This is a genomic window from Flavobacterium sp. (genome assembly GCF_039930565.1).
Classification (GTDB): domain Bacteria; phylum Bacteroidota; class Bacteroidia; order Flavobacteriales; family Flavobacteriaceae; genus Flavobacterium.
Genome location: NZ_JBDTTP010000014.1, coordinates 1 through 57,671, shown reverse-complemented (window position 1 = coordinate 57,671; position 57,671 = coordinate 1). Strand labels below are relative to the sequence as shown.

The following is a 57,671-nucleotide window of genomic DNA, read 5'->3' as shown; positions in this document are numbered from 1 at the left end:
CATGCAGTTGCCGATTACCGTTGCCGGAGCTTTAATGCCCGATGCGCATCAGGGTTACGGACTACCCATTGGAGGAGTCTTGGCCACCAAAAACGCTATTATTCCGTATGGTGTTGGCGTTGATATTGGGTGTAGAATGGCATTGTCGGTTTATGATATTCCGGAAGCTTTTTACTTTGAAAACGAAGCTAAATTCAAAAGAGAATTAGTTGCACATTCTAAATTTGGAGCCGGACACGGTTTCCACGGACAGTATAAAGCAGATCACTCTGTTTTGGAGAATGATGCTTTTAATATGAATCCGTTTGTGAAAAACCTGAAAGATAAGGCCTGGTCGCAATTGGGTTCTTCGGGTGGTGGAAATCACTTTGTGGAATTCGGAATCATAGAGTTTGCCAAAGATGATGCGGTTTTGAATATCCCAAAAGGAAAATATGTCGCTTTGTTAACGCATTCCGGTTCACGCGGAATGGGCGCAACGATTGCCGGACATTATACCAAAATTGCCAAAGATGTTTGTAAGCTTCCTGAAGTCGCCAAAAATTTAGCGTATCTGGATATGAAAACCCAATTGGGTCAGGAATACTGGATGGCGATGAATTTGGCGGGAGATTACGCTTCGGCCTGTCATGAGATTATCCATAACAAAATGGAGAAAGCTTTGGGCGCCACAATTTTAGCCAAAGTCGAAAATCACCACAATTTTGCCTGGAAGGAAATCTGGAACGGCGAAGAAGTAATCGTACATAGAAAAGGAGCAACTCCGGCCGGAAAAGACGTGATGGGAATCATTCCGGGAAGTATGACAGCACCGGGATTTTTAGTGAGAGGAAAAGGCGAGGAGAACGCAATTAACTCCGCTTCGCACGGAGCAGGAAGACAAATGAGCCGAACTCAGGCCATTAAAACAATCACCAAAAATGAAATGAAAACCATTTTAAAAGATCATGGCGTAACGCTTATAGGTGCCGGTCTGGATGAAGCGCCAATGGCCTACAAAGATATTAATCAGGTGATGGCAGCCCAACAGGATTTGGTGGATGTTGTGGCGAAGTTTACACCCAAAATGGTCAGAATGGCTGATGATGGGAGTAGGGAGGATTAGATTTTTAGTCCAAAGTCCAAAGTGTTTTCTCGCATTTTGTGTCATTTCGACGTAAGGAGAAATCTTCGCAAGTAACTCCGCAACAAAAGTTCAAGCTTTGTCGAGCTTCTTACGGAGATTTCTCCTTACGTCGAAATGACAATATTGTGGTTAAATTTTTGCTTCACATTACCTTATCGACAAAAAAAACAAAAAATAAATAAAGGAGACAAAGAGGAAAAAACTTAAAATCTTAGCCTCTTAGAACCTTAGCAACTTTTAAAAAAAATGAAAACATACATAGATATAGGAATCAACCTAACCAATAAACAATTCCAAAACGACAAAGACGATGTCGTACAAGACGCTTTAGATGCCGACGTATCGCAAATGATCCTTACCGGAACAAGCGTAAGAAACAGCGAAGAATCCTCCAGAATTGCCAAACAATATCCGGGCGTTTTATATGCCACGGCGGGAATTCATCCACATGATGCGAAGAGTTTTGACAGTCAGAGTATTTCGAAACTTAGAAAATTATTAGAGCAGAAACATGTCGTTTCGGTAGGCGAGTGCGGACTCGATTTTGATCGTGATTTTTCGCCCAGAAATATTCAGGAAACGTGTTACAAAGCCCAATTAGAATTGGCGATTGAAGTTCAGAAGCCATTGTTCTTGCATGAAAGAGCGGCTTTTACCAGGTTTATGGAAATTACAAAAGACTATTTGCCACAATTGCCAAAAGCTGTTGTGCATTGTTTTACCGGAAGCCTGCCCGAAGCCAAAACCTATCTCGATAACGGATTCTATCTTGGTTTTACCGGAGCGATTTCAGACAGTAAACGTTTTGAACATTTAAAAGAAGTGATTCAGTACGTTCCGCTTGACCGAATGATGATTGAAACCGATGCGCCTTTTATGCTCCCTAAAAATGTTCCGAACAGTCTTTTGAAAAAATACCACGAAAGCCGTTGCGAACCTGCTTTTCTGCCTTATGTGGCCGGAACTATTGCGCAGTTTAAAGGAATTGCTTTAGATAAAGTAGCGGAAGAAACAACTATGAATGCTAAAATCTTTTTTGGGATTTAGATTCAAAAATGTAAAGACTCAAAAGACAAAGGATAAAGCTTAAATAAAAAGAATAAAAGAAAACTTTGCGACTTTGCGTCTTTGCGCGATTAAAAAAATATTTAATTAATCAGCTTTTAAATCACGTATTATTACTTGGATTAAAGCTTTTTTGTTTATTTACATTTGAAACCAGCCATGAAACAAAAAATACTCCAAAAAATAAAGGAAATAGAAAAACAGAAAGACGTAGAAATACTTTTTGCTGTAGAATCAGGAAGCCGTGCCTGGGGATTTGCTTCTCCGGACAGCGACTACGATATCCGTTTTATATACAAACACCAACCCGACTATTATTTGTCACTTTGGGAAAAACCTGATGTGATCGAATTCATGACCGAAGATGATCTCGATGGTTCCGGCTGGGATTTACGAAAAGCCGTAAAATTATTAGCAAAATCGAATGCACCTTTGATGGAATGGTTGTATTCGCCGGTTGTATATTTTGAGAACGAAGATTTCGCCGGACAAATGCGTAAGATAGCCACAGACTGTTTTTCGCCAATAGCCGTTTTGCACCATTATTTGGGAACCACAAAAAACTTTATGGAAGTCTGCGAAATGGAAGAAGTAAAACTAAAAAGTTATTTCTACGCCTTACGCACCGCTTTAGCCGGAAAATGGATTATAGAAGCCAATACTTTTCCGCCCGTAGCTTTTGCCGATATATTGCCAATTGCACCAAAACACATACAGGAAAAAATACTGGAATTACAACAAATAAAAGCCAGCCAAAACGAAACCTACTTACACCCAAAAGAAGCTTTGATAACTGATTTTTTGTTGGAAACGGTTAAGTTTAATCAGGAAAATGCGAGTACGTTGGGAAGTGGGAAGAAGATGAATGAGGAGTTGGATTTGTTTTTAAGGGGAATTATAAAATACTAACATATACTAACAGAATTATGAGTAATAGAGGTTCAGAATGGAGAAAATGGAATTTTCATGTTCATACTAAAGGAACAAATAAAAATAATCAATTTACTTCTGCGAGTATGGATGATTTTTTTTGTGCATTTTTTAAAAAAGCATTTCAGAATAAAATTGAAGCAATAGGTATAACTGATTATTTTTCGATTGATAGATATTTAGATACAATTAATTATGTTAAAGAAATAAATGGTAAAGTAGATAATGATTTTGGTGATAAACTTTTTTCTGATGATGAAATAGAATTTATTCAAAAAATATTCATTTTTCCAAATGTAGAGTTACGTATTTCCCCTATAACGAAAAAAGGAAAATTTATAAACTTACATTTTATATTTGATCCAAAAATTGTCGAAAACTTAAATAATGAATTTTTTAATAAGATTTGTAATGTTGATAATTATTTAATGAATTATCAAGGTATAAAGGATTATGGGAAACATATAAATCCATCATTAAATGAGGATCAATTTTATAAACATGGGATTGATAATTACAATATAGAATTTGGAAAAATTAAATCTTTACTGGAAACAAGCAAATTGATAAGAGATAATTCACTGATTGCAGTCAGTAGTAAATCGAATGATGGAGTTTCGGGGTTAAAAGATTATTATGAAGAATTTGAAAATGAAGGAGGGAGTCTATTAGGAACTGTTAAGTCAATTTATAAACTTACTAATATTATATTTTCAAATGCTCCTTCTGATAAGGAATATTTTTTAGGAAAAAAAACTTCCGAACAAGAAGTAATAGCTCACACAGGATCTTTAAAACCATGTATAATTGGGTGTGATTCTCATAGTGAAGACACATTATTTAATAGATTTACATGGGTAAAATCAGATTTAACTTTTGAGGGATTAAAACAGATATGTTATGAACCTGAACAAAGAGTTAAAATACAAAACGACAAGCCAGATTTTAAAGAAGATAAAGTAATTATTGATAAAGTTAAATTTATCTCTTTGAATAAAGTTTTTACGGATAATGAGATTTTTTTAAACCCAAATTTAAATGTTATTATAGGAGGGAAGTCTTCAGGTAAATCGATTTTCCTTTATTCTATTGCAAAGACATTATTAGTTGACGATACCATTTTAAAAAATGAAAATTCAGAAGAAAAATATAATTTAAGATTAATAGACTCTGATTTTAATTTTGAAATTACAACTACCGCTGGAATTACGCAAAAAATGTTTCGTCATATGGAAGAAAATTCTATTATTCCAGATATTAAATATATTCCACAAAATTATTTGGTAAAATTAGCTGAACCAGAAATAAACAAAAAAGGAAAATCCTTAAATAAATTAGTTCGTGATTTGATTAATGAAGACCAAGACTCAAAAGAGAATTATGATCACTTTATTAGGAATGTAAAACAAAATGATAAAGAACGAGATGATTTAATAAATAGGTATTTTGAACTTTTGGAAGAGGTATTGAAAAGTGAATCTGATTTAAAAACTAAGTCAAATAAAGAAGTTCTTGAAAAAAACATTAAATCTAATACAGAGAATGTAGAAAAATTAAATAAAGAATCGGGTTTAAGTGATGAGCAGATTGTTAAATATAAAGAAATTCAAATTAAGCTAGAATTTAACACGACTCAAAAAAGTAATTTTAACGATGATTTTGCTAATATTAATTCTAGTTTATCTGATTTAAAAAAACTTTCAAATGAAATATTAGAGAAGAAAAAGGAATTTATAGAAAAAATTAAAACAGAAAACATCAAACAACACTACATCAATAAATTGTCGTTTATTGATGATGTATATTCAAATATCTCAAAGATATTTGAAGAAATCGAAATTCAGACAGATGAAAATGGAAAAAGATTTTTTAAAAATGAAAATCTTTTAAAAAAGAATTTAATTTCCATTAACGAAGAAAAAGGAGTTTTAACAAAAGAATTAGAGCCTTATCAACAAAATGAAAAATTAAAAAAGCAAATTGAGGTTTTAAATCAATCAATCATAGATGATAAAAAATTATTGTCTGATATTGATTTTTTGAATAAGGCTATAGTAGATAAAAAAGCACTAATTGAGAATTGTCGCAAGGATATATTTAAGCTATTTAAAGAAAACTTTGATGAATATAATTATGTTATAAATGAACTAAAGAATAGAACTTTAGAGTTGAAGGTGATGGATTAAAAATAGATGGTATTGCTCAATTTAATTTCCCGAAATTTACTAAATATCTATACGAAATTAGTGATGGAAGAAAAGCTTCATACAATAATTATTCTATCTTAAACGAAGCTAATAAAGCTACTTCGCCAACAAACTTTGAAGAAATTATTCAACAAATTGAAAAAATATTTATTGACATAATTAATGGAGATTATTTTATTTTGGCAAAGTTTGGAAAAATACAAGCTATAAAAAAATTGCTCGATGATTATTTCTTTGATTATTGGAAAATAACTTATAAAGATGATAAATTAGGAGAAATGTCTACTGGAAAAGCGAGTTTCGTGATTTTAATGTTAATAATTGGTTTGAGTAAATCAAAAGCACCAATTTTAATTGATCAGCCTGAAGATAATTTAGATAATCGATCTATAACTTTGGATTTAGTTTATTATTTAAAAAATAAAAAATTGGAGAGACAGATTATTATTGTTACTCATAACGCAAATATAGTTGTCAATTCAGATGCTGAAAATGTGATTGTAGCAAATCAAAAAGGGCAGAATGAAATTGATTCTTCTAGTAAGTTTAAATTTGATTTAATAAATGGTGCAATCGAAAATACTATTGAAAAAAGATTAGAAGAAACTGATGTTTTAAAAAGTATGGGAATTCGAGAACATATTGCTGACATCGTTGAAGGAGGAAAAGAAGCCTTTAAAAAGCGTGAAGAAAAATATGGATTTTAAATCTATGACCATCCAAACTCTAAAATCCCAAAATCTAATCCTTTTCGAAGTAATTTCGGGCAGTAAATCGTTTGGGTTAAATACACCAACATCAGACACCGATATCAAAGGCGTTTATTATCTGCCTAAAGAAAAGTTCTTTGGGTTAGATTATATTCCGCAGATTGCTAATGAGACGAACGATGAGGTGTATTATGAGATTGGTCGTTTTGTAGAATTACTGCTGAAAAATAATCCCAATATTCTGGAGATTCTTGCTACTCCCGAAGATTGTATTTTGTACAAACATCCATTAATGGAAAATCTGAGAATAGAAGATTTTCTATCAAAATTGTGCAAAGATTCTTTTGCCGGCTATGCCGTTACGCAAATCAAAAAGGCGAGAGGTTTAAATAAGAAAATCGTAAATCCGATGGCAAAGGAAAAGAAAAGTCTTTTGGATTTTTGTTATGTTTTGAAAGGATATGAAACTATTTCTTTAGCTGCGTTTCTAATGGAGAATAAAATGAAGCAGGAACAATGCGGTCTGGTTAATTTACCCAACTCAAAAGGTATGTTTGCGATGTTTTATGACGAAAATAAAATTTTAGGCTACAAAGGCATTATTCAGAAAGAAAATTCCAATGAAGTGTCGCTTTCGTCGATTCCAAAAAGTGAAAAGTTAATCGGTTATTTATCCTGCAATCAGGATGGTTATTCAAAATACTGTAAAGAATACACAGAATATTGGAGTTGGATCGACAAACGCAACAAAGACCGCTACGATACCAATCAACAACACGGTAAAAATTACGACAGCAAAAACATGATGCACACGATCCGGCTTTTGCAAACAGCTGAGCAGATTCTTTCTACAGGAAAATTAAATATCAGGGTTTCCAATCGGGATGAATTATTAGACATAAAATCCGGAAACAAAGAATATGATGATTTACTCGAAATGGCTGATGATTTAATCGCTTCAATCGAAAATCAGTATCAAACTTCAACATTACCCGAAAAGCCAAATGAAGAAAAAGCGATTCAAACGCTGATTAAAATCCGGGAAGAATTATACCAATAAAAGAAAGAGTTTTTTAAAATAGAGAATCAGATTCAGTGATTTAAGGAAAATTTTAAATTTTTAATGCCTGAATGGGTATACAAATAACAAATGTGATCCTTTTTGAGCAGGAACAATCTCAAAAGTTCCATTGACAGCTTCCATCCGCAAAGACATATTGGTGATTCCATTTCCTTTTTGAAGAGTATCTGCTAATCCGATACCGTCATCAGTGATCGTGATTTTAAAAAAAGTATCGGTTTGCTCAAATTCGATAAGAATGTTATTCGCCTGACTGTGTTTGTACACGTTATGAACGGCTTCTTTAACTACTAAAAAAAGGTTTCGTCTTGCTTTTACAGGTAAATTGATTTCCTTTTTAATACTGTTCGAACTCAATTGTGAATGAATGGCGGTTTTATCCAAAAAGCGTTTGACATATAAATTAGTGTATTCTATAAAATTGCCAATAGTATCATTTTGTGAATTCAAACTCCAGAGAATTTCCCGCATGGCCAGATTCATATCTTCAGAAGTCGTTATAATGGCTTCCAGATCTTCTGTATAACTTTCGTCTGGCATTTTGTATTTTAAAAACTCAGCCTGAAGTTTTATGGCAGAAATTCCGGCGCCTAAATCATCATGCATATCCTGTGAAATCCTTTCTCTTTCTAACTGAATCGCTTTTTGACGTTCTAATTCTTTCTGCAGCAATTCATTTTTAAATTCACTTTCTTTTATCTGGTTCTCCTGCTGCTGGATCAATTGTTTTTTATTGTAAACAAATACTACCATAATAATAAAACACACAAAAAGAAGCATCACAATAATGGCAATGATATAAGTGAGTTTTATTTCGTGTGGGAGTTGGCTCATTTATTTAGATTTTTTGCTATTGTTTCGTATTTCATAAGAGCATAATAAAATAAAGCATACATAATTAAATTTACTACCGAGCCTATTTTTCTTAGGATGCTTAAGAAAAACTGATCTTCTTTTTCGAATAGATACATGGGCGTAAATCTAAAAATGATATAAGTACTCCAAAAAAGTAAAGCGGTCGAAATCCAGAAATTAGGATCATTTGTAATTTTACCCTGAACAGGAAGTTTTAATTTTTGGAAAAACCATAAAATCGCACTGAAAATATAGAACAGCGCTACTAAAATTCCTAATTGAGGTAAAAATTGTTGGCTTAGAAAATCAACAAAAAATAAAAGATATAATAGAAGAATTAAAGAGGCGAAAATCCCAATTCGCTTAAAAATTCCAATATATATTCTGGAGAAATAAATTCCAAAAAAGAGAATACAAATTATAGCATAAACATTGAAATAAACAGCAAAGTCAAATTGCTTCAAATGCGTTTTAGTTATTCCAAAGATTTCTAAACCTAGTGTAATAACTAAATAAATCACCAAAAAGTTTTGGGCTTTAAGTGAATACTTAAAACCCAAAACTATGGCTTTACTTGTTGTTATGGTCAAACAACTGAGGTACAAAAGTAGTAATCCCTCCATCTTTTAAGGATAAACGGTTCCAAAGTCGTGACCAATGCTGGTTATGTCTTTTTTATTTGATTCCTCATTTATTATTGTATGAACACTGATACCAACTCGATCATTCATATCAGGATTATAAGTATAATTTTTAAAAATGATTAGATTCATCATAATTCCGGTTATGTTAAAACAATTAGATAATAAATTTTTAATTATATATCTCAATACATCATCAATATCGTATTTAATATATTGTGTATTCGTTTTTTTTGTATAATTATCAATTTCAGTTAATTTGTTTTTATTAAAAGCTATTTTATACGTTTGAAAGTCAGCTTTATTGACTTTCAAAAACAAATCGTTGCGTATAATCCAAAAGTAGTCTAGGTCATTTTTAATTGTACCATCTCCAATTTCATCTTTTATAGAAAAAGAGACACCAATATTTAAATCTAAATCCTGTGATTCCTGAATTAAGTGGATTTTTAAATACTTAGCACCAAGTTCATAAGCCTGAAAAATTAATTTTGTAAAACTATTTTTCTCTATAAAAATTCTCTTTTTAATAGTTACTTTTTTACGTAGTTGTTCAAATTCATTGTCATATTTTATTTGATCTTCTAAACCAATTCGTTCAATAAATGGTTCTAATTCAGGAAATAAAAATTCGTAAAGTTTTTGTAATTCTTCAAATTCCATAATTTCTAGTTTTTAGTGTTAAACTTATTAATTGCTTCAATTTTGTTACTTACCTGTAATTTTCTATAGATATTACCAATGTGTTTTTTGATGGTATCAATTGTGACATTTTTTTTATCGGCAATTTCTTTGTATAGAAGTCCCTGCGCTAGCAATTCGAGAACTTCTTTTTCGGTTACAGTCAGTAACGATAAGGTTTGTACTTGTACTTTTGATTCCTGAAAATGTTGTAAAATACGTCTCGCAATCGCAAAACTCATTGGCGCACCTCCGTTGTGTGCTTCCAGAATCGCCTGAATGATTTTGTCCAAAGGATCTCCTTTTACAAGATAACCACTCGCACCTGCACGCAAAGCTGAAAAGATTTTTTCGTCATTTTCAAAACTGGTACACATTACGAAAGTTGTACCGGGCATTAATTCTGTCAGTTTAAAAACAATATCAATACCTGATAAATCCTGCAGCTGAATATCCATTAAAACCACGTCTGGTTCGAGGGCTTCCAATTTTTGCAGAGCATTTTTACCATTAAAAAATTGAGCGATGCATTCCATATCCTGTTGGAAATCGATGATGTTTTTTAAGGCCTGATTGTAATTTTTATCATCTTCTACTATGGCTACTCTTATTTTCATGGTGTTACATTTTCTTTTACAAAGTTGTGCAATAAGCTCATTAAGCGCAATTACCCTTTTGGGTGATATTTGAAATTAAGCCGAAACTGGATATAAATTTTAACATTTAATAAACTTACAAAAAAAAGATAAGAATGTAAGAAAATTAAATATCACCCAAAAGGGTAATTGATTGGTATGTAGTTCAGTAAATACATTTGACAGATAACTAAAAACATTAGAAATCATGAAAACAAAATTAATTACCCTTTGTTTATTTTTTGGAATTATTGGCTATAGCCAAGTAGACACTAAGATTATAACAGTCGATCTGAGTAAGCCGCACAAAAAAAGTATAACAGTTTATACAGATTCTTTAACTATAGCTTTGGATAGTAGTAAATGGCTTTCTGCAAAATCCAGAGAAATGATTTCTGTCAAATTAATAAATGGGAATGCTTTTAAGTATAATTATAAAATTGATACCAAAGACATTTCTTTTTTTAATGATCAAAGTGCTGCTAAAGAAAAAACAAAAACAGAAGCAAAAATAAGTGCAGACAGTACATTCAAGCTATTGTCTTCTTTTCCCGATAGAGATAAAATGTTCATTAAAAGCATTATTGATAAAAATCAGGAATTAAGTCAAAGTATTGACAGCTTAAGTTATGAGGTGAAGAATTTTTACGGAATTTTAAAGCAAAAACACACACTTCAAGAAAAAGATTATGTTCAAAGAAAAGATTTCCTAAATAAGGGAAAAGAACAGTTGCAAAAAAGTTATGAATTATTAAATGCTTTAGAGCAGTTTAATGATAATCTGCAATATGAAACCGTAAAAAATAGTGTAATTGAAACAAGAGAGAAAGCCGAAAAAAGCATTGATTCAATTATTGAAAAATTCTACAGTATTAATTTGGATGTTTATACACCGCCGTTAGATATACAAGGCAAAAATATTGATGTTGTAGAATTTAAATTAAGACGTTTTGATAAAGAAACAAAAGAAGAAGATCTGGATTTCGCACCAACACCTTACAATATCTGGATAAAAAACGGTTTAAAAATAGATGTTAGCGCCGGAATATTTTTTGCTTCGCTTTATGATTCTGAGTATGACAAAAGAGACGATCCTGCAATTGAGGGTAACAAAATAATCATGCTAAAAAATAGTGGAGATTATGATATGGCATTTGGTTCTACCATAAATACTTATGTCCGAATGAATTCCTGGATTGTTCCAACACTTAATTTTGGGGCAGTAATAACTCAAAACGAGAAGCTGCAAATACTTCTAGGCGGTGGAGTCATATTAGGAAAGCAGGAACGCATTATTTTTTCAGCAGGTATTTCTATGGGAAAAGTAGACAGGATTGCAGATGGATATCAAGTTGGCAGTTCTTATAATCTGGGTGACTCTGGCACTATACCTACACAAAGCCAATTCAAATTCGGACATTTTTTCGGGATAACGTACAACTTATCTAAAGTTAAGAAAATAAGTCTGGATAAAGGAATTGAAGAAAATTAATTACTGCAAACGACCTTCGAATTAAAAAAACTGCTAAGTAGGTCTTTCTAAATAAGTTTTGAAAACAACACGGACAATTTCTAATCATCAAAATCAATTTTTATGAAATACACTAAATACCTTTCGATATTTGTAGCTGCAATTGTATTTACAAGTTGCAAACCTCTAAAAACGGCTATAAATAATCAATTTCCTCCACTTTCTACAATTGATCAACAATATGCATCTATTGAAAGAAACCTTGTAGAAATATCGGACTTTGAACCACATGTAGGAATAAATATTAATAAAGATATTATCCTAAAATATTTACCTATAGAAATCAAAAATGAAGCGGAATCAATCGATGATGAAAACATTATAATTCAAAATATTGAGCCAAAAGTATATTTGGACAAGCAAGGTATTCTTATTGAAGCTGATTTTTCAATCCTTATTCCAAAAAATGATGTAGAAATTAAAATTTTAAATGAAAATGCAAAAATAAAAATTCCAAAGGAAAGCATAGAAATCAAAGGTTATTTAAAAGGTTTGACTGCTGTTTCAACTAAATCAGATTCCTTATATTTAAGAAGTGCATTAAATTCGTTAAAAGTAGAGAGCATAAAATTTACGAAAAAACCAAAATTACCAAAAGAAACTTTAGCAAAATTAATTTCTCCAATTCTTAAAAAGTACATTGAAAATTTAAATGGGGCTTTTTTAAAGAAACCAACAGTAATATATACTGGCTGGGGCGAGACTTATAAAGTGAGCCTCAAAAAAATGTTTAAAGACCCTAACATAGAGGTTATAGCAGACTCATTAACAGCAACTCGATTTATTAAGAAATCTTGCATTCGTATAAAATCTGATGGCATTTCAGTAATGATTCAATTAATGAAAGATAAACCAATAATGGATACATTAACTACTGCAGCTATTACTCAGAAAACTAATCCAGAATTGACAAAGATATTTAATGCATTCAATGAAAAATATGATAGCACGTGGATAAGCATTTTTGAACCTATTGATATAAAACATTTAGCCGTTACAAATATTAGCAAATCAGAAATTTCAAATATTTTAAATGAGACTTTATCTAAGCAAATAATTTTGAAACAAAATTTCATTATTCCTGAGGCGACATTTAATGAAAAATTAGAAGTAGAAAAAGCAGACATTGATTGTCAAAAAGTAAGAACTGATTTTAATTATCCTAATTTTAATGGAGATAGCTGTGATTGGGATTGTATGCATACGATAAAAGTTGGAATTTGTCCATTCTGCAAAAAAGTAAAACTGGAAGATCCCGCATGCGCCGCATCACGAATAGTATGTAGAATAAGAGTAGAAGCAGAACGAATAGCGTGGCAAACCGCTCGTGAAACTGCCCGCATTGCTCGTCAAGTAGAAAATGAAGCAAAAGTAGGTGCATGTAATATTTGGAGAGAAACGACAGGTATTTTAGCTTTAGGGAGATTTAAAGGGAATATATCAGGAAGTGGAAATGCAACTATTAATCTTACATCTTTTAATTTTAATTCTGACCTTTCAGAAATTACGCTAAAATATTCTGGAGGAGTTGATGCAAAATTAAAAGCTAATTTGGAATTAAAACCAATTGATTTAGGGAATATCTTTTTTTGCTATACCAATTACGATAAAAACATCTCCAGCAATATAAATGTAGATGTTCCCGAAACCACATCAAAAATATCGATTACTCCAAGACAAGAAGGAGAAAATTTACTTTTAAACATTAAAGTAGATAAAGTTCGATATCATGCATCAATAAATCCTAGTCCATTACATAGTTTGCTTTTAGACCCTGAATTCCACTTAAAATGCCCTATAAGTAAATTATTAAATTTGGGTGTTACAGGTGCTTACACTAGTAGATTTTTAGGCATGGTTAAATTGGCACCCGAGCAGGAGTTATTACTATTGGGAAAAGTAAGTGGTAGTTATGGTATTGATGCTATCGAAATACCATTTAAACCCATTACTTTCAAAATAAATGGAGAGAAAAAAAAATCTTTAATATTTTGGAATAACAAATCATTCCAGTTTGCATATTTAAAACCTTGAAGAATAAATAAACATAACAATTCTTTTATACAAACGCGACGAGATATAACTAAAAAAAAGCACTATGAAAAAAATTGATTTAAATAACCCTAAACTAAGAGGTAAATATTATAAAACTAACATTGAAGAAACGGAATTCTCTATACCTCCACGAGATTTTTTAGAGATGGGAATTCAAAAAGCTGATGATGATTTAAGTCTATTTATTTGTAATAATACTGGATGCAATAATCAAGTTAAAATTATAGACCGGGGAAATGCAGAATACGCATGGTATTATTTAGACAATGTTTCGAATAGAGACGCTACAATTACCATTGAAAGAAGATGGATATATCAAGGTTCTTGGCAACGTGAAACGGCACAATGTAGATTATATCCCGGAGAAACAAGGGAGGTTTTTAGTTTTCCAAGAAATCAAAATCCGATGTGTTGTATTGTAGTTTGTACAATAACATAATTATATATTATATCAAAAAAGAACAAGATTATTTGAGTAGAAATGACAGATGATTTAATCACTTCAATAAAAAATCATTATCAAAATCAACTTGCCCGAAAAAAGACAGATGAGGTAAAAAAAACACTCAAATCATATCAAATTCGAGAAGGATTACAGCCTTAAAAACCCAAACCCCGCAAATACCAATTGGCGGGGTATTTTTTTGGAATCAATTTTTAATTTTATTGAAGGTAGGTTGAAATAATTTTTTAACAGTTAAAATATGTCATTTTAATGTAGGTTTAATTTGAATTTATTACTTTACCTATCCGGAAATTATAATTAGAATCAAATGAATATTACTATATCAGTCAGGCAGTTAGGGAAAAAGCAGCCCCTTCTTCAGGATAAAAAAATTCAGATCGCTACAGGAAATCCTACCATTAGTACCCAAAATCTTATTGAACTGGTGGTTGATTATCAGGTACAATTGTTTCATGCTTCTTCGTTTGAGTTTGAAGATGAAGACAAAATCCATCTTCCCAAAGAAAATTATTTACCTATTTTGACCGATACCGGAAAAGTAGGTTTTGGTGCGATTTATAACCACAACAAAGTAGATTTGGCAAAAGCGCAGGAAACGGCCCTTCAGGCGTTTGAAGACGGAATGTACGCGATCTTTTATGGCGATGATCAGCTGGAAAATCTAAATCAGGAAATCAACCTCGAAGAAAATCAACCGCTGACGTTTATCAGGCTGACGTTTTTGGCGGGAAGTTATTGGTAGTTTTTCAATGGCAAAAATTAATTGCAATGCCAAAAGTCAATTTCAATTAAAACACAAGGCTTAAATAATTTACAATCTATAATCTAAAATTGGATAAACGTGTAATTCTATAATCTAAAATAATATATATGACGATCGAAGATATTCTCGTAAGTAAAAAAATAGAAAACCCGATTAAGAAGTTTAAAAAAGAATTAGAAGAAATTATCAATAGTGGTTTTGTTTCGCAGTTGTTGTCTAAAAGTAAACTGAAGAAAGAAGTTGCTGAATTTGGTCTTCAATTACTCAAGCTTAACGACAGTTATACCGGAGTGTACATTGCACTGGGTTCTAAACATTGCACGGAGTTTGAGAAATGGGTAAAAACAGCCATGTGGGAAGATAAAAATTACTACGAGCTGCTGGTTTACTTTTTTGGTGCAGAAAGTGCAGTGTATGTAAAAGAGGCATGGAATCGCCTTCCGCAGAAAATGTATCAGGATGGTTATGCCAGGCGTTCTTTTAGATCGCCAGACAACGCCCGTTTTTTATTGGTCAATCAGGTCAATTTTTTGCGCTCGCTTCTTGGTGGTCCAAATATTTATAATTATCAGGATAGTGCGTATTATGATTTAAGTATAGAAGATCAGATTCGTTACGATACCGAATTGCAGAATCCGGTAAATCAGTTTATGCTTTGGTCTTCGGCTTTGGAGCAGGAAAAGGAAGGGCTTTTTCAGTTGTTTGAGGCTATTATTTTCAACAAAGACCCAAGAGGAAAAGTATCACGAAATATTATCAAAGCACTTTTAAATACGGAGAAAAAAGAATGCTGGGAATTGGTTGAGAAACTACTACTGGCAGCACAAAGACAGGAAGGCCTGCGCCAAACAGTTCTGGAAGCTTTAGACGAAACCAGTATTGGCGCATTGCAATACATGATCAACGTAATTTTAGAAAACAAATTAACGCGTTTTTCATCGGTTGTACGTGCAATAGATACGTGGACAGGCTTGGGTTGGGATGCTGAAAAAGAAACCACGGTTCGGAATATTTTACAGCTAGCAGCCGGTTATTTTGCCAATCCGGAGTCAATTGCAAAAGCGATTCAGAGCAAAAACAACAACGAAGTTTATATGGCGCTTTGGGTTCAGGGTGTTTTTGATGTTGGGAAAACGGTACCGCATCTGCACGAATTGTTAGAGAAAGGCTCGGTTGAGAAAAAATCCCTCGCATTGAAATTTGCCGGAGAAACCGGAGATCCGTATATCGAAATGCCAATGTATTTTAAAGCTTTAAACGATGAGAATCTTCAGGTTTTGGCTTTTACCATGCCCAGATTGAATGCTTTGTTAAACGCCAATTCGAAATCAAAATATTATGTGGAAAATACAGATTATCCGCAATTTTTTGAGAAGGTCTATACTTTAGCGGAAGCGATAACAGAAAAAGAAAAAGTTTTTGAAAGCAAAGTATTTTCCTGGCTTACGGTAAAGTTTGAAAGAGATTCGCTTTATGCAGCTGCCATTTATTTGATAGGCGATAACAACGAACAACTGGAACTGGTATTGAGTAAATTCGAAAGTTTGTCCCTGACTTTGAGAGAGCATCTGGCACGTGAAATCTTAGGCAATTTTTACAGTTATTCGTATTACTCAATGAAAAGTAATAACGGAAATGATGACAAAATCCCAACCGATTTTCAAAGAGATTTTGCACTCCGTATCTTAAAAGACAGAGGAGAATCTTTGGTGGCTTCAGCTATTAATGTGTTGAATAGATTACAACTTACGGGAGCAGAATTAGAGATTTTTCAGGAATTATTTAAACGTAAAAATTCCAATTTAAAGAAAAACCTGATTGCGATAATCCTTAAACAGGAAGATTCTAAAATCGAAACCTTTGTCAATCAGACTTTAGAAAAAGGCGATATGGAGCAGCGCATGTCGGTTTTGGATGTAATGCTGCAATTACAAAAAAGCAGTAAACTTACCGAAAAAGTAAATGATTGGGTGAAAGAATATGGGGCACGGCCCAAAATTACAGAGAAAGAAACTAAGTTTCTGGAGCAATTAGAACCAGAGAAAAAGAAAGATATTTTAAGCGCAGAAAACGGATACGGATTTTATACGCCAAATGAGATTTCGCCTTATGAATTACCAAAACCTGAGGTAGGTTCTTTGTATGCAAAAGCAGTAAAAACAGAAAAATATGGTTTTTCTAAACCAATGTCGCACATCAAAAATGAAATTGCGAAACTTTATAAATTGTATGAGGAAAACAGCAATTACGAATACGAAGTCGAGAATTATGACAATAGTAAAATGACGCTGTTACTGGGAAATACTTTTAGACAGGTCAAATATTTAAAAGACGAAAAAAATGATGAAATCACAGCTAAAAATTATCCGTTATATGAAATCTGGTCAGGCTGGTTTGAGAATTCCGGTTTAGCAGAAAGGGATTTGTTTTTACTAACGCTTATAAGCAGCTGCGACCGAAAGATTTTCCGTGATTTTCTGGAGAAACATGTTTTTTATTATAAGGAATTACTGCCTCACCAAAACAAAAGAGGCTATGATTGGGACAATACCATTTTGAATATTCTGAATGCCTTGCAGCTCAAATATTCATTTAACGAAAAAATCGATTTCTTGATAGATGCCTGCAGTACGTTGTATGCCGATATGCCAAAATCGATTCTGGAATTTGAATATAAAGCCGGTAAAGATGAATATTATTACAATACCGACAACGGAAACGGCTGGCAGAATCAGCACTTTTTTGATATTTACCTGAATAAAATCAGTTTAGGAGATTTAACCCAGGAACAAAATATAAAAGTCTGGAACCTCTACAGATGGAGACAGCTAACGGGATTACAGCGCAATATTGCCTACAACAAGCCGCCCATTTATTTGTACTGCGCCGCATTTGAGCAAAATACAATTACAGAAGGAGAACTTTATGAAGGTGTTCTGGAAAGTGACAGGATTTCTACCCTGACAAGCGAAAACAAAAAACATCACAGACATATTGCGGGTGAAGAATTACTGAATAAGTTTCCTTTTTTAGAAGGGATGATCGATAAAATTCGCGAGACATTTTTGGATATCGAAGTCAAAAGAGGCGATTCGAATACTTCCGTTACGCATTTGGTACAAAGTTTCCAGAAGATTTTCGGCATCAATCGTCTGGTCGAATTGCTGACAGCTCTTGGCAAAGCAAGTTTGTACAAAGGCTATATTTATTCGTGGAGTTACACCGATTTGACGAAACAAAAATTGTTCAGCTATTTATTAAAAAGATGTTTTCCGCTGGTATCAGATACGCAGGAACTTTTTAATGAATCGATAAAAAAAGCAAAAATCTCAGAAGAAAGATTAATTCAGGCTGCAATTTATGCACCGCAATGGCAGAAATTCATCAGCAATTATCTCGATTGGAACGGACTTGACGAAGGAATCTGGTGGCTGCATGCTCATACCAAAACTGCAGCTTACGGCGATGTAAATGCAGAACTGGAAAGCGAAGTGGCAAGATTTTCTGCTATCGATGTTCAGGATTTTAAACACGGTGCGGTCGACAAAGACTGGTTTACATCAGCATACAAAAAATTAGGAAAGGCAAAATGGGAAATGCTTTACGAGGCAGCTAAATATGTAACAGATGGAAACGGCCACCGCAGGGCAAGATTGTATGCGAGTACGATAACGGGAGATTTAAAAATCAGGGAAGTAACCACAAAAGTAAAAGACAAAAGAGATCAGGATTATCTAAGAGTTTACGGTTTAGTGCCTTTGAGCAAAACGAATGCTGAAAAAGATATATTGTCGCGTTACGAATACTTACAGCAGTTTAAAAAAGAAAGCCGGGAGTTTGGCTCGATGAAACAAACCAGCGAAGCACTTGCGATAAGAGTGGCTCTGGAAAATCTTGCCAGGAATGCAGGTTATCCGGACCCGGTGCGTTTGACCTGGGCAATGGAAACGAAACAGGTTCAGAATATATTATCGAAAGATACGGAGGTTACAATTGACGATTCAAGAATAAGCCTTGTGATTTCTAAAGAAGGAAAAGCAGATGTATCTGTTTTAAATCTAAAAACGAATAAAGAGGTTAAAGCGATTCCGGCGAAAATTAAAAAAGAAAAAGTCGTTCTGGAATTATTAGAGTACAGAAAAACAATGCGCGAGCAATTGACAAGGTCCAGAAAAGGTCTCGAAGAAAGTATGATTCGCGGAGACGAATTTTTATTCGCAGAAATGCAGAACCTTTTCGAACATCCGATTATTTCGAAACATCTGGAAAAATTGGTTTTTATATCAAATGATAATCAAATCGGTTTTTATGTTGATGGAAACTTGATTTCGGCCCTGGGCGAAGTTTTATATTTGAATGACAAACAAACTTTCAGGATTGCACATTGTTTTGATTTGCATAAAAACGGCGTTTGGACTGATTTTCAATCGTACTGTTTTGATACTAAGTTACTGCAGCCGTTTAAACAGATTTTTAGGGAATTATACATTCCGACAGCAGACGAACTAAGCGAAAAAGCAATTTCACGACGCTACGCCGGACATCAGGTACACCCGAAACAGACTTTGGCTTTGCTTAAAAACAGAGGGTGGAAAGTAGATTATGAAGAAGGATTGCAGAAGGTTTTCCATAAAGAAGGTTATCAGGTAAAAATGTACGCATTGGCAGACTGGTTTTCACCGGCTGATGTAGAAAGCCCGACTTTGGAAACTATTGAATTTCATTCTTTAAAGGATTATAAAAACATTCCGTTTGAAGCTATAAATCCGCGTATTTTCTCAGAAGTCATGCGTGACATTGATTTAGTGGTAAGTGTTGCCCATGTAGGCGGCGTAGACCCTGAAGCGAGTCATTCGTCGATCGAAATGAGAGCGGTATTGCTTAGGGAAACTTTACGCCTGTTTAAAATTAAAAATGTTGAAATCAAAGAAAAGCATGCTTTGATAAAAGGAGAACTGGCGAATTACAGCGTTCATTTAGGAAGTGCCGTTGTGCATCAAATGCCTGGAAAATACTTGTCGATCCTACCTGTTCACTCGCAGCACAGAGGACGTTTATTTCTTCCGTTTGCAGATGAAGACCCAAAATCGGCTGAGGTAATGTCTAAAGTTTTGCTTTTGGCGAAAGATAACGAAATACAGGATCCAACAATTTTAACACAAATTGATAAGGTTTTTGTTTAAAATAATTACATTTGCTCCCGAAATGAAAACAAAAAACATACATAGCAACCTGTCTTTAGGACAATATAGTGATCGTTCAACGGGATTTCTTCCGGCTGATGATTATGGATGTGATATGTATTTTAGGGAATTGAAGTGTAAATTGTAGTTTCAAACTCAACATAAATATAAAAAGCGTCCTGATACCGGGACGCTTTTTTTGTTTTAGGACAATTTGATTTCGATTAAAATGATTAAAAAAGAGTTCAGAATGATAAAAATTAAGGCTTAACTAAAAATAACTAAAAAAATAAATGATAAAATGTTTAATGCATAATCTAAATATCGAAATATAATCTTGAAAAGTAATCTGATGAGAGACAGTCATTTGATACAATTACGGATCTGCACACGTTTGCGGAAAGGGATTTTTATGGAGTTTAAATAGATATAAATAATTAATAATCAGTGAAATAATTCAAAAAATAATTTGGATAATTGATTTTTTCGACTTTATCTTTGCCGAAGAAAATCTGAATAACAAAACAAAAGATTTTAAAATATAATACAACATATAAAATGGCTTTTAATACTAACATACATAACGCAAAACTGATAAACCCGAGTTTGGATCTTGGATGTTTAACAATACAGGTGCATGAATACAGGCAATAGGATATGTATATCTTATTGAATCTCATGAAGCACCTTTAACCGGTGCTTTTTTTTATGCCTAAAAAATAATGATTTCGTAGCTCAATAGGCAGAGCGATTGGTTGTTAACCAATGGGTTGAAGGTTCGAAATGCGGAGTATTCATGAATACAAAAAAAACAATAATGGGAGCATGAATAACCCTTCCGAATCGCTCGTTCTCTAGAAGGAACTGGCTCATTGGGGTTACTGGCTAACCTTCCCGACTGTCTCTCGGGAGAAACGGGTTCGACTCCCGTATGAGCCGCAAATGGTGTTTTTAGTTTATTTGGTAAAACCTCGGGCTGTGGATCCGAAGAACAGGGTTCGATTCCCGAAAACACCCAAACTGGGAAGATAACGGTGGTTGTTTACCCGCCTTGGACGCGGGAGGTCGCAGGTTCGAACCCTGCTTCCCAGACAAAATGGAAATACGCTAAAGCTGGAGAGTTAGAACGGTCTGAAATGAATTTTTTCATTCAGCGAAACCAAAAAAACAATAAAAATGAAGAGCTAAAAACCGCTGTCTTTTGACTGAGTAGGTTCGAATCCTACTATTTCGACAAATTTCAGGTTTAAATTCTGAAGATTAATTAAATGCAGGAATGGCGGAATGGCGGAATGGCAGACGCGGCTGACTTAGGATCAGTATTTTGAGAGTTCAAGTCTCTCTTCCTTTACAAAATAAAGGTTTATAAAATATTTAATTTCCTGCGCAGATTTACTGCGTAGCATGAATTGAATATTTGCCTAACCAAAAGAAACGATATGAAAACGATTAAACTTTATTGTAAAGTCTGTAATGTAAAACTAACAGATCAATTAGAGGAAATTCATGAAAGTGCATTAGTGTTCAATGATGGTGAGACTGTAATTGCTAAAAACAAATTTTCAATTCATACAGAAAACGGAAGCAAAGAAATAGTTGTAGCTATTGATACTTATTTTTTAGAAAATCATACGGACAGGTTGAGGTTTACAGGTTGTTGTGGAAGTTCCGGATTGGATAGCATGAATAAAACATGTATGAATGGTCATGAAGTGGCAACAGAAGTTTCAGATTGCTACACACCGCATTATATTAGTTTCAATTTAAAAAAGGTCATAATTAAAGAAGTAACAGATGATTATAATTTAAAAACAATTATAATTTAAAAATATCAAACAAGTCCGGTTGCGTGTTTCTGTATAGCACCATTGTAGGGGACTTTTCGCGAAAGCGTATCATGTTTTTCTATGCAGCTTGATTTGGAGGTTTTGAAGGTTTTCCAAAAAATCATCACACGACTCTATAGGTCATGGGTTCGACTCCCATTCGCAGCAATGCGATAGTTCAGTTGGCAAGAACAATAGAAAATTCGCAGGTTCGAATCCTGCAACAAATTTAGGTTTGGTTGACAGCGGATTGTTGATTACAGACTCAAAATCTGTATTTCCAGAGACCATCACTCTTAAAAAGATGACCAGAAAAAACTGATTTGTCTTTGTCAGTGCAACACGGATTTTAGGATTCAAATTGCACACTCATGATGAAACCAGCGCGAATAGCAATGTATTTTGAAATATTCTTTTTCTTTTCGGTTTGATTGTTTTAGTGATTTTTTTAGAATTTAAAATCGCTTTTACAAAATAGAATTGCAAAACAAATAGAGTAAGGAAATAACTAACTATTCGTCCGTTTTTCTCAGAGGAGAAAGGCAAGGAGGTTTTTTTAATTTAGAGTAAAGAGTAATTAGTGAATAGTAATTAGTAAAGAGTCTTTAGTTATTAGGATTTGAAACTTGAAACAAAGAAAACTTAAAACAAAATATAATGATCAATACAATCAAAATCGAAGCATACCAGGTAGGTTTGGTATTCGAAAACAGAAAATTAGTGAATGTAGTAAAAGAAGGTTTCCATTGGATTTTTGGAAATAAAAATGTCATGATTTATGATATGAGTACCTCTTTTCAGGCACCGTTTGAATTGAATATTTTATTGGAAAATGAAGTATTGGCCGCTATGTTGGAAATTGTTGCCGTTGCCGATAATGAAATTGTTCTGCAATTTGAAAACGGAAATTTTAAACGTGCTTTAACTGCCGGCAGATACGCATTTTGGAAAGGAATTGTAAAAAATGAATTCATTAAAGCAGATATTTCTAAAATTGAAATCACAGAAAATATTGCTGTGAATTTACTGGAGAATGCACAATTGAGATTGTTTACCAGAAAATATATGGTTTCCAGTAACGACAAAGCTTTATTGTTTGTAAATGGCGCTTTCGTAAAAGAATTAAAAGCCGGGACACACTACTTTTGGAATAACGCCATTACAATTGAAGTCAAAACGGTTGATGCCAGACAGCAGCAAGTAGAGATTTCTGGTCAGGAATTGTTGACGAAAGACAAAGCGGGTTTGAGAATTAACTTTTTTGTAAGATACCAGGTGGTTGACATTATGAAAGCCCTGGCAGACAACAAAGATTTTGAAAAACAATTGTATATTGCTATGCAACTGGCTTTACGGGCTTTTATTGGAGGATTGACTCTGGATGAATTATTGTCTAAAAAAGACACGATTGCAGAAGCCATTTTAGCTGATGTAACAACCAAAATCAACGAGTTGGGATTGGTAGTTTCTGATGCCGGAATCAGGGATGTTATCTTGCCGGGAGATATGAAAGAAATCATGAACCAGGTTTTGGTTGCCGAGAAAAAAGCGCAGGCCAACAGCATCATGAGAAGAGAAGAAACCGCTTCAACAAGAAGTTTACTAAACACAGCCAAGCTGATGGAAGAAAACGAAATGTTATGGAAATTGAAAGAGATGGAATACGTAGAAAAAATCGCTGATAAAATTGGCGAGATTACGATTTCCGGAGGTGGAAACATCATCGGCCAATTAAAAGAAATCTTCGTAAAATAAAAAACGGCTGTCTTTATAGGACAGCCGTTTTCGTTGGTTTATATTATTCTGATTTATTTATTTTTGACCGTATATTTTATCGTAAAGATCTTTATATATTTCTCTGATTACTTTACGTTTTAATTTTAGGGTTGGAGTAAGCTGACCGCCATCGATAGACCAGACATCCGGTGTTAATTCAAAACGTTTGATTTGCTCCCAATGACCAAATTTTTTATTGATGCCTTCGATTTCTTCGTCGATACGTTTTACTACCTGTTCGTTTTTAACAATCTCTTCGTTTGTACTGCCTAAAGTTATTTTATGGATTTTCGCCCATTCTTTTACAAAGTCAAAATTGGGCTGAATAAAAGCTGCCGGCATTTTTTCACCATCACCAATCACCATAATCTGCTCTATAAAACGGGATTGTTTCATGGCATTCTCAATAAGCTGAGGTGCAATGTATTTTCCTCCGGAAGTCTTGAACATTTCTTTCTTTCTGTCTGTAATCGATAAAAAACCATCTTTATCAACATTTCCAATATCACCGGTATGAAAATATCCGTCAATAATGGCTTCAGCTGTTTTTTCAGGATCTTTGAAATAGCCCATCATAACATTAGGTCCTTTGCAAAGAATTTCACCATCTTCGGCAATTTTTACTTCTACATTATTAATGATTCTTCCGGCAGTACCAATTTTAAATCCTTTGTTTCTGTAATCATTTACTGAAATAACAGGGGAAGTTTCAGATAAACCGTAACCTTCCATGATGTATATTTCTGCTGCAGCAAAAATTCTGGCTAATCTTGGCTGAAGAGCGGCGCTTCCGTTTACGATTAAATCTAATTTTCCGCCTAAACCCGCTTTCCATTTACTAAAAATTAATTTTCTGGCTAATTTTAATTGCAATTCATACCAAAATCCATTCGCTCCATAAGGTTCATATTTTAAACCTATTCCAACAGCCCAAAAGAAAAGTTTCTTTTTGATTCCGATAAGCTCAGCACCTTTGGCAATAATTTTTTCGTAAACTTTTTCAATAAGTCTGGGAACACCAGTCATTACTGATGGACTGATTTCTTTTATATTATCAGATATTTTTTCAATTGATTCTCCAAAGTAAATAGAACAGCCATAAAACTGATAAATGTAGGTTACCATTCGCTCATAAATGTGGCAAATTGGTAAAAAGCTTAAAGCGCGGCTTACGCCAGGTTCAAAAGGAATTCTATCGGCGCTGTTTAAAACATTCGATACAATATTTTTATGGGATAACATGACACCTTTTGGTCTTCCTGTTGTTCCTGAAGTATAAATAATCGTTGCTAAATCTTCTGGATTAACATTGTTTTTTCTTTCTTCAACGACATCCTGATTGCTGGTGTCTTCACCTAATTTTAATAATTCAGTCCAGTTTTTGCAAGTATCAATTTCATTAAAAGAAAAAACCTCTTTCAAAGAAGGGACATTCGCTTTTATGGTATTGATTTTATTATACAATTCAAGATCCGAAACAAACACATACATTGCTTCAGAATGATTTAAGATATACTCATAATCTTCTTCAGTTATGGTTGGATATATAGGAACATTCTGTGCGCCAGTTTGTAAAATACCGATATCCATGATATGCCATTCGGTTCTGTTATTACTTGAAATGACCGCTATTTTATCATTTTTTTGCACCCCCATTCTTAGCAAAGCTCTTGAAATAGCATTTGCTTTAGCAATATATTCCTGGCTGGATGTTTTTTCCCAAACTCCATTTTGCTTTGTGGCTAATGCAACCGGAAGATTATACATTTCCTGCTGATAGTAAGGAAAATCAAAAAGGCGTGTTATTGTAACCATGTTATGATATATGAATTTTATCGCAAATTAAATAAAAAATAGGTATAATATTTAATTTTGTGAAATTAATTGGCAAAATTTATACGTACAATTCAAAATCAACGAAAACGTTTTCTCCTGATACTGCGGAAATTTCAATTTTAATAAAAATTATCTGTTTTGACCAGGTTTATTAAAGTCATTATAATCCTCATATTCTTTTACACGCTCCCCCATGATAAACATTTTTTTCTTGTTGTAATGAATCGAGAATTGTGTGAACATCCAGTTTTCATCACCATCAGTCGTGTACCATAAAGTATAAGATGCACTGTTGAAACCTTCCTTAAAAATAGGAATCCCTTCTTCGGTACATTCGATTCCCCAGGTGATGTTTTTTTTAGAAAGGTCTTCATGTTGAAAAACTCCTGTTCCATCGGAGTTTAATAAAATGGATGGTTCTGATTTTCCTTCAAATAAAAATAAACCTGGTACCGGATATCCTATGGTTGTAGTGATAAAATGATCATGGATTTTGTAGGTAATCTTATCAACCTTGATTTGTGCTTGTAAGTGGCTTAATCCAAAAAAGAGTACAAGTAAGAGTATTTTTTTTTTCATTAATTAGCGTATTTGAGATTTGGGTTTGAAAATTCTCTGTTCTGTTATTTTTGCGAATATAAGTTAAAATTGAAAAGCATTTAAAAATTGAAAAACCTTTTTGCATGAATTGATTTAAATTTAATTTTTCATGGAGTATAATCGAATTTAAATTGCACTATTTCTCTTGAAAACGTTATACATTTGCAATACTAAAAAACAATTTTTTTTGTTATATAGAAAAAGAAAACATGAGAAATTTTTGGATTTTACTTTTGATAAGTGCCGTTACTTTTGCCCAGGAATTTAATAAACTGGATACAAACGGAAAAAAAGAAGGACTATGGAAAGGCACTTACGAACTTTCTAAAAGACCTCGTTACGAAGGAACTTTCAGTCACGGAAAAGAAAAAGGATTATTTAAGTTTTTTGATGACACCAAAAAGGGCGATGTAATCGCTACTCGTGATTTTAGTGCCAATGACGGAAGTGCTTATACAATTTTTTATGACCAGAATAAGAATAAGGTAAGTGAAGGAAAAGTGATTGGTAAAAATTATGAAGGAGAATGGAAATATTATCATAAGGCATCAAAAATAATCATGATTACCGAAAATTATAGTAATGGAAAATTAGAAGGCTTGAGAACTGTCTTTTATCCAAATTCTAAAATTGCCGAAGAAATGACGTACAAGAATGGTTTAAAGGAAGGTATTTATAAAAGTTTTGGACAAAATGGTTCCCCTTTGGAACTGACTACCTATAAAAATAATCAATATGAAGGAGAAGCTGTTTTTTATGATGTTGATGGTGTTATTGCTTCTAAAGGAAAATTTTTAAAAGGAAAAAAAGCAGGTATGTGGCAGTTTTTTGAAAAAGGAAAATTGATAAAAGAAGTTAATATGAGTGACCCTAAAAGTAATTACCAGTCAGACTCAAAACCTAAAATGGAATAGTTTTTAGTTGCCAAATTGAATTCTATTTATAAACAATAAATTTTATCTACCTTAAAATCATTTTAACTAATCTTAACTACTACAATTATATATAATTTGATTTATCTTTGCACCCTTGTAAAAATATAAACGATTTAGAATGAAACGTGTAGTTGTTGGACTTTCCGGTGGAGTAGATTCGAGTGTTGCTGCCTACTTATTGCAGCAGCAGGGATACGAAGTTATTGGCCTTTTTATGAAAAACTGGCATGACGACTCTGTTACTATTTCTAATGAATGCCCATGGTTAGAAGATAGCAACGATGCTTTATTAGTGGCTGAAAAACTTGGGATACCGTTTCAAACAGTTGATTTAAGTGAAGAATATAAAGAAAAAATCGTTGATTATATGTTCAGCGAATATGAGAAAGGGAGAACTCCAAATCCTGATGTGCTTTGTAACCGTGAAATCAAATTTGATGTTTTCATGAAAATTGCCTTAAGCCTTGGTGCTGATTATGTGGCAACAGGACATTATTGTCAAAAAAATGAAATTGAAGTTGCCGGAAAGCCGGTTTATCAATTAATTTCCGGAGCAGACAATAATAAAGATCAATCGTATTTTTTGTGCCAGTTATCTCAGGAACAATTGTCAAAATCATTGTTTCCAATAGGGGCACTAACCAAACCCGAAGTACGTGAAATTGCTGCCGAAATGGATTTGGTAACTGCCGAAAAGAAAGATTCCCAAGGACTGTGCTTTATCGGAAAAGTGCGTTTACCGGAATTTCTACAGCAAAAATTGCAGCCTAAAGAAGGTAAAATTGTTCAGATTGATAAAAGCGATCCTATATATTCTATTGTAAAGCCGGCAGGTTTAACATTAGAAGAAGAATTGAAACTGGAATCCCAAAAAAGAAATTATCTTCCAACAATGGGAAAAGTAGTAGGAAAACACCAGGGAGCACATTACTTTACTGTCGGACAAAGAAAAGGCCTGAACGTAGGAGGAACAACGGATCCATTATTTATCATAGCAACCGATGTTGAAAACAATACGATTTATACCGGATTAACGAGCCAACATCCTGGTTTATTTAAAAAAGCTTTGTTTATCGAAAAATCTGAAGTGCATTGGATTCGTACCGATCTGACTTTGAAAGTGGGTGAAACAATGGAAGTAATGGCAAGAATTCGTTATCGCCAGCCTTTGCAAAAAGCAACGCTGCATCAATTTGAAAACGGGATGTATGTTTATTTTGATGAACTACAATCTGCTATTACTGAAGGGCAATTTACAGCCTGGTATTTAGGTAGTGAATTAGTTGGTTCGGGAGTTATTTCTTAGCTTTATACTTTTATCGGGTTCCCATCCTTAAAAAGTAAGCCACTATGAAGTATCTTTTAGCCTTTTTTTTCTTGTTGATTTCTGCTGTGATGTTTTGTCAGCAAGATGCCTGGGTTTATTTTAATGCCAAGCCATCTGCACAGAGCTATTTGGATTCACCTTCATTAATGCTTTCTCAGCGCGCTTTAGATCGTCGTACTAATCAAAATATTGGTTTAAATTTTACAGATATTCCACTTGAAGAAGCATATGTCGCCCAAATAAAATCAAGTACTGGAATTGTCATAATGGCACAATCAAAATGGCTAAATGCATTACATATTCGAGGAAGCCAAACTAATATTTCTGCATTAAAATCATTTTCATTTGTTGATAAGGTCGTTTTTGCAAACAAGATTTTAAATACAACTTCTAAGAAAGTTTTTGAAAATAAAATTTCACAAGCAAATGATAAGCTAAAAACGACTGTTAATTATACTTACGGAACTTCAGCTAACCAGATTCAAATGCTTAACGGACAAGTTTTGCATGAAAATAATTATGCCGGTTCGGGAAAAATAATTGCCGTTTTAGATGCAGGATTTCCAGGTGTAAATACGGCTCAGCCTTTTCAAAATTTAGTTGCTGACAACAGAATTTTAGGAGGTTATGATTTCGTTTCCAGAAATGAAAATTTCTACGCAGGAGATGACCATGGTACATTGGTGCTTTCCACTATGGCTGGCTATAAGGAAAATTTTCTGATAGGTACTGCGCCCGATGCTTCCTATTATTTATTTATTACGGAAAATGATGCTGTAGAAAATCCGGTTGAAGAATCACTTTGGGTAGAAGCTGCCGAAAAAGCAGATAGTTTAGGGGTTGATATTATTACAACTTCTTTAGGATATTTTGGTGATTTTACAAATCCTGATTATAATCATACTTACAGTGATATGAACGGAACGACTAATTTTATTTCCAGAGGTGCTGAAATTGCTTTTAGCAAAGGAATCATTGTAGTGGCATCGGCTGGAAATGAAGGAACAACAGCTGAACCTCACATTGGTGCACCTGCAGATGCAGTTTCAGTCATAACAGTTGGTTCTGTCACGGCTTCTAAAAGTAAGTCAGGTTTTAGTTCAATAGGGCCAAGTTTTGATGGAAGAATAAAACCTGATGTTATGGCGCAGGGATCACTTGCAGTCGTTTCTGATGCTTCTGGAAATATTGGGGTTGCTAACGGAACTTCATTTTCATGTCCTATTATGGCAGGCGTGATTGCTTGCTTATGGCAGGCTTTTCCAAATAAAACAAATCAGGAAATTCGACAGATGATTTTGCAATCTTCCGATAAATTTCCATTTCCAGATAACAACTTTGGTTACGGAATTCCTGATTTCGGTTCTGCATTAGGATTGCAGGCGGTTAAAAATACTGATTTTATAGTGTATCCAAATCCTGCAATGACAAATGTTACTTTTGTTTTTCCAGATGAAATAAAAAATGCATCCGTAACGGTGTATTCTATATTGGGACAAAAAGTAATTCAAAAAGAAATTAGTAGTCATAATCCAGACCTTTCGGTTCAAAACCTAAACAGCGGACTCTATTTTTATACTTTTGATGCAAACGGTGTTTATAAAACCGGAAAAATTATCAAAAAATAATATTTTTTTGAATGAATGCAATAACACAACTTTTTAATATAAAGTATCCGATAATTCAGGGAGGAATGATCTGGAACAGTGGCTACAAGCTTGCTTCTGCTGTTAGTAATGCGGGAGGTTTAGGGCTTATTGGTGCAGGTTCTATGTATCCGGAAATATTGCGCGAACATATTCAAAAATGTCAAAAAGCTACCGATAAACCTTTTGGCGTAAATATTCCGATGCTGTATCCTAATATTGAGGAAATAATGAATATTGTAGTGGAAGAGGGTGTTAAAATTGTTTTTACATCTGCCGGTAATCCAAAGACATGGACTTCTTTTTTAAAATCAAAAGGTATTACAGTGGTGCATGTTGTCAGCAGCAGTATTTTTGCGTTAAAAGCACAGGAAGCCGGGGTGGATGCCATTGTTGCCGAAGGTTTTGAGGCCGGTGGGCATAACGGACGTGAAGAAACCACAACATTGACTTTAATTCCGATGGTTAAGGAAAAAATTCATATTCCAATTATTGCAGCTGGCGGTATTGCCACAGGACTAGCAATGTTGGCTGTGATGATTTTGGGTGCTGATGGTGTCCAGCTGGGAAGCCGTTTTGCAGCATCAACAGAATCATCCGCACATAATAATTTCAAGCAAAAAATCAGAGAGGTAAAAGAAGGAGACACACAATTGACCTTAAAAGAATTGGCTCCTGTGCGATTAATTAAAAATAAATTTTATAATGATGTTCAGGCCTTATATGAAAAAGCACCATCAAAACAAGATTTGATTGATTTATTAGGAAGGGCAAGGGCTAAAAAAGGAATGTTCGAAGGAGATTTGGATGAAGGTGAATTAGAGATTGGACAAGTGGCAGGAATAATACATGAAATTCTGCCGGTCCAAAAAATTATTCAGGAAATTTTAGCTGATTTTGAAGCTGCATGCCGGGAAAAAGGTAAATTTGAGTTTTAAAAGCACATATTAAACATTATGAATATTATTAGGACTTATTATATAGTATTTCTCTTTTTAGGAATTGGGTTGCAGCAATCTTACAGTCAGTCCTATCGTTTTAGAACATCAGGTTTAAGTGTTTTAAGTAAAAATGAAAAAGGAAAATGGGGCGAATGGTCAAAACTTGATCTTGTTAATCTTTCTGTTATTTTGGATACAGATAAAAACCGGATTGTTGTTTACTCTCAGGAAATACAGCTTTTTAATATTACAGATTATATCGAACGCGAAGAAAATGATACGGATATTGTCTATTCCTTTATCTGTAAGGATAATGATGGAGTTGATTGTAAGCTTTCTATTATTACCCGTAAAAAACAGGATTATCGTAAGCAGCTTTACATTAATTATGATAACCGCATTATTGTATATAATATTTTTAGTTTATAAAATTGCTTTTTTTTAAGCTTTGAGCTTCTTATTTCACCTTTTATACTTAATCTAAATCAATCAAGATTCAATCACCAGAATTATGGCGAAAAAAAAATATCTGGTATTACTACTATTAAATGTTTTGATAGCGTATTCCCAACAATGGAAACAAAATTTTAAAATTGTTGAGCCAGTAAGAATTAGAGATAATAGTTTTGGTTTTTCTGTTTCTACTTTTGAAGGTTATGCTGCATACTCAGCAGATGAAGCTAATATTGCCGGTATAGAAAATGCTGGTAAAATATATATAGCCAAACAAGATTGTGACGGATGGTCAATTTATCAGGAATTAACACTTCCTGATGCTATAAATTATTGTGGTTTTGGAACTTTATTAGTAATGGAAGGGAAAACACTGGCTGTTGTAGGTTGTGATCCTACAAGAGGACTCGGAGGAAAAGCAGTATATATGTACGAAAGAGATTCTGATGATTTGTATAAATTAACCCAAAAAGTAGCTCGTTCTGAAAATATAATATATGATAACTACGCAACCTCTCTGGACATATCTGGAGATTTGATGATTGTAGGTGCTTTTTATAATAGCACTGATAATAATTTGTCAAACTATTTAGAAAATGCAGGAGCTGCATATATTTACCATAAAGATAATGGAGTTTGGAATTTTGTTCAGAAAATTGTTGCAAGTGACAGAGAGAGAAGAGATAATTTCGGAAATTCGGTTTCTATTTTTGAAAATACAGTTATTGTAGGAGCGGTTGAGGAAGGAGCAAATTGGGCAGGTGCAGCATATGTTTTTGAAAAAAACAATAATGCAGATACCTGGAGTGAAGTTCAAAAATTAACTGCCTATGATTTTAGAGGATTACAGGACAGATTTGGTGCCAATGTGAAAATTAATAAAGATAACATCATAATTTCTGCTCCCGGTGAAGATGACTACGATTCTGATCAAAGCGGAGATGGTGGAGGGCCATTAACATTTTCTGGTTCAATTTATGTTTTTAGAAAAAATACAGGCAATCAATGGGCAGGATTTCAAAAAATAAGGGCTTCGGATTCTTCTGTTTCTGCTGGTTTAGGCGGTAAAATAGATGTCTCTAACGATAAAATGGTGGTTGGAGGAGGGGAACGTGAATATGATAACAATGAAGTCCTAACAAAAGTGTTTGGTCGTGTTTATATGTTTCAAAAAGATGAAAATAACAGGTGGAATGAATATCAGATTATTTATCCAAATATAAAAAATAATAGTGATATGTTTGGTAATTCAATTTCTATGTATAAAGAAGATTTGCTTATCGGAGCATGTTGGGGATCATTAGATTCTAATGAACAAAATTATGTTGGTTATGCTGGTGCTGCATATATATATAATACTTATCAGTATATGCTTTCTCAAAAGCCAATTTTGAAAACTGTGTCAGTTTTAACTTCCTGTGCTGATTTAGGTAATGGTTTTTCATCTAACTTTGATATGACATTGATAGAGAAAGATCTGGTGGAAAATACAAGTGACTACATTTTTACATATAAAGATCAAAATAATAACATTCTTTCTTCTCCTTTGCCGGTAAAATATGCTAACATAATTCCTTTTAATGAGAAAATTAATGTAAGAATAGCGAATAAAAATAATCAGGCTTGTTTTGAAGAGACACAAATTGATCTAAAAACGATACCAGCGTTTACCCTAAAATATAGGGAATCTATATGAATGTGACATTGATAAAACGGGTTATGCAAAATTTGATTTGTCTAATATTAATTCACTTTTAGTTGATATTCCAAGTCAATATAAAATAATGTACTTTGATGAAAAAGGAAATGATATTACTTACAAAATAAATGATTCTTATATTAATAAGAATAAAAATAAAGAAGAAATAACGATTAAAGTTGTTGATTTGAGTACTTCATGTGAAGTAAACTCAAAAATGACTCTACTTGTTTCTGATTACAGTTCAGATTGTATATCGCAAGAAGAAGAGAAAGAATATACAATACCAAAATTTTTCACTCCAAATGCAGATGGAATAAATGACATTTGGGAAGTAACCGGAACTTTTTTTTATAATTATACTATATATATTTATGATCGATATGGAAAATTGTTAAAGGAATTACAAACCAATTCAGGCTGGGATGGAAATTTTAATGGAAGACCGATGCCATCAACAGATTATTGGTTTCAACAGGTTTTTGAAAATGGTAAAACCTATTCGGGACATTTTTCACTTAAAAGATAATTGAAATTAAATTTCAATGTCTTTAATAAAGTCATCATACTCCAGATAAAACATTTCCAAAGCATTCATTTTTGTAAAAAAGAAATCAAAAATGATATCCCAATTATTGCGGTTGCTAAAACCAACTCCGGTTTTTTCTACCCATATACGGCTTATGGTTTTGCCACTTTCAAGTGTATGATTTTTTTCAAAAACCAAATCTGAAATAAATTCTTCTTCCAGAATATTTTTTAAGGCTTCCAGTTTTTCAAAATAAGCAACACGCTTCTCATCGCTGCGGTTTTCAATATCAATTAAAACCTGGGCCTTTTTATTATCTATATAAAATTTAAAGGAAAAGTCTTTTATTTTGGTGTCATAAAGCACCCATTTACGTGGATATTTTTCGGCAAAAGCGACCCAGAATTCTCTTTTTAATTGTTGCGATTCTTGTTTGCTGTACATTTTTATGAGTTTGGATTCCTGAAAACTTGTAAAAAGACGTTTTCTGAACTATATTTATATATTATATGAAGTACAAAAATAAACTTTGCTTATGGATTTTCAAGATTTTTTGCAACATGTTCCAGATATAATTCCAGTTATTTTGCCAGCTGAAAATTCTCATGCAAAAATGGCACCACCAGAACGTTTAAAGGAACTTAAAAATTTAGATGTAACGGAAAAGAATCCGAGAATTGCTGCTGTAATGATGCTGTTTTATCCAAAACAAAGCAATACTCATTTAATTTTGATAGTTCGCAATGCTTATAAAGGTGTCCACTCTTCACAAATTGCATTTCCGGGTGGAAAGTATGAAACTTTTGATGCCGATTTAAAAGAAACAGCTTTGAGAGAAACAAAGGAAGAAATAGGTATCGCTCCTGAAAAAATTGATATCATTAAAGATTTTACTCCAATGTACATTCCTCCCAGTAACTTTTTAGTACATCCTTTTTTAGGAATTTCACAGGAAGAACTTCTTTTTTATCCTGATTCCAGAGAAGTTGCTGCTATTATAGAGCTGCCTTTGTCTGTGTTTTTAGATGATGAAATTATTGTAGATACGATGTTAACTACTTCTTATGCAGACAATATTACAGTTCCTGCATTTAAAATTGAAAAACATCTGGTCTGGGGTGCAACAGCAATGATTTTAAGTGAATTGAGAGAAGTGTTAAAATCAGCATTTAACATTCAACTGCAAAAAATAATAATTTAACAATTTAATAATCATTATAATACTTATTTATTATTGAGATTGTTTTAAATCATTTCTAAATCAATAAATTTTGTATGTTTGCGGACTTACAAAAAACATAATACATACGCTATGGGATTGTTTAAACGAAATCCTTTCGGACATATATTATTTATCAAAAAATGGCTAATTCGTATTTTGGGAGCGATGACACACCGTAGATACAGGGGTTTTAACGAATTGCAGATTGAAGGTTCTGAAATAATTAAGACCTTGCCAGATACAAACGTTTTATTTATATCTAATCATCAAACGTATTTTGCTGATGTTGTGGCTATGTTTCATGTGTTTAACGCAAGTTTAAGCGGACGTCAGGATACTATTAAGAATATTGGTTACCTCTGGCAACCCAAGATGAATTTGTATTATGTTGCTGCTAAAGAAACCATGAAAGCCGGTTTATTACCAAGAATCATGGCTTATGCCGGAGCAATTACTGTTGAAAGGACGTGGAGAGCAAAAGGAGTTGATGTTACTGAAAAAAAAGACGTAAACCCAAATGATACAGAGAATATCAGAATCGCACTGAAAGATGGATGGGTAATTACTTTTCCACAAGGTACTACAAAATCATTTAAACCTGTCCGAAAAGGAACAGCCCATATTATCAAACAGCACAAACCTATTGTGATTCCAATCGTTATTGACGGATTCAGACGTTCATTTGACAAAAAAGGATTGCGTATGAAAAAGAAAAATATTCTGCAATCGTTTATAATCAAAGAGCCACTTGATATTGATTATGAAAATGATACAATAGAAGAAATTGTTGAAAAGGTAGAATATGCCATAGAGCAGCATCCGTCATTTTTAAAAGTTATTCCGGCAGAAGTAATTAAAGATGAGGAAGAACTTAATGAAATGAGAAGATGGAGTTATAAGGGACCAGAAAATGAAAATTAGATTGGTAAAGGAACTTGCTGTCTAAGAGTCAAAAAACTTTAAATAAACCCACGGCTATTTAGAAATCTATCTTTTTCAATTCCTTATAATTTGCATACAATCTGCGTAAAAGTCTTCCGTAGAGTAGTCTGTAAATACACCAAAATATACCCAACAAGCCCAATATTATCAAAATTAAAATTCCGACAGTGAAAAACATCGCTTTTCCGTCTGCTGCAAGTTTTTCTCTTAAAAAAACCATGTCGGGACTATAGGCAAAAGCGATAAAAAAGGTAAATATTGAGATAATAAGAAACATTCCAAGATTATACCAAACATAATACTGAACTGTTTTACGTGTTCTTAAAATAGCAATCATTAGAGATTTTGTTGCGACTGTTGTGGTAATTGTTTTGTAGTTTTTATAAAAAATGATTATAAAAATCAATACAACTATGTAATTAAAATAGGTTAATAAATCGAGAGCAAATACAATTTCAGGATGATTCATTTTTCGTAATATATCATCAGTATTGATAAATAAGTTTGAAATCGTCCAAAAGAGAACTTCCAAAATGCTGATAATCAATATCCATTTTACAGTTGAAGATGATTTTTTATGAATCATTTTATAGATTTCTTTTTCAGAAATCTGCTCAAAAGAATCCGAGTTCTTTTTCCAGTCTTTTTTTAATAAATCCAGTTCTTTCATAATAATTTTTAAGGATTTAGTATTTTTTTAAGTTTCCCTTTAATTCTGTTCATTTTCACACGTGCATTCACTTCGCTGATTCCTAAGGTCTCCGCTATTTCCTGATAATCCTTGTCTTCCAAATACATAAAAACCAATGCCTTTTCGATATCATTTAACTGGTAAACAGCCTTGTACATCAATTTTATCTGTTCTTCCTCTTCATAATTGTAGTCAACATCTTTTACAAAATGCTGATGGCTTTCATATTCAACAGTCGAAATGGTTCTTTTGGTTTTCCGGTATAAGGTAATGGCGGTATTTAAAGCAACACGATAGGTCCAGGTCGAAAATTTGCTGTCACCTCTAAATTTGGGATAGGCTTTCCAGAGCTGAATGGTAATTTCCTGAAACAAATCTTTGTGTGCATCTTCGCCGACAGTATATAACCTACAAATCTTGTGGATTATATTCTGATTTGCCTGCAATTGTGCAACAAATGACTGTTCTAGATTATCGCTCATGTTGTATTAGTAGTATTGAAAGCTTTTTTGTTACAGAGGAATTATAATTTTCGGGTTTCATAATAATTGACCATCAAATCCACAAATTTACTGTAGCTGTCCATTCCATCTTTTTGGTTATTTGTTTTTAGAAAATTATCGTAGAAAACATGAAAACCTTCATCAATAAAAGTATCATATAGTTTCCAGAAATCATGACTTTCCTTATAATTTTTTAAGATTCCAACATGAACTGTTTTCTTTAATTGATCAAAAACTTTCTCGTTTTTTACCTGCCAGATTCCTAAACAATAGCGCAATGCAAAACTATAACCGGAATATTGATAATATAAATTTTCATTTTTGACAGCAGCTAAAACACCTATAAAATTGCATTCGCTTTCGCTTGCATAACCCATTTGATGTGCCATTTCATGACATGTCGTTAGAGGGAAATTATACATGGGTAATAAATCATTTACCTGGGCTTCATTAGTAAAGGGATTTAGATAACCGCCAAAACCCATGTAAGTTAAAGGTAAACTGAAAAGAGATTTTTTAACACTTGAAATTTCATATTTAAAATAAGAATGTTCTTTCGCCAAATTAGTATATCCACTTAAATTCATTTGAAAAGCCTGTTTTTGCGAATAGGGGAAAACAACTTTTAAACTGTCATTTTTGGTAATCTGATTGTGAATTTCGTTTGTTTTTGTAATTAATTTTTTAGTAAAAGAGAGTAATTCTGCATCAGTATATTCTCTTTTGATTTTCATTTTTTCGAAAAGAGGTTCTCTGTAATAATTCAATGCCCAAAGTATATGAAACAAAAAGTAAAATATAGAAAGGCAGCTTAGTGCTTTCAGAAGATTATCTTTCCATTGCAGCTTCCAGGTTTTTCTGGTTTTCCAAGTCCATCGAATCAATAATAGAAGCAATAAGAAATAGATACAGTCTCCGACAGAGAAGGGAATTTTACCTAAAACTATTCTGGAAAAATGGGATATTTTTACATACAATCCGTTGCTGTAAAATCGTTCAATGAATTCCGGAAAATAGGGAAGTATCTTTAAAATGATAATCTGCAGGAGAAGTAATAAAGGTAAAATGTATTTTGATTTCACAGGATAATTTTTGGATACGTAAATATAAATCAATCTTATTTAGTACTGAAATAGAATTTAAACTTTGTAACTTTGAAGCTCTTAATTGTTAAACTTCAAACAAAATATAATGAGTCAGGAAATAAGGAATCTGGAACCGAAAGCGCTATGGAATAAATTTGCAGATTTGAATGCAGTTCCGCGTCCATCAAAAAAAGAGGAACGTGTAATTGAGTTTATAAAAAACTTTGGAAACAGCTTAGGGTTAGAAACTTTTGAAGACGAAATTCGAAATGTAATCATCAGAAAACCGGCAACTCCGGGAATGGAAAACCGTAAAGCAATTGTTTTACAAGGTCATCTTGATATGGTGCATCAAAAAAATGCAAATACGGTTTTTGATTTCGAGACACAAGGAATTGAGATGTATGTCGATGGTGACTGGGTTCGTGCCCGTGGTACTACACTTGGAGCAGACAATGGACTTGGAGTGGCAACTATTATGGCTATTCTGGAAAGCAAAGATATTCCGCATCCTGCAATTGAAGCTTTGTTTACAATTGATGAAGAAACCGGAATGACGGGTGCTTTAAACTTAAAAGGAGGAATTTTGCAAGGTCAGATTCTTTTGAATTTAGATACAGAAGAAGATGATGAAATTGATATAGGCTGCGCAGGTGGAATCGATGTAACGGCTACAAGAACGTATCATGAAGAAGAAGTTCCGGAAGGTTCTGTTGGATATATTATTACTGTTAAAGGATTAAAAGGAGGTCATTCTGGAATGGATATTCATAAAGGTCTTGGTAACGCTAATAAGATCATGAATCGTTTGTTGTTTGATGCTTTTGAAAACTTCGGATTGCAGGTTGTTGAGATTAATGGAGGGAGTTTACGAAATGCGATTCCAAGGGAAAGTACTGCAAAAGTGATTATTTCAGAAATGTTTGATGAAGCGTATATTTTTGATATGCAGGAAATCATCAATGATATTAAAGCAGAGTACAAAACGACAGAACCAAACCTTTCTATTGAAATCGTAAAATGCGATTTATCTGAAAAAGTAATGGATTTAGGTGTTCAGGAAGGAATTATCAGAGCAGTTTATGCGGCACATAATGGTGTTTACAGAATGAGTGCTGACATGGCTGATTTGGTTGAAACTTCTAATAATATTGCTCGTGTTGTTGTAAAAGATGGAGAAATTTTGGTAGGATGTTTGACACGTTCTTCTGTAGAATCATCCAAATTTGATTTAGCTAATTCGTTGCGTTCCGCTTTTGAATTGGTTGGCTGCGAAGTTGAATTGTCTGGTTCTTATCCTGGCTGGACACCAAATGTAAATTCTGAAATATTAGATACTTTGGTTGGGATTTATGAAAAACAAAATAATGAAAAGCCAAAAGTTGTGGCTTGTCATGCAGGTTTAGAATGTGGTATTTTAGGAACAAATTATCCTGAGATGGATATGATTTCTTTTGGACCAACAATTCATGGAGCACATTCACCAGATGAAAGAGCGAGTATTTCATCAGCTCAGAAATATTGGAAATTTGTAGTAGAGATTTTGGCTAATATTCCGGTTAAATAGTAATTTTCAGTGTTCAGTTTTTTAAATATTCAGTAAAATTCTGGATACTAAGAAACTGAACACTGTTTACTTTTTTAATCTCTCTTAGGAGAATTTTTCTTTTCTCTCTTTTCTTCTTTTTTTTCTTTCGCCGTTTTTAACGGTTCTTTTTTTGCTGTTTTCTTAGCATCCTGACTCTTTGCCATAATATGTTGATTTATAATTTACTATTTAATATACAAGTAAATATAGGGATTTTAAAAAACTAAAAGGAATAAAAAATCCCCAATTTTAAAATTGAGGATATATATTTAAATTAGAAACTTTAATTAATTTCGTTTCAATACTTTATATTGTTCATAACAGGAACTAATAGCATCCATAATTTGTAGATCATTTGCACTCTGAATAAAAGAATCAGAATAACTGCATCGCTCTAAAATTTGTGGAATTTCATCCTTGCTCACTCCTAAAAGAACAGAAACAGTTTCGCGGTCATATTTTGTTTCCAGGAGATTACGAACAGTATCGTCTTTCCTCATTTCCTTAAGTTTCTTGAGCTCTTTTCCGTTTTTTCCAAAGAAATTATAAAGCATATCAGCCGGATTGAAAATTGAACCCAATACTTTTCCGAAAGCATTTGGAGAATATTCACCCGCTTCGTAACCTTGTGTAAGGCCGGAAATACTGTAACGGTAATTTTCTTTGGTTGGAATTAATTTGGAATCTACTTCAAGATATCCTGTCAGATTAAATGGAGCGATAACAACTTCTTCAAGAGCAATTGCTTTTTCAGTAAGCTGAACACGTGTAACTTTGTTTTTTATCCAGTCATTTGTAACTCTGATTCTTAATGATTGAAATCCTAAGATAGAAAAGTGCAGCGTATCATTTACCTGTACATCAATTTCAAAATAACCTTTCTCATCAGATTTTGCTCCACGAACTTTGTTTGTGTTAATTATATTGACACTCGAAAGCGGCTGCTTGCTATTGTCATTAATTATATAACCAGAAACACGTTGCGGGAATGTAGACTCAGTTTCTTGTGCTAAACCGATGCTCGATAGTAATATAAAAAAGAAAACTGTAAAATATTTCATATCCTGATTTAAAGCATTAAAAGTAGTAAATCAGGATTAAATATTTCGCAGTCTTTGAATATAATTATCAGAAAATTAACAAAGGAAGCTGTCTTCCTTTAGTAATTAGCCAAACGAAATATAAAAGGTTTAAATTAAATTATTTTGAATTACATAACTCATCAATTCTGAGGATGTTTTGGTATTGGTTTTTACCCTTAAATTTTTACGATGGTTTTCTACTGTTGAGTAGGAAATAAATAATTCTCTGGCAATTTCGGGAGTTTTTAGTGCTTTAGCCATCAAGCCAATTATATCACGCTCTCTTTTTGTAATTGCAGGCAGATTCATGGATATCATATTTCTGTTATCCATTATTACACTGAAATAGTGATACGATTTATTCCTGTAATCACTTATAGTAAGTAATGGCGATTTGATATTTCCTAAATGTGATAAATCGGTAATTAATATGAGTGCGCTTTCAACTCGTTCCGTAATGTAAAATGCAGGAAATTGTATTAAAACCCATCGGTATTGCTTTTCGCCATTCATGAACCGTCCATAAATATTGAATTTCATGAATTCTCTATTTTCTGATTTTTCAATAGTTTCAAATGCAATTTGTATCGCTGATAGTACATAATTACGATAATCAGGATGGACCATATTGGCTAAATTATTTAGACTTATGTTTCTCCAATCTGCGTCTGAGTAATGTGAATAGGGAGTAAGCTGTCCGATGTTTTCACTTGTTGCGACCATCCCCATGGTTAAATTGCTTGGCACAAACCAAAAATAAGGACCAATCGCAAAACTGTCTATTTTGTCTATAAAAGGCTTAAAATATTCCATATAATCAATAGAATTATCATTTTTATTTACAGCTATTTTTTTAGTAAAATCCTCTACAGAAATAGGTTTTATAAATTTTGAATTCATATGCTTATTTGATTTTTATGAAATTAGTAGATTTCTACTATTACTTAAGATTTTTTTAAAATATAAATTTGATTCTGCAATATAGAATTAAAATGTTGTATAAACAGTTGATTTTAAAATGCAAAGGAACATATAATGATGAATTAATTTTTTATAAATAATTAAATTTAAATGTAATGAAGACAATAAAAAAACTTTCAATATTAATAGCAATTTTTTGTATACTCTCCTGTAGTAATGATGATTATTCAAATGAAGATGAAACTAAAGCTACTGTAAAAGATATATATGTTTGTGGTATGGAAATTAGAAGTAATGGTGGGAAATACATAGCAACTTTTTGGAAAAATGGTGTTGTAACAAGTTTAACAGATGGTTCTAAAAATGCTATTGCAAACGACATAGCAGTAGTAGGAAACGATGTTTATGTTGCAGGTTATGAAGAAAATTATGAAGGATTAGAAGTTGCAAAAGTTTGGAAAAATGGGACGCCAACAATTTTAGACGCTTCCCCTGGATCTGCTAATCTAATTGTAGTAAATGGAATTGATGTATATGTAAAAGGCACTGTTAATAAAAACGGAAAATATAAAGCAAAAATATGGAAAAATGCGCTTGAACTATTTGCTGCGGAAGGTGCAATAAGAGGTATTGCAGTAAATAATACAGATGTTTATGCTGTTGGAAGTGAAAATGGTGTTCCGCAAGATTTGAGTACTGCCCTTAATTCCTATGCAAATGCGTTGTTTATTACAACTAATTAACTTTTAATTATAAAATGTCTAATATAAAAAATCCCAAATTCCAAGTACGTCTGGAATTTGGGATTTTATATTTAAGATAATCAAATAATTAATCTTTTCTTGGTCTTCTTGGTCTTGGTGAATCACCGAAGCTTTCAGAACGTCTTGGAGCTCTGTCTGAACCACCTTCACTTCTTGGAGGCGAACTTCTGAAACCACCTTCTCTTGGAGCAGAATTTCTGTCACTTCTGAAACCGCCGCCTTCTCTTGGACCTGAGTTTCTGTCGCTTCTAAATCCACCACCAGAACCTTCACGTCTTGGAGCAAAACTTCCTTCACGTCTTGGAGCAGAATTACGTCCTCCGCCGCCGCCACTGCGTCCGTTATGGTCACGTCTTCCGCCACCATCGTTTTTAGAAATTTCAACATTAATACGACGTCCTTCTAACTGAACATTGTTTAATACTTCCATTACTTTGTCAGTGTGCTCAGGATCAGTATTAAAGAAAGAGAAACCTTCCTTAACATCTACTTTGAAAACGTCATCACGACCTAAATCTAACGTTTCTTTCAAATAGTCCTTCAATGACATCCAATCGAAATTATCTCTCGATCCAATGTTTACGAAATATCTTGTTGCACCACTATTATTGTTTTCTCTTGGTTCAGAATCTCCTCTTTCACGTCTTTCAGAACCTGAAGACTGAGCAGAAATATCTCTGTTCTTTTTGTAGTAAGCAATAAAACGGTTAAATTCTACTGAAACCATTTTTTTGATCAGTTCTTCTTTTGTCAAACCTTCCAAAACGCTGTTGATAGCAGGAAGATAATTGTCAATTTCGTGATCCACTTCAGTATCTTTAATCTTCGTTGCTAAGTGTAGCAATTGGATTTCGCATATCTCAATTCCGGAAGGAATCGTTTTCTCCTCAAACTTTTGTTTGATAATTCTTTCAATTGAAGAAATTTTACGAATTTCACTTTTAGTTACAATAACGATAGAAGTTCCTAATCTTCCAGCTCTACCAGTACGACCAGAACGGTGATTGTATGTTTCAATCTCGTCAGGTAACTGATAGTTTACTACGTGAGTAATGTTGTCAACGTCAATTCCACGTGCAGCAACATCAGTAGCAACAAGCATTTGAATTTGTCTTCCACGGAATGATTTCATTACACCATCACGTTGCGCCTGAGATAAATCTCCGTGCAAGGCAGCAGCGCTGTATCCATCTTCAATTAATTTTTCAGCTACAGCTTGTGTGTCACGTTTTGTTCTACAGAAAACAACTGAGAAAATGTCTGGATTAGCATCGGCGATACGTTTCAAAGCTTCGTAACGATCACGCGCGTTTACTAAGTAAAATTCGTGGGAAACTGTAGCAGAACCTGAATTTTTAGCTCCTACAGTAATTTCTACCGGGTCGCTCATAAATTGTTTTGCAATTCTGGCAACCTCTTGTGGCATAGTTGCAGAGAACAACCATGTACTTTTTTGATCTGGAGTATCTGATAAAATAGATACGATGTCTTCATAGAATCCCATGTTCAACATCTCATCAGCCTCATCAAGAATACAGTAATCTATATTTTTAATGTTAACCAAACCTCTGTTGATCATGTCTTGCATTCTTCCCGGAGTAGCCACAATAATTTGTGCTCCTCTTTTAATGTCCCTAGCTTGCTCTGTAATACTAGCCCCGCCGTAAACTGCTACCACATTAATACCTTTCTCGTATTTTGAGTAGTTTTTAAGTTCGTTGGTAATCTGTAAACAAAGTTCTCGTGTTGGCGATAAAACTAATGCTTGTGTATTCCTGTTGTCAGCATCAATTTTTTGAATTAGCGGAAAACCGAAAGCTGCCGTTTTCCCTGTCCCTGTCTGAGCCAACGCAACCATATCTGTGTCTTTTTCCAATAATAGGGGAATCGCTTTCTCCTGTACTTCTGACGGATTCTCAAATCCTAGATCTAAAATCGCCTTCAGTAACGATTCATTCAATCCTAATTGTTCAAATTTATTCATATGTGTATTTAAAATAGGGTGCAAAATTACTGTTAATTATTCAGATAAACTAATGCTATTTTAAGAATTGTGTATTTGTTATTATTTGATTATCAAAAAGTTATGTTGAAAGCAAAAAGATGATGATAAGAAATTTTAAAATTTACGTCTGAAAATATAAATTTTGCCTATTTAAATGTTGTATTTTAAACAATAGTTACATGGAGTTCAGGAAATCAATCAGTTGCTGAGTGGCTTTTGCACGATGACTGATTTTATTTTTTACTTCCGAAGATAATTCGGCAAAAGTTTTTGTATAATTTTCAGGCTCGAAAATGGGGTCATAACCAAAACCATGATTACCTCTTTTTTTCCGGATTATATTTCCTTTCGCTATTCCTGTAAATAAATGTTGCTGCCCGCTTAAATTTAATGCAATAACAGTCTTGAACTGGGCACTTCTTTCTTCTTTATCAATTAATGAATCCAAAAGTTTATTCATATTATCGTCAGCATTTTTTTGTTGGCCGGCATATCGGGCAGAAAAAACGCCAGGTTCTCCATTTAAAGCGGTAACTTCTAAACCTGTATCATCTGCAAAACAATCGTAACCGTATTTTTGTGTTACATAATTGGCTTTCAGGATAGCATTTCCTTCAATAGTGGCAGCTGTTTCAGGGATTTCTTCATTGCAGCCGATTTCTTCTAGACTTAATAATTCAATCGAGCCGTTTAGGATGCTCTGGATTTCCTTGATCTTATTTAAATTATTGGATGCAAAAACCAATTTCATAATTGTATATTTAGGTGTGATACTATTTTCAACACAAATTTAGAATTCTTATATTTGATAAAGTCTCAAAAATAAAAAAAATGCAATTATCAGTTCTGTATAAAAAAATAATGCCTTTTGTAAAGCCTTACAGAAAAATGGTCATTGCAACTTTACTACTTACGTTTTTAGGGTCTTTTGCCGCACAGGTAAATGCGTTAATTTTAAAATATACGGTTGATACAATTAATAATTTAATGGTAGCACACGAGCCCCTGTCAAAAGGATTTCATTTATTGGGTATAATCAGCATTGTTTTGCTGACTAAGGAACTGGTTAATTCTGTGGTGCAATTTGGACAAAAATTCTATGGTGAAAAACTCCGAATATTCATTACACGTGATATTTCTCAAACAATCGTTGAAAAAATTCTAAGTTATAGAATGGAATTTTATACTTCTGATGAAAATGAAAGCGGAAAACTTCAAACCAGAATCGATTTAGGAATAAGCAGCCTGACAAGATTGGTCCAGAATTTTTTTATTGATATCCTGCCTTTGTTTGCGAATGCCTTTGTTGCCTTGGTCATTATGTTTTATGCCAATTTTTATGTCGGTTTGGTTAGCTTGTGTATCATACCGATTTACTTTTTTATCAGCCAGATGCAAGCAACAAAATTAAGTGGTTTTCGTAGAAGAATGCGAACGTATCGTGAAACTAAAAACAACGGGATCATTAGTTTAATTGATTCTATAACTGTTATTAAATCTTTTGTCCGTGAACCGATGGAGGCCAATCGCCATAAAAAGATTCAGTTTGAAATGACCGAAAATCAACTGGAAACCAGAAAAACCAGTTTTATTTTTGAAAGTATTAAAAGCTTTGTCGAGCAGATAGGAGTAGTAATCATTATTATTTTAACAGCTTATTTTGTATTGAATAATACCATGACCATTGGAGCGATCATGTTTCATATTATGTTGTTCAATAATGTTTCGGCACCCATCAGGCAATTGCACCGAATTTATGACGAAGTCAACGATGCCTTAATTTATTCAGAAGGTTTCTTTGATATTTTAGAATCTGACAAAGAAAAAGAAACCAGCGGAAATTATGTTCCTGAAAAAATTGTCGGACTGATTGAAGTTAAAAATGTAGACTTTGTATATCCAAATGGAACTAAAGCACTTTATGATATTAATTTTACAGTAAAACCAAACGAAACCACAGCTTTGGTTGGATTAAGCGGAGCAGGAAAAAGTACAGTTATTAATTTATTGGATAAATTTTACTTGCCTTCAGCAGGAAAAATTTATCTGGACGGAGTAGATTTGATGGATTATGACACCAATTTTCTTCGCAGGAATATTGGGTTGGTTCTTCAAAAAAACCATATTTTTAAAGGTACAATCGCCGAAAATATTTTATATGGAAAACCGGATGCTTCACAATCAGAAATAATGGAGGCTGCAAAACAAGCTTACATTCATGAACAGGTCATGCAGTTGCCAAAAGGCTATGATTCTGATGCGCATTTACTTTCCGGCGGACAGCAACAGCGAATTGCTATTGCAAGACTTTTTCTAAAAAATCCTCCAATCATTTTTCTTGATGAACCAACCGCCAGTTTAGATGCTATAGCAACAGAACAAATTAAAAAATCGCTGGATGCTATTAAAAAGGACAGAACCGTAATTATAATATCGCACAGTATTTCGCAAATTATTGATGCATCCAATATTATAGTTTTGGAAAAAGGGAAATGTGTAGAAAAAGGAACTCATGATGAATTGTATGATAATAAAGGCGTTTATTATCAGATATTTATGGCTATGGCAAACAGTTTAAATATTGAAAAAATCACACAGACTTTTGATTGAAATAGTGCAGTATGATTTCTTCTGAAATAAAAGCAAATAGAACTCCAAAAGTATAAGCTAAAATATCCGTCCATAAAAAACCTTGTCCTAAAACGTATTTTCCAAAAAGTGTTTTTCTAAGTTCAATCATCCAGTCTGCTTGATATAACTGTAAAAACTCAATTCCGTAACAGGTTATCAAAGACAGGAAAGCTATTTGATCCCCTTTTTTGTTAATCAATACAATTCGGATCAGAACATAAATCATAATAGCATACAGAAAATCACCAGTACTTAATGGAATCAAATTCGTTTTTCTCGACATGATTCCAAGAAAAATTATCAGTAGTAAGACTATAAAATATGGAATTCTGTATTTTTTCAAATCTCAGTTTCGTTTGAAATATTAGTACTTTTTTAGGTAAACAAAAATACAAAGATTGCTAAAGGTTTACTTTATTTTATAAATTTATCACGCATAAACTTTCTAACCAAAAAAGAACCATATGAATACCCGATTTAAAATCATGATTTCTACCTTGTTTATTGTAACGAGTATAAGTTACGCCCAAAAAAGCAATTCATTTGACATAAAGAATGAGCTTGTATATTGCGTTGCTCAGGCTTCAAAAACTTTAAAAGTAATTCCGGACGATGGCACCTCTCCAAGATCAGTTCCTAATGGAAGCAAGGAATGGAAATTTGTCAATTACAAAGACTGGACAAGTGGTTTCTGGCCGGGAGAATTATGGTATTTGTATGAAGCAACAGGGGATAAAAAATGGGAAAAAGAAGCTGATAAATTTAGTAGGTTTTTAACACCACTTTCAGTTACCAAAGCAAGTGATCATGATCTGGGTTTCCAAATTTTTAATAGTTTTGGAAATGGATATCGATTAACAAAAAACAAAGAGTATAAAAATAGTATCCTGAAAACGGCCGATACGCTGGCAACACTCTTTAATCCAAAAGTGGGTACAATTTTATCATGGCCAAATAATAAATACGGAGGGCACAATACCATTATTGATAATATGATGAATTTGGAACTTCTTTTTTGGGCTTCTAAAAATGGTGGAAATAAAAAGCTGTATAATATTGCCGTAAAACATGCCGAAACGACAATGCAAAATCACTTTAGGCCAGATTTTACTTCTTATCATTTAATAATTTATGACAATGAAACTGGAAAAAAAATAAAAGGAATTACGGCTCAGGGATATAGTGATGACAGCATGTGGGCGCGAGGTCAGGCTTGGGCAATTTATGGATTCACGATGGTTTACAGAGAGACAAAAAATCCTAAGTTTTTAGATTTTGCGCATCAATTAGCTCGTGTTTATTTGAATAAATTAACTACCGAAGATTTAGTTCCGTATTGGGATTTTAATGCCCCGGATATTCCCAATGAGCCAAGAGATGCTTCTGCAGCAGCAATTGTATCTTCGGCACTTATTGAATTGAGTTCATTTACAAAAGATAAAAATTTGAAAAGTGAATATTTAACAAAATCTAAAAAGATGATTGTTTCGCTCTCAGATTATTATCAAAGCCGAGACATCAATTCGGCATTTTTACTTCATGCTACAGGTCATAAACCCGCCGGAAGCGAAATAGACTGTTCTATTAATTATGCAGATTATTATTATTTGGAGGCACTTTTAAGACTTCAGAAATTGAAATAGATTTTATTACTTTACGGATATTAAACTTCAACAAAACTAAAATAAAAAATTATGATTCTTGATTCGTTAGAAAATGCAGCTAAATATGAAATTTTGCATCCTTCATTTAAAAAAGCTTTTGATTACTTAAGGCAAAATGATTTAAAAAATCTTCCGGCCGATTTTAAACATGAAATTGAAGGAGTGAAGTTTTTTGGATATACCGGTAAAGGAAAAACCGAAGCTGAAAGTTTAGAAACTTTTGAATGCCATGATAAAAACATTGATATACAGTTTTGTATAAGCGAAATAGAAACTTTTGCGTGGAAGCCAAGAGAGAAATGCAATGAACCAAACGGAGGTTACAATGAAGAAAAAGATGTGCGTTTTTTTTACGATCAGCCTGACACTTTTTTTCAGTTAAAGGAAAATCAATTTGTAATTCTTTTTCCGGAAGATGTGCATGCACCGATGATTACGGATGGAATGCTAAATAAAATTGTAATTAAGGTAGAAATATAATTCTATTTTTTTGAAGTAAAATATCTAATTTAAAAATCTAATCATGATCAGGAAAATTATCCGAATCACATTTGCTGTTTTTTTTGCAATTTTATTGTTAAGCTGTAAAAATACCAAACAAAAAATTCAGGAACATGTTAATGTTTATAATAGCTCTGCAGCACTTTTTCAAGGCAAAAATATAAGGGGCACTACTGCTAAAGGATTTTTGGCAGAAAGTAAAATCGAACTTAGGATTGAAACAGATTTAGAACAAAGCGATTCGAATAAATTACTTTCTAATCAGGTATTTCCTGAATTGCTTACTGAAATGATCAAAAACGATAAGATTTCCAAAGAGCTGATTGAAGAAGGTGTTGTTTTCGATGTGTATTTTTTAGCCAGCAACAATACTATTTTAAACCAGCAACTTATTGATAAAGAAAAGTTAGCAGAATTGACTAAAAAATAATTTTTTCTTTTTTTTAAATATAAAATTTTAAAGCCTCTTTTTAATAAGAGGCTTTAAGGAGTTTAATGATGCCGGATGACATTGCTTAAATTGTCAGGAAAATAAGAATCGGCTAAATTAGCAAATTCATCACCGCGCATAAAGATGTTAATATCAACATCAGCAAAACTTGATTTTCCGGCCGCTGCCAAAAGTTCATTAGCCGAATGCAAAGTGTTTTTATGAAAATGATAAACACGTTCCGATTTATCGGTGACAACCAAACCTTTCATCAACATTTTATTTTGTGTTGCAACACCTGTAGGGCATTCGTTATTATGACAGCGTAACGCCTGAATACACCCTAACGAAAACATAAATCCACGTGCACTGTTGCACATATCGGCACCCAATGCAATGGCGTGCAAAATAGAATAACCTGAAATAATCTTTCCGCTGCCAATAAGGCGAATTTTGTCTCGAATATTTAATCCGACCAAAGTTTTATTGACAAAAATTAATGCAGGCGCAAATGGCATTCCAACACCGTCAGAAAATTCTAAAGGTGCCGCTCCGGTTCCTCCTTCTGCACCATCCACTGTAATGAAATCCGGATAACAATCTTCAGCAATCATCTCATTACAAATTGCTTCGAATTCGGCAGTATTTCCAATGCATAATTTAAATCCAATTGGTTTTCCGTTGGATAACTCACGTAATTGTTTGATAAAATGAACCAGCCCTTTAGCATCAGAAAAAGCACTGTGGCTGGGAGGGGAAAGAATCATAGTGTGAGGTTCAACACCTCTTATCCGTGCAATTTGTTCCGTATTTTTTGCAGCAGGAAGTACACCTCCATGTCCGGGCTTTGCACCTTGAGAGAGTTTAATCTCTATCATTTTTACATTGGGAAGATTCGCTTTCTCTGAGAATTTTTCAGGATTGAAATTTCCCTGAGCATTACGGCATCCAAAATAACCAGTTCCAATCTGCCAGGTAATGTCTCCGCCGCCTTCCAGATGATAATCAGTTAGCCCGCCTTCTCCTGTATTTTGATAGAAATTTCCTTTTTTAGCACCAATATTTAAGGCACGTACTGCATTTTCGCTTAAAGAACCAAAACTCATGGCGGAAACATTTAACAGGGAAGCCAGATAAGGTTGTTTACAGTCTTTTCCGCCTACTAAAATCCGGGGCAATTCCTCATTGACTTTTGCTGGAAAAATGGAATGTTTAATTCCTTCATAATTTCTGTCATTAAGATTTAATTGTGTTCCGAATGGTGTACTTGAATCGATATTTTTGGCTCTTTGATACACTAAAGAACGTTGGTTTCTGGAAAAGGGTTTTCCATCTGTTGACCTTTCTATGAAATATTGCTGAATTTCAGGTGCAATCATTTCAAATAAATATCTAAAATAACCTAAAACCGGAAAGTTTCTTAAAATGGCGTGTTTTTTCTGAATAGTGTTAAAAAATCCGATAACCAATAAAATTGGTAAGCCAACTAAAAGTAAGAATCCAAGTTTAAAATAATAATATACTACTGCAACAATTAGAAACAATAAGAATCCGTAAATAAAGAATTTCTTTCTCATGTCTATAAAAAATTTAATGTTTTAAAATTAATTGAATCGTAATCGAACATATACGTGTTTGATTCCTTTTTTGTCTGATTCCCTTTCGTCAATTTCAAGAATATCCGTCAGTGATTTGAGCATAGGAGTCAATTTGGAAAAACCATAATTTCTTGGGTCGAACTCTGGTTTTTTCTTTACTATTAGATTTCCGACATCTCCCAAAAATGCCCAGCCATCATCATCTTCAATGTCTTCAATCGTGGCTTCAATAAGTTCAATTGTAGCACCATCAATTTTGGCAAGAGCTTTTTCTGCAGGTTTTTCAACAGGTTTTTTTGAATCGGCTGCAACAGGTTTTGGTTTTTTCTTCTGAATGGCACCATCCAAAACTTCAATATAAATAAATCGGTCACACGCAACAATAAATGAATTTGGCGTTTTCTTTTCTCCAATTCCAATTACTTTCATGCCCGATTCCCTTAAGCGAATGGCAAGACGTGTAAAGTCACTGTCACTTGAAACAATACAGAAACCATCCAATTTACCGGAATAAAGCAAATCCATAGCGTCTATGATCAAAGCTGAATCGGAGGAGTTTTTTCCAACCGTGTAGCTATATTGCTGTATTGGAGTAATGGCATGTTCCAGTAAAACGCCTTTCCATCCATTAGAATTGGGTTTGGTCCAATCGGCATAAATACGCTTGGTGGTTGGTGTTCCAAATTTAGCGATTTCTTCCATCATGCCTTTTACATTACTGTACGGAACATTGTCTGCATCAATAAGGACAGCGAGTTTTAATTCTTTGGTGTTTTGTGACATGAATTTTCAAAATGAATAGGTTCATTCAAAGATACAGGTTTATTCTTAAAGCAAAAAAGTTATTGCCCTGCAGAAAAACACTAATTTTTTAATAATAGAAGAGATTAAGAGCATAAAAAAATCTTCTATCAGAAAACAAGAGCCCCAGGATAAGCTCCTCATTTTCGAAAATTAGTAATAATCCTTAATTTCATTATAGTGATTCTACAATTGCAAAAAAACCTTGCCCATTTTTTATTTGAACAAGGTTTTTAGTTGATAAGGAAAGTATTTCAAAAAGATTATTCTTCAAGAATTATAAAGTTACGCTTTAATTTCAACTGCTTCTGCAACCAATTCCGCAACTTGAATATTTGCAATGAGTTTGATGTTTTCGCCTAATCCTAAACCACCAGTATCTGTTAATTTATTCCAGGTCATCCCAAATTCTATGCGATTAACGATTCCTGTGATTTCAAAACCATGTTTTAAAACACCATGCCCGTTATCTTCTGAACCACCATATTCTACATTTAATTCAATCGGTTTAGTCACGCCTCTCAAAGTTAAATTTCCAATCATTTTGTAATCATTACCACTTATGTTTACAAACGAAGTTGATTCAAAGGTGATTTGAGGATATAAATCTGATGCAAAAAAATCGCCATTTTGCAAATGCTCGTCCCGTTGAGCCTGATTAGTATCAATACTTTTTACATCAATTACAAAAGTTACTTTGGCATTTGTAAAACCATTTCCTTGGGTCACTATATTTCCATCAAATTTGTTGAATGACCCAGTAACATTAGAAATAACTAAATGCTTAATTTTAAATAACACCTCGGAGTGCAGTGGGTCAATTACCCATGTTGTTGTATTTGTCATGATTTTTTAATTTAAATTTTATTTATAATTCAAAAGTACTTAAATTTACTACCTAAAGTATAGTAGTTACCCAATGGTAAGTAGTTACTCACAGGTAAGTAGTTTAAAAAGGATGAAGTAATGAATCAAAAAGAAGCAGTATGCCAGCAAAGGCTGATGGTTACAAGAGACACTTTGGAGGTCATTCAAGGCAAATGGAGATTACCCATTATTATTTCATTGACATTTGGAAACAAAAGATTTGGAGAAATTCAACGGGAAATTGTAGACATATCTCCCAAAATGTTATCGCAGGAATTAAAAGCTTTGGAGATGAACAAAATTATTACCAGAACACTTTATGATAGTATGCCTGTAACTGTGGAATATTCCCTAACTCCATTGGGACTGTCAATGAAAACATTACTTGACGAAATTTTAAATTGGGGTATTCATTTTCGGAAAGAAATTGTTGGGAAATAGGGTTTTCTCATAGCTTTCCAAAGTTTATTATGAAACCAATTGCCCTAGCCCTGATGGAAACGGTATCCTTTTGTGCCATTTTTTTGGCAGAAAAGATATAGTGGACAGCAGGAAATAGCTTCAAAAATTCACAATGACTGCTCCTGAAAATAAATTTATTTAAAAGATGCTAATAAATTATAAATAATTATTTTTGCAACCTCTTAAAATTAATACTACTACATATTATATATTATGGTAAAAGATTTATTCGAAAGAATTCAGAACAATAAAGGTCCTTTAGGAAAATGGGCTTCACAAGCAGAAGGTTATTTTGTATTTCCAAAATTAGAAGGAGATTTAGGACCAAGAATGAAATTTCAGGGAAAAGAGGTTTTGAACTGGAGTCTGAATGACTATTTAGGACTTGCCAACCATCCGGAAGTGCGTAAAGCTGATGCTGATGCTGCGTTGGAATTTGGCGCTGCTGCCCCAATGGGAGCGCGTATGATGAGCGGACATACAAAATACCACGAGCAATTAGAAAATGAACTGGCTGCTTTTGTAATGAAAGAATCAGCTTATTTATTGAATTTCGGTTATCAGGGAATGGTGTCTATTATTGATGCATTGGTTACAAGAAATGACGTTATCGTATACGATGTAGATGGACATGCCTGTATTATTGACGGAGTTCGTTTGCACAGCGGAAAACGTTTTACCTATAGACACAATGATATCGAAAGTATGGAGAAAAACCTGCAGCGTGCTACAAAATTAGCCGAAGAAATAGGTGGAGGAATTCTTTTTATTACTGAAGGTGTTTTTGGGATGCGCGGCCAGCAAGGAAAATTGAAAGAAATTGTAGAAATGAAAAAGAAATACAATTTCCGTCTTTTGGTTGATGATGCACATGGTTTTGGTACGCTTGGTAAAACGGGTGCCGGAGCAGGTGAGGAGCAGGGAGTTCAGGACGGAATCGATGTTTATTTTTCTACGTTTGCCAAATCGATGGCGAATATTGGTGCTTTTGTAGCAGCAGATAAAGACATTATTGATTACTTGAAATATAACTTACGTTCACAAATGTTTGCTAAATCATTGCCAATGATTCAGACTATTGGTTCTTTGAAACGTCTGCAATTATTGCGTGACAACCCGGGATTGAAAGATAAATTATGGGAAAATGTAAATGCACTGCAAAGTGGTTTAAGAAGCAAAGGATTTAATATTGGAGACACTAATACTTGTGTAACCCCAGTTTATTTGGAAGGAAGCGTACCGGAAGCAATGGTGATGGTGAATGATTTAAGGGAAAACTACGGTATTTTCCTGTCTATCGTAATTTATCCGGTTATTCCAAAAGGAATGATTTTATTACGTGTTATACCAACAGCTCCACATACATTGGATGATATTGCTCAAACACTTACTGCTTTTGAGGCTATCCGCGAGAAATTAGTAAACGGTACTTATAAAGAGATTGCTGCAAGAACTAAAGTAGATCACGACGCTTAAGTAAATTTTCCTGTATGGGAATTATATAAAAAAAATCCATTCTTTGTACGTATGGATTTTTTTGTTTACATTAAATTTATACACAGTAATTATAAAAAGAAAGTATATGAGAAAAATTATTTTATTATCAGCACTTGCATTGACAGTATTTGTTTCTTGCAAAAAAGAAACAGCTGTTACACCGGCAATACAAGAAATTCCAAAAGCACCCAAATCTGCCGCACAGCCTGATCCTTCCGGAAATCAATGTTATGCTTCAACAGCTAATAACAGTACGATTTGGATGAGTTTTAATGTAAACAGCAATCAGGAAGTTAATGGTAAACTAAGTTATAGCTTATATGGAAAAGATAAAAACGAAGGAACTTTGATTGGGAATGTTTATGGCGATACCTTAATTGCCGATTATACATTTGATTCAGAAGGAGTTTCTTCTGTTAGACAAGTTGCTTTTTTACAGAAGGACGGAACTTACATTGAAGGCTACGGAGATGTTGTAGAAGCAAATGGAAAAGTAAGTTTTAAAGATAAAAAAACATTAAAATTTGATATAAAAAATACATTAACAAAAATTGATTGCGTTGATGAAAAATAGTTTGATTCTATTTTAGTAAACAATACAAAACGTCCGAAAATTTCGGACGTTTTGTATTGTAGATATCCTGTAGGTAATTATATTGGAAAAGCAGCTAATGCTATTGTTGATTTTTTAGAGTGCCCGATGCCTTTATTGTACGTTATAATCCTCGTAAAACTTTATTCGATCTCCCATCAAAAACATTTTTTTCTTAGCAAAGTGAATAGCAAACTGGCTGTACATCCATTCGTCGCTGTCTTCTGTTCTGTACCAAAAAGTATACGAAGCGCTGTTGTAACCTTCTTTCAGTATAGCTACACCTTCCCAATTGCATTCTATTCCCCAATTTATTTTTTTCTTGGTCATATCATCATATTGTATCACTCCGCTTCCGTCATCATTTAAAACCGTGCTTGGCTCTTTTTTGTCAGGAGGTAAAAATGTACCGGTAATATGGTAAGGAAGGCTATTGGTAATATAATGTTCTTTTAATTTGTATACGATTTTATCAACCTGAACTTGTGAATGTGATTTTACAGTAACAAAAAATAAGATAAAAAGGAATGCTTTTAGGGTTTTCATTTTACGTAGGTTTTAGGTTTTGGAACTTTTTTTAAAAATGGTGGCATTTCTTTGGCTAATATACTTTAATTTTTGCAAGAAAATAACCGTTCATTTTTGAATTAGACCTAAAAAATAATTATTTGAAAAGATATAACCATAAAATACAATAATTGAAAAGAGATAATCGTTAAAAAATAGCCTCAGCAAATATGTATCACTGAGGCTTTCTATATAATGAAAAGTGAATTTAGTTCTTATCAATCCATTTTTTAGCATTCACAAAAGCTTCATGCCAAGGCGAAACTTCATCATTTCTGTCTTTTGGATAATGTGCCCAGTTCCATTGGAAAGTTGAACGTTCAATATGAGGCATCATCACCAAATGTCTTCCGGTTTTGTCACATAGCATTGCCGTGTTATAATCAGAACCATTCGGGTTTGCAGGATAACCTTCGTAAGCATATTTAGAAACAATGTTGTAGTTTTCTTCCGGTTCCGGTAAATTAAATTTTCCTTCTCCGTGAGAAACCCAAACTCCTAAAGTACTTCCGGCTAAAGTCGACAACATAACCGAATTATTCTCCTGAACTTTTACAGAAGTAAAAATACTTTCGTGTTTCTGGCTTTCGTTATGAAGCATTTTTCCGTGCACTTCATGCTCCGGATTAATAACTTCCAGTTCCATAAACAATTGGCAACCGTTGCAGATTCCAACAGATAAAGTATCTTCTCTTTTAAAGAATTTATCCAATGCTGTTTTTGCTTTTTCGTTGTATAAAAATGCTCCGGCCCAACCTTTAGCAGAACCTAAAACATCTGAATTAGAGAATCCTCCAACAGCACCAATAAACTGAATATCTTCAAGAGTTTCACGACCAGAAATCAAATCGGTCATGTGAACGTCTTTTACGTCAAAACCTGCCAAGTACATAGCGTTTGCCATTTCGCGTTCAGAATTACTTCCTTTTTCACGAATAATAGCCGCTTTTGGTTTTGGTTTAGAATTATCGATTTCTGGTTTCTTTCCTGTAAAATGAGCTGGGAAAGTATAATTTAAAACCTGATTTTTATAATTTTCAAAACGTGCTTTAGCTCTTCCGTTTTTAGATTGTTTCTGATCTAACAAATAAGAAGTTTCAAACCACACGTCTCTGTATTCCTTTATGTCTAAAGTCCAAAGTCCAAGGTCTAAAGTCTCCGTAGTTGTCGCTTTTCCTAACTTGAAGAATTCGATATTGTTGGCTTTCAATTTAGATTCAACTGCAGCATCAGATTTAGCCTGAAAAACAATTCCGATGTTTTCAGCGAAAAGGATTTTTAATAGATCTTTTTCCGCGAAAGCGCTAAAATCAACTTTTGCTCCCAAATTTACATCAGCAAAACACATTTCTAATAAAGTAGTAATCAATCCACCGCTTCCTATATCGTGTCCGGCTAAAATTTGGTTTTCACCGATTAATTCCTGAATTGTATTAAAAGCATTTTTGAAGAATTTCGCTTCTTTTATAGTAGACGTTTCGTTTCCGATGGTGTTTCTGATTTGTGCAAAAGACGAACCTCCTAATTTGAAATCATCCTGAGACAAATTGATATAATAAATAGATTCTCCGTTTTTCTGTAAAACCGGTTCCACTACTTTTTTAATATCTGTACAGTTTCCTCCAGCCGAAATAATAACCGTTCCCGGCGCAATTACTTCGTCGTTTGGATATTTTTGTTTCATCGAAAGTGAATCTTTTCCTGTCGGAATATTGATTCCCAATTCAATTGCAAATTCTGAACAACCTTCAACGGCAGCAT

The 57,671-nt window shown here is 33.4% G+C and carries 49 protein-coding genes, 5 tRNA genes and 1 pseudogene (1 of these 55 running past the window's edge); 35 read left to right on the top strand and 20 right to left on the bottom strand.

Annotated features, from left to right (window positions below; all coding sequences use genetic code 11):
- From ABI657_RS05855 to ABI657_RS05835, 5 genes and pseudogenes are all read left to right on the top strand, one after another.
- Window positions 1-1,105: the 3' portion of an RtcB family protein gene (locus tag ABI657_RS05855; RefSeq protein WP_348096307.1), read on the top strand. 317 nt of this gene lie to the left of the window's left edge; only the last 1,105 of its 1,422 coding nucleotides appear in the window; its start codon lies beyond the left edge, outside the window; its stop codon occupies window positions 1,103-1,105.
- 267 nt (window positions 1,106-1,372) lie between these two features.
- Entirely contained in the window at window positions 1,373-2,173 is an 801-nt protein-coding gene (locus tag ABI657_RS05850) for a TatD family hydrolase (RefSeq protein WP_348096306.1), read from the top strand.
- Between the two features lie 177 nt (window positions 2,174-2,350).
- Complete coding sequence (locus tag ABI657_RS05845; RefSeq protein WP_348096305.1) at window positions 2,351-3,100, top strand: nucleotidyltransferase domain-containing protein; 750 nt, start codon at window positions 2,351-2,353, stop codon at window positions 3,098-3,100.
- Between the two features lie 17 nt (window positions 3,101-3,117).
- A pseudogene (locus ABI657_RS05840) lies at window positions 3,118-6,035 on the top strand (TrlF family AAA-like ATPase).
- 4 nt (window positions 6,036-6,039) lie between these two features.
- Window positions 6,040-7,098 (top strand): nucleotidyltransferase domain-containing protein, encoded by a 1,059-nt coding sequence (locus tag ABI657_RS05835; RefSeq protein WP_348096304.1) that lies wholly within the window; start codon window positions 6,040-6,042, stop codon window positions 7,096-7,098.
- Between the two features lie 60 nt (window positions 7,099-7,158).
- On the opposite strand, the gene ABI657_RS05830 is transcribed toward ABI657_RS05835, so the two are convergent.
- The 4 genes from ABI657_RS05830 to ABI657_RS05815 are packed head-to-tail and all read right to left on the bottom strand — an operon-like array spanning window position 7,159 to window position 9,913.
- A complete protein-coding gene (locus tag ABI657_RS05830; protein WP_348096303.1) occupies window positions 7,159-7,953 on the bottom strand; it encodes a histidine kinase in 795 nt (264 codons plus the stop codon).
- Window positions 7,950-8,597: a hypothetical protein gene (locus ABI657_RS05825; RefSeq protein ID WP_348096302.1), complete on the bottom strand. Its 648-nt coding sequence runs from the start codon at window positions 8,595-8,597 to the stop codon at window positions 7,950-7,952. Before ABI657_RS05825 ends, ABI657_RS05830 begins: the two co-directional genes overlap by 4 nt.
- Before the next feature lie 3 nt (window positions 8,598-8,600).
- Entirely contained in the window at window positions 8,601-9,278 is a 678-nt protein-coding gene (locus ABI657_RS05820) for a hypothetical protein (protein WP_348096301.1), read from the bottom strand.
- A 5-nt stretch (window positions 9,279-9,283) separates the two neighbouring features.
- Complete coding sequence (locus ABI657_RS05815) at window positions 9,284-9,913, bottom strand: response regulator transcription factor (protein WP_348096300.1); 630 nt, start codon at window positions 9,911-9,913, stop codon at window positions 9,284-9,286.
- A 226-nt stretch (window positions 9,914-10,139) separates the two neighbouring features.
- On the opposite strand from ABI657_RS05815, the gene ABI657_RS05810 reads away from it, so the two are divergent.
- From ABI657_RS05810 to ABI657_RS05755, 12 genes are all read left to right on the top strand, one after another.
- A complete protein-coding gene (locus ABI657_RS05810) occupies window positions 10,140-11,423 on the top strand; it encodes a hypothetical protein (protein ID WP_348096299.1) in 1,284 nt (427 codons plus the stop codon).
- Between the two features lie 102 nt (window positions 11,424-11,525).
- Window positions 11,526-13,496 carry a hypothetical protein gene (locus tag ABI657_RS05805; RefSeq protein WP_348096298.1) on the top strand — a complete coding sequence of 657 codons (1,971 nt, stop codon included), beginning with the start codon at window positions 11,526-11,528 and terminating at the stop codon, window positions 13,494-13,496.
- 64 nt (window positions 13,497-13,560) lie between these two features.
- Window positions 13,561-13,956, top strand: coding sequence for a hypothetical protein (locus ABI657_RS05800; RefSeq protein WP_348096297.1), 396 nt, complete (start codon window positions 13,561-13,563; stop codon window positions 13,954-13,956).
- Between the two features lie 334 nt (window positions 13,957-14,290).
- Window positions 14,291-14,725, top strand: a complete 435-nt coding sequence (locus tag ABI657_RS05795; RefSeq protein WP_348096296.1) for a hypothetical protein — start codon at window positions 14,291-14,293, stop codon at window positions 14,723-14,725.
- Between the two features lie 128 nt (window positions 14,726-14,853).
- Entirely contained in the window at window positions 14,854-19,929 is a 5,076-nt protein-coding gene (locus tag ABI657_RS05790; protein WP_348096295.1) for a DUF4132 domain-containing protein, read from the top strand.
- Between the two features lie 723 nt (window positions 19,930-20,652).
- Window positions 20,653-20,776: transfer RNA gene (locus tag ABI657_RS05785), tRNA-Asn, on the top strand.
- A gap of 19 nt (window positions 20,777-20,795) precedes the next feature.
- Window positions 20,796-20,868: transfer RNA gene (locus ABI657_RS05780), tRNA-Asp, on the top strand.
- Between the two features lie 6 nt (window positions 20,869-20,874).
- Window positions 20,875-20,945 (top strand) — tRNA-His (locus tag ABI657_RS05775).
- Window positions 20,946-20,949: 4 nt separating this feature from the next.
- Window positions 20,950-21,021, top strand: a tRNA-Pro gene (locus tag ABI657_RS05770).
- Window positions 21,022-21,207: 186 nt separating this feature from the next.
- Window positions 21,208-21,280: transfer RNA gene (locus tag ABI657_RS05765), tRNA-Leu, on the top strand.
- Between the two features lie 88 nt (window positions 21,281-21,368).
- Window positions 21,369-21,755 (top strand): hypothetical protein, encoded by a 387-nt coding sequence (locus tag ABI657_RS05760; protein WP_348096294.1) that lies wholly within the window; start codon window positions 21,369-21,371, stop codon window positions 21,753-21,755.
- Between the two features lie 657 nt (window positions 21,756-22,412).
- Window positions 22,413-23,510: a slipin family protein gene (locus ABI657_RS05755; protein WP_348096293.1), complete on the top strand. Its 1,098-nt coding sequence runs from the start codon at window positions 22,413-22,415 to the stop codon at window positions 23,508-23,510.
- A 57-nt stretch (window positions 23,511-23,567) separates the two neighbouring features.
- Here the strand turns inward: ABI657_RS05755 and ABI657_RS05750 are convergent, their stop codons facing one another.
- Together ABI657_RS05750 and ABI657_RS05745 are read right to left on the bottom strand one after the other, a co-directional pair.
- Window positions 23,568-25,346, bottom strand: coding sequence for a long-chain fatty acid--CoA ligase (locus tag ABI657_RS05750; RefSeq protein ID WP_348096292.1), 1,779 nt, complete (start codon window positions 25,344-25,346; stop codon window positions 23,568-23,570).
- A gap of 150 nt (window positions 25,347-25,496) precedes the next feature.
- Window positions 25,497-25,946, bottom strand: coding sequence for a hypothetical protein (locus ABI657_RS05745; protein ID WP_348096291.1), 450 nt, complete (start codon window positions 25,944-25,946; stop codon window positions 25,497-25,499).
- A gap of 230 nt (window positions 25,947-26,176) precedes the next feature.
- On the opposite strand from ABI657_RS05745, the gene ABI657_RS05740 reads away from it, so the two are divergent.
- The 7 genes from ABI657_RS05740 to ABI657_RS05710 all read left to right on the top strand — a co-directional run bounded on the left by ABI657_RS05740 (window position 26,177) and on the right by ABI657_RS05710 (window position 33,497).
- Window positions 26,177-26,881 (top strand): hypothetical protein, encoded by a 705-nt coding sequence (locus tag ABI657_RS05740; RefSeq protein WP_348096290.1) that lies wholly within the window; start codon window positions 26,177-26,179, stop codon window positions 26,879-26,881.
- A gap of 139 nt (window positions 26,882-27,020) precedes the next feature.
- Window positions 27,021-28,208 (top strand): tRNA 2-thiouridine(34) synthase MnmA, encoded by a 1,188-nt coding sequence (gene mnmA, locus ABI657_RS05735; RefSeq protein WP_348096289.1) that lies wholly within the window; start codon window positions 27,021-27,023, stop codon window positions 28,206-28,208.
- Between the two features lie 44 nt (window positions 28,209-28,252).
- Window positions 28,253-29,857 (top strand): S8 family serine peptidase, encoded by a 1,605-nt coding sequence (locus ABI657_RS05730; RefSeq protein ID WP_348096288.1) that lies wholly within the window; start codon window positions 28,253-28,255, stop codon window positions 29,855-29,857.
- A gap of 11 nt (window positions 29,858-29,868) precedes the next feature.
- Entirely contained in the window at window positions 29,869-30,813 is a 945-nt protein-coding gene (locus tag ABI657_RS05725; protein WP_348096287.1) for a nitronate monooxygenase, read from the top strand.
- Window positions 30,814-30,831: 18 nt separating this feature from the next.
- On the top strand, window positions 30,832-31,245 hold the full coding sequence (locus ABI657_RS05720; protein ID WP_348096286.1) for a hypothetical protein: 414 nt from the start codon (window positions 30,832-30,834) through the stop codon (window positions 31,243-31,245).
- An 82-nt stretch (window positions 31,246-31,327) separates the two neighbouring features.
- Window positions 31,328-32,965: a hypothetical protein gene (locus ABI657_RS05715; RefSeq protein ID WP_348096285.1), complete on the top strand. Its 1,638-nt coding sequence runs from the start codon at window positions 31,328-31,330 to the stop codon at window positions 32,963-32,965.
- Between the two features lie 37 nt (window positions 32,966-33,002).
- Complete coding sequence (locus ABI657_RS05710) at window positions 33,003-33,497, top strand: T9SS type B sorting domain-containing protein (protein WP_348096284.1); 495 nt, start codon at window positions 33,003-33,005, stop codon at window positions 33,495-33,497.
- Between the two features lie 6 nt (window positions 33,498-33,503).
- Here ABI657_RS05710 and ABI657_RS05705 read toward each other — a convergent pair whose 3' ends face one another.
- A complete protein-coding gene (locus ABI657_RS05705; RefSeq protein ID WP_348096283.1) occupies window positions 33,504-33,941 on the bottom strand; it encodes a DUF4268 domain-containing protein in 438 nt (145 codons plus the stop codon).
- A gap of 91 nt (window positions 33,942-34,032) precedes the next feature.
- Here ABI657_RS05705 and ABI657_RS05700 point away from each other — a divergent pair, with 91 nt between their 5' ends.
- Entirely contained in the window at window positions 34,033-34,698 is a 666-nt protein-coding gene (locus tag ABI657_RS05700; protein WP_348096282.1) for a CoA pyrophosphatase, read from the top strand.
- Window positions 34,699-34,809: 111 nt separating this feature from the next.
- Complete coding sequence (locus tag ABI657_RS05695) at window positions 34,810-35,640, top strand: lysophospholipid acyltransferase family protein (protein WP_348096281.1); 831 nt, start codon at window positions 34,810-34,812, stop codon at window positions 35,638-35,640.
- A 58-nt stretch (window positions 35,641-35,698) separates the two neighbouring features.
- On the opposite strand, the gene ABI657_RS05690 is transcribed toward ABI657_RS05695, so the two are convergent.
- From ABI657_RS05690 to ABI657_RS05680, 3 genes are read right to left on the bottom strand one after another with little or no spacing between them, the layout of a single operon-like run.
- Window positions 35,699-36,331, bottom strand: a complete 633-nt coding sequence (locus tag ABI657_RS05690) for a hypothetical protein (RefSeq protein ID WP_348096280.1) — start codon at window positions 36,329-36,331, stop codon at window positions 35,699-35,701.
- 8 nt (window positions 36,332-36,339) lie between these two features.
- Entirely contained in the window at window positions 36,340-36,834 is a 495-nt protein-coding gene (locus ABI657_RS05685; RefSeq protein WP_348096279.1) for a sigma-70 family RNA polymerase sigma factor, read from the bottom strand.
- Window positions 36,835-36,875: 41 nt separating this feature from the next.
- On the bottom strand, window positions 36,876-37,937 hold the full coding sequence (locus tag ABI657_RS05680) for a DUF3810 domain-containing protein (RefSeq protein WP_348096278.1): 1,062 nt from the start codon (window positions 37,935-37,937) through the stop codon (window positions 36,876-36,878).
- Between the two features lie 109 nt (window positions 37,938-38,046).
- Here ABI657_RS05680 and ABI657_RS05675 point away from each other — a divergent pair, with 109 nt between their 5' ends.
- Complete coding sequence (locus ABI657_RS05675) at window positions 38,047-39,507, top strand: aminoacyl-histidine dipeptidase (RefSeq protein ID WP_348096277.1); 1,461 nt, start codon at window positions 38,047-38,049, stop codon at window positions 39,505-39,507.
- A gap of 308 nt (window positions 39,508-39,815) precedes the next feature.
- Here ABI657_RS05675 and ABI657_RS05670 read toward each other — a convergent pair whose 3' ends face one another.
- Together ABI657_RS05670 and ABI657_RS05665 are read right to left on the bottom strand one after the other, a co-directional pair.
- A complete protein-coding gene (locus tag ABI657_RS05670; RefSeq protein ID WP_348096276.1) occupies window positions 39,816-40,589 on the bottom strand; it encodes a carboxypeptidase-like regulatory domain-containing protein in 774 nt (257 codons plus the stop codon).
- 129 nt (window positions 40,590-40,718) lie between these two features.
- Window positions 40,719-41,510 carry a LuxR C-terminal-related transcriptional regulator gene (locus tag ABI657_RS05665; RefSeq protein ID WP_348096275.1) on the bottom strand — a complete coding sequence of 264 codons (792 nt, stop codon included), beginning with the start codon at window positions 41,508-41,510 and terminating at the stop codon, window positions 40,719-40,721.
- Between the two features lie 176 nt (window positions 41,511-41,686).
- Here ABI657_RS05665 and ABI657_RS05660 point away from each other — a divergent pair, with 176 nt between their 5' ends.
- Complete coding sequence (locus tag ABI657_RS05660; RefSeq protein WP_348096274.1) at window positions 41,687-42,274, top strand: hypothetical protein; 588 nt, start codon at window positions 41,687-41,689, stop codon at window positions 42,272-42,274.
- An 88-nt stretch (window positions 42,275-42,362) separates the two neighbouring features.
- Here ABI657_RS05660 and ABI657_RS05655 read toward each other — a convergent pair whose 3' ends face one another.
- Together ABI657_RS05655 and ABI657_RS05650 are read right to left on the bottom strand one after the other, a co-directional pair.
- Window positions 42,363-44,279: a DEAD/DEAH box helicase gene (locus ABI657_RS05655; protein WP_348096273.1), complete on the bottom strand. Its 1,917-nt coding sequence runs from the start codon at window positions 44,277-44,279 to the stop codon at window positions 42,363-42,365.
- A 196-nt stretch (window positions 44,280-44,475) separates the two neighbouring features.
- Window positions 44,476-45,051 (bottom strand): non-canonical purine NTP diphosphatase, encoded by a 576-nt coding sequence (locus ABI657_RS05650; RefSeq protein ID WP_348096272.1) that lies wholly within the window; start codon window positions 45,049-45,051, stop codon window positions 44,476-44,478.
- A gap of 80 nt (window positions 45,052-45,131) precedes the next feature.
- On the opposite strand from ABI657_RS05650, the gene ABI657_RS05645 reads away from it, so the two are divergent.
- A complete protein-coding gene (locus ABI657_RS05645; RefSeq protein ID WP_348096271.1) occupies window positions 45,132-46,910 on the top strand; it encodes an ABC transporter ATP-binding protein in 1,779 nt (592 codons plus the stop codon).
- Here ABI657_RS05645 and ABI657_RS05640 read toward each other — a convergent pair.
- Entirely contained in the window at window positions 46,891-47,214 is a 324-nt protein-coding gene (locus tag ABI657_RS05640; protein WP_348096270.1) for a DUF2809 domain-containing protein, read from the bottom strand. The two genes, ABI657_RS05645 and ABI657_RS05640, sit on opposite strands and share 20 nt — an antisense overlap.
- A 181-nt stretch (window positions 47,215-47,395) precedes the next feature.
- Between ABI657_RS05640 and ABI657_RS05635 the strand changes: the two genes are divergently transcribed.
- From ABI657_RS05635 to ABI657_RS05625, 3 genes are read left to right on the top strand one after another with little or no spacing between them, the layout of a single operon-like run.
- Window positions 47,396-48,574, top strand: a complete 1,179-nt coding sequence (locus tag ABI657_RS05635; protein ID WP_348096269.1) for a glycoside hydrolase family 88 protein — start codon at window positions 47,396-47,398, stop codon at window positions 48,572-48,574.
- Window positions 48,575-48,625: 51 nt separating this feature from the next.
- A complete protein-coding gene (locus ABI657_RS05630) occupies window positions 48,626-49,075 on the top strand; it encodes a YhcH/YjgK/YiaL family protein (protein WP_348096268.1) in 450 nt (149 codons plus the stop codon).
- Between the two features lie 43 nt (window positions 49,076-49,118).
- Window positions 49,119-49,526: a hypothetical protein gene (locus ABI657_RS05625; protein WP_348096267.1), complete on the top strand. Its 408-nt coding sequence runs from the start codon at window positions 49,119-49,121 to the stop codon at window positions 49,524-49,526.
- Between the two features lie 62 nt (window positions 49,527-49,588).
- Here ABI657_RS05625 and ABI657_RS05620 read toward each other — a convergent pair whose 3' ends face one another.
- The 3 genes from ABI657_RS05620 to ABI657_RS05610 all read right to left on the bottom strand — a co-directional run bounded on the left by ABI657_RS05620 (window position 49,589) and on the right by ABI657_RS05610 (window position 52,771).
- The gene (locus tag ABI657_RS05620; protein WP_348096266.1) at window positions 49,589-51,103 is read right to left on the bottom strand and encodes an FMN-binding glutamate synthase family protein; all 1,515 of its coding nucleotides are present in this window, start codon (window positions 51,101-51,103) and stop codon (window positions 49,589-49,591) included.
- Window positions 51,104-51,130: 27 nt separating this feature from the next.
- The gene (locus ABI657_RS05615; RefSeq protein ID WP_348096265.1) at window positions 51,131-51,907 is read right to left on the bottom strand and encodes an NYN domain-containing protein; all 777 of its coding nucleotides are present in this window, start codon (window positions 51,905-51,907) and stop codon (window positions 51,131-51,133) included.
- A 303-nt stretch (window positions 51,908-52,210) separates the two neighbouring features.
- On the bottom strand, window positions 52,211-52,771 hold the full coding sequence (locus ABI657_RS05610) for a YceI family protein (RefSeq protein WP_348096264.1): 561 nt from the start codon (window positions 52,769-52,771) through the stop codon (window positions 52,211-52,213).
- A 120-nt stretch (window positions 52,772-52,891) separates the two neighbouring features.
- Here ABI657_RS05610 and ABI657_RS05605 point away from each other — a divergent pair, with 120 nt between their 5' ends.
- From ABI657_RS05605 to ABI657_RS05595, 3 genes are all read left to right on the top strand, one after another.
- A complete protein-coding gene (locus tag ABI657_RS05605; protein ID WP_348096263.1) occupies window positions 52,892-53,233 on the top strand; it encodes a helix-turn-helix domain-containing protein in 342 nt (113 codons plus the stop codon).
- Between the two features lie 234 nt (window positions 53,234-53,467).
- Window positions 53,468-54,730: a pyridoxal phosphate-dependent aminotransferase family protein gene (locus ABI657_RS05600; RefSeq protein ID WP_348096262.1), complete on the top strand. Its 1,263-nt coding sequence runs from the start codon at window positions 53,468-53,470 to the stop codon at window positions 54,728-54,730.
- 106 nt (window positions 54,731-54,836) lie between these two features.
- On the top strand, window positions 54,837-55,325 hold the full coding sequence (locus ABI657_RS05595; protein ID WP_348096261.1) for a hypothetical protein: 489 nt from the start codon (window positions 54,837-54,839) through the stop codon (window positions 55,323-55,325).
- 132 nt (window positions 55,326-55,457) lie between these two features.
- Here ABI657_RS05595 and ABI657_RS05590 read toward each other — a convergent pair whose 3' ends face one another.
- Both ABI657_RS05590 and ABI657_RS05585 read right to left on the bottom strand, forming a co-directional pair.
- A complete protein-coding gene (locus ABI657_RS05590; protein WP_348096260.1) occupies window positions 55,458-55,889 on the bottom strand; it encodes a hypothetical protein in 432 nt (143 codons plus the stop codon).
- 229 nt (window positions 55,890-56,118) lie between these two features.
- The coding region (locus ABI657_RS05585) for a phosphoribosylformylglycinamidine synthase subunit PurQ (RefSeq protein WP_348096259.1) at window positions 56,119-57,671 on the bottom strand (1,553 nt) is incomplete at its 5' end.

What these genes read in the sequence shown, in the direction of transcription:
- ABI657_RS05850 (WP_348096306.1), top strand. Translation starts at nt 1,373, where the DNA reads ATGAAAACATACATAGATATAGGAATCAACCTAACCAATAAACAATTC.
- ABI657_RS05845 (WP_348096305.1), top strand. Translation starts at nt 2,351, where the DNA reads ATGAAACAAAAAATACTCCAAAAAATAAAGGAAATAGAAAAACAGAAA.
- ABI657_RS05835 (WP_348096304.1), top strand. Translation starts at nt 6,040, where the DNA reads ATGACCATCCAAACTCTAAAATCCCAAAATCTAATCCTTTTCGAAGTA.
- ABI657_RS05830 (WP_348096303.1), bottom strand. Translation starts at nt 7,953, where the DNA reads ATGAGCCAACTCCCACACGAAATAAAACTCACTTATATCATTGCCATT.
- ABI657_RS05825 (WP_348096302.1), bottom strand. Translation starts at nt 8,597, where the DNA reads ATGGAGGGATTACTACTTTTGTACCTCAGTTGTTTGACCATAACAACA.
- ABI657_RS05820 (WP_348096301.1), bottom strand. Translation starts at nt 9,278, where the DNA reads ATGGAATTTGAAGAATTACAAAAACTTTACGAATTTTTATTTCCTGAA.
- ABI657_RS05815 (WP_348096300.1), bottom strand. Translation starts at nt 9,913, where the DNA reads ATGAAAATAAGAGTAGCCATAGTAGAAGATGATAAAAATTACAATCAG.
- ABI657_RS05810 (WP_348096299.1), top strand. Translation starts at nt 10,140, where the DNA reads ATGAAAACAAAATTAATTACCCTTTGTTTATTTTTTGGAATTATTGGC.
- ABI657_RS05805 (WP_348096298.1), top strand. Translation starts at nt 11,526, where the DNA reads ATGAAATACACTAAATACCTTTCGATATTTGTAGCTGCAATTGTATTT.
- ABI657_RS05800 (WP_348096297.1), top strand. Translation starts at nt 13,561, where the DNA reads ATGAAAAAAATTGATTTAAATAACCCTAAACTAAGAGGTAAATATTAT.
- ABI657_RS05795 (WP_348096296.1), top strand. Translation starts at nt 14,291, where the DNA reads ATGAATATTACTATATCAGTCAGGCAGTTAGGGAAAAAGCAGCCCCTT.
- ABI657_RS05790 (WP_348096295.1), top strand. Translation starts at nt 14,854, where the DNA reads ATGACGATCGAAGATATTCTCGTAAGTAAAAAAATAGAAAACCCGATT.
- ABI657_RS05760 (WP_348096294.1), top strand. Translation starts at nt 21,369, where the DNA reads ATGAAAACGATTAAACTTTATTGTAAAGTCTGTAATGTAAAACTAACA.
- ABI657_RS05755 (WP_348096293.1), top strand. Translation starts at nt 22,413, where the DNA reads ATGATCAATACAATCAAAATCGAAGCATACCAGGTAGGTTTGGTATTC.
- ABI657_RS05750 (WP_348096292.1), bottom strand. Translation starts at nt 25,346, where the DNA reads ATGGTTACAATAACACGCCTTTTTGATTTTCCTTACTATCAGCAGGAA.
- ABI657_RS05745 (WP_348096291.1), bottom strand. Translation starts at nt 25,946, where the DNA reads ATGAAAAAAAAAATACTCTTACTTGTACTCTTTTTTGGATTAAGCCAC.
- ABI657_RS05740 (WP_348096290.1), top strand. Translation starts at nt 26,177, where the DNA reads ATGAGAAATTTTTGGATTTTACTTTTGATAAGTGCCGTTACTTTTGCC.
- mnmA (WP_348096289.1), top strand. Translation starts at nt 27,021, where the DNA reads ATGAAACGTGTAGTTGTTGGACTTTCCGGTGGAGTAGATTCGAGTGTT.
- ABI657_RS05730 (WP_348096288.1), top strand. Translation starts at nt 28,253, where the DNA reads ATGAAGTATCTTTTAGCCTTTTTTTTCTTGTTGATTTCTGCTGTGATG.
- ABI657_RS05725 (WP_348096287.1), top strand. Translation starts at nt 29,869, where the DNA reads ATGAATGCAATAACACAACTTTTTAATATAAAGTATCCGATAATTCAG.
- ABI657_RS05720 (WP_348096286.1), top strand. Translation starts at nt 30,832, where the DNA reads ATGAATATTATTAGGACTTATTATATAGTATTTCTCTTTTTAGGAATT.
- ABI657_RS05715 (WP_348096285.1), top strand. Translation starts at nt 31,328, where the DNA reads ATGGCGAAAAAAAAATATCTGGTATTACTACTATTAAATGTTTTGATA.
- ABI657_RS05705 (WP_348096283.1), bottom strand. Translation starts at nt 33,941, where the DNA reads ATGTACAGCAAACAAGAATCGCAACAATTAAAAAGAGAATTCTGGGTC.
- ABI657_RS05700 (WP_348096282.1), top strand. Translation starts at nt 34,033, where the DNA reads ATGGATTTTCAAGATTTTTTGCAACATGTTCCAGATATAATTCCAGTT.
- ABI657_RS05695 (WP_348096281.1), top strand. Translation starts at nt 34,810, where the DNA reads ATGGGATTGTTTAAACGAAATCCTTTCGGACATATATTATTTATCAAA.
- ABI657_RS05690 (WP_348096280.1), bottom strand. Translation starts at nt 36,331, where the DNA reads ATGAAAGAACTGGATTTATTAAAAAAAGACTGGAAAAAGAACTCGGAT.
- ABI657_RS05685 (WP_348096279.1), bottom strand. Translation starts at nt 36,834, where the DNA reads ATGAGCGATAATCTAGAACAGTCATTTGTTGCACAATTGCAGGCAAAT.
- ABI657_RS05675 (WP_348096277.1), top strand. Translation starts at nt 38,047, where the DNA reads ATGAGTCAGGAAATAAGGAATCTGGAACCGAAAGCGCTATGGAATAAA.
- ABI657_RS05670 (WP_348096276.1), bottom strand. Translation starts at nt 40,589, where the DNA reads ATGAAATATTTTACAGTTTTCTTTTTTATATTACTATCGAGCATCGGT.
- ABI657_RS05665 (WP_348096275.1), bottom strand. Translation starts at nt 41,510, where the DNA reads ATGAATTCAAAATTTATAAAACCTATTTCTGTAGAGGATTTTACTAAA.
- ABI657_RS05660 (WP_348096274.1), top strand. Translation starts at nt 41,687, where the DNA reads ATGAAGACAATAAAAAAACTTTCAATATTAATAGCAATTTTTTGTATA.
- ABI657_RS05655 (WP_348096273.1), bottom strand. Translation starts at nt 44,279, where the DNA reads ATGAATAAATTTGAACAATTAGGATTGAATGAATCGTTACTGAAGGCG.
- ABI657_RS05650 (WP_348096272.1), bottom strand. Translation starts at nt 45,051, where the DNA reads ATGAAATTGGTTTTTGCATCCAATAATTTAAATAAGATCAAGGAAATC.
- ABI657_RS05645 (WP_348096271.1), top strand. Translation starts at nt 45,132, where the DNA reads ATGCAATTATCAGTTCTGTATAAAAAAATAATGCCTTTTGTAAAGCCT.
- ABI657_RS05640 (WP_348096270.1), bottom strand. Translation starts at nt 47,214, where the DNA reads ATGTCGAGAAAAACGAATTTGATTCCATTAAGTACTGGTGATTTTCTG.
- ABI657_RS05635 (WP_348096269.1), top strand. Translation starts at nt 47,396, where the DNA reads ATGAATACCCGATTTAAAATCATGATTTCTACCTTGTTTATTGTAACG.
- ABI657_RS05630 (WP_348096268.1), top strand. Translation starts at nt 48,626, where the DNA reads ATGATTCTTGATTCGTTAGAAAATGCAGCTAAATATGAAATTTTGCAT.
- ABI657_RS05625 (WP_348096267.1), top strand. Translation starts at nt 49,119, where the DNA reads ATGATCAGGAAAATTATCCGAATCACATTTGCTGTTTTTTTTGCAATT.
- ABI657_RS05620 (WP_348096266.1), bottom strand. Translation starts at nt 51,103, where the DNA reads ATGAGAAAGAAATTCTTTATTTACGGATTCTTATTGTTTCTAATTGTT.
- ABI657_RS05615 (WP_348096265.1), bottom strand. Translation starts at nt 51,907, where the DNA reads ATGTCACAAAACACCAAAGAATTAAAACTCGCTGTCCTTATTGATGCA.
- ABI657_RS05610 (WP_348096264.1), bottom strand. Translation starts at nt 52,771, where the DNA reads ATGACAAATACAACAACATGGGTAATTGACCCACTGCACTCCGAGGTG.
- ABI657_RS05605 (WP_348096263.1), top strand. Translation starts at nt 52,892, where the DNA reads ATGAATCAAAAAGAAGCAGTATGCCAGCAAAGGCTGATGGTTACAAGA.
- ABI657_RS05600 (WP_348096262.1), top strand. Translation starts at nt 53,468, where the DNA reads ATGGTAAAAGATTTATTCGAAAGAATTCAGAACAATAAAGGTCCTTTA.
- ABI657_RS05595 (WP_348096261.1), top strand. Translation starts at nt 54,837, where the DNA reads ATGAGAAAAATTATTTTATTATCAGCACTTGCATTGACAGTATTTGTT.
- ABI657_RS05590 (WP_348096260.1), bottom strand. Translation starts at nt 55,889, where the DNA reads ATGAAAACCCTAAAAGCATTCCTTTTTATCTTATTTTTTGTTACTGTA.